Annotated in this window: 54 protein-coding genes, 3 tRNA genes and 1 pseudogene (1 of these 58 running past the window's edge); 34 read left to right on the top strand and 24 right to left on the bottom strand. The window is 67.2% G+C overall.

What is annotated here, in order from left to right:
- The 9 genes from VGK20_05365 to hrpB all read right to left on the bottom strand — a co-directional run.
- Positions 1-193, bottom strand: the beginning of a protein-coding gene (locus VGK20_05365) for an ion channel (protein HEY2773462.1). 695 nt of this gene lie to the left of the window's left edge; only the first 193 of its 888 coding nucleotides appear in the window; it begins with the start codon at positions 191-193; the stop codon falls past the left edge of the window.
- 66 nt (positions 194-259) lie between these two features.
- Positions 260-1,054 carry an SDR family NAD(P)-dependent oxidoreductase gene (locus VGK20_05360; protein ID HEY2773461.1) on the bottom strand — a complete coding sequence of 265 codons (795 nt, stop codon included), beginning with the start codon at positions 1,052-1,054 and terminating at the stop codon, positions 260-262.
- Positions 1,055-1,123: 69 nt separating this feature from the next.
- The gene (locus tag VGK20_05355) at positions 1,124-1,909 is read right to left on the bottom strand and encodes a prolipoprotein diacylglyceryl transferase family protein (GenBank protein HEY2773460.1); all 786 of its coding nucleotides are present in this window, start codon (positions 1,907-1,909) and stop codon (positions 1,124-1,126) included.
- Positions 1,910-1,935: 26 nt separating this feature from the next.
- Positions 1,936-2,745: a class I SAM-dependent methyltransferase gene (locus VGK20_05350; GenBank protein HEY2773459.1), complete on the bottom strand. Its 810-nt coding sequence runs from the start codon at positions 2,743-2,745 to the stop codon at positions 1,936-1,938.
- Positions 2,738-3,136: a PPOX class F420-dependent oxidoreductase gene (locus VGK20_05345; GenBank protein HEY2773458.1), complete on the bottom strand. Its 399-nt coding sequence runs from the start codon at positions 3,134-3,136 to the stop codon at positions 2,738-2,740. Before VGK20_05345 ends, VGK20_05350 begins: the two co-directional genes overlap by 8 nt.
- A gap of 86 nt (positions 3,137-3,222) precedes the next feature.
- Positions 3,223-4,116 carry a GTP-binding protein gene (locus VGK20_05340; GenBank protein ID HEY2773457.1) on the bottom strand — a complete coding sequence of 298 codons (894 nt, stop codon included), beginning with the start codon at positions 4,114-4,116 and terminating at the stop codon, positions 3,223-3,225.
- Between the two features lie 88 nt (positions 4,117-4,204).
- Entirely contained in the window at positions 4,205-5,059 is an 855-nt protein-coding gene (locus VGK20_05335) for an MBL fold metallo-hydrolase (protein ID HEY2773456.1), read from the bottom strand.
- Between the two features lie 77 nt (positions 5,060-5,136).
- Complete coding sequence (locus VGK20_05330) at positions 5,137-5,652, bottom strand: hypothetical protein (GenBank protein HEY2773455.1); 516 nt, start codon at positions 5,650-5,652, stop codon at positions 5,137-5,139.
- A 47-nt stretch (positions 5,653-5,699) separates the two neighbouring features.
- Positions 5,700-8,261 (bottom strand): ATP-dependent helicase HrpB, encoded by a 2,562-nt coding sequence (gene hrpB, locus VGK20_05325; protein ID HEY2773454.1) that lies wholly within the window; start codon positions 8,259-8,261, stop codon positions 5,700-5,702.
- A gap of 178 nt (positions 8,262-8,439) precedes the next feature.
- Between hrpB and VGK20_05320 the strand changes: the two genes are divergently transcribed.
- The gene (locus VGK20_05320; GenBank protein ID HEY2773453.1) at positions 8,440-9,453 is read left to right on the top strand and encodes a methyltransferase; all 1,014 of its coding nucleotides are present in this window, start codon (positions 8,440-8,442) and stop codon (positions 9,451-9,453) included.
- Positions 9,454-9,515: 62 nt separating this feature from the next.
- Here VGK20_05320 and VGK20_05315 read toward each other — a convergent pair whose 3' ends face one another.
- A complete protein-coding gene (locus VGK20_05315) occupies positions 9,516-10,244 on the bottom strand; it encodes a nitroreductase family protein (protein HEY2773452.1) in 729 nt (242 codons plus the stop codon).
- A gap of 98 nt (positions 10,245-10,342) precedes the next feature.
- Here VGK20_05315 and VGK20_05310 point away from each other — a divergent pair, with 98 nt between their 5' ends.
- From VGK20_05310 to VGK20_05250, 13 genes are all read left to right on the top strand, one after another.
- Entirely contained in the window at positions 10,343-11,575 is a 1,233-nt protein-coding gene (locus VGK20_05310; protein HEY2773451.1) for an FAD-dependent oxidoreductase, read from the top strand.
- 138 nt (positions 11,576-11,713) lie between these two features.
- On the top strand, positions 11,714-12,544 hold the full coding sequence (locus VGK20_05305) for a prolipoprotein diacylglyceryl transferase (GenBank protein ID HEY2773450.1): 831 nt from the start codon (positions 11,714-11,716) through the stop codon (positions 12,542-12,544).
- Positions 12,541-13,086 carry a TlpA disulfide reductase family protein gene (locus VGK20_05300; protein ID HEY2773449.1) on the top strand — a complete coding sequence of 182 codons (546 nt, stop codon included), beginning with the start codon at positions 12,541-12,543 and terminating at the stop codon, positions 13,084-13,086. The genes VGK20_05305 and VGK20_05300 overlap by 4 nt, the downstream gene beginning before the upstream one ends.
- A 106-nt stretch (positions 13,087-13,192) precedes the next feature.
- Positions 13,193-13,873, top strand: coding sequence for an ATP-binding cassette domain-containing protein (locus VGK20_05295; protein ID HEY2773448.1), 681 nt, complete (start codon positions 13,193-13,195; stop codon positions 13,871-13,873).
- Positions 13,874-13,895: 22 nt separating this feature from the next.
- Positions 13,896-14,777, top strand: a complete 882-nt coding sequence (locus VGK20_05290; GenBank protein HEY2773447.1) for a permease-like cell division protein FtsX — start codon at positions 13,896-13,898, stop codon at positions 14,775-14,777.
- Complete coding sequence (locus tag VGK20_05285; GenBank protein ID HEY2773446.1) at positions 14,768-16,606, top strand: peptidoglycan DD-metalloendopeptidase family protein; 1,839 nt, start codon at positions 14,768-14,770, stop codon at positions 16,604-16,606. Before VGK20_05290 ends, VGK20_05285 begins: the two co-directional genes overlap by 10 nt.
- Positions 16,607-16,717: 111 nt before the next feature.
- The gene (locus VGK20_05280; protein HEY2773445.1) at positions 16,718-18,082 is read left to right on the top strand and encodes a S41 family peptidase; all 1,365 of its coding nucleotides are present in this window, start codon (positions 16,718-16,720) and stop codon (positions 18,080-18,082) included.
- A 4-nt stretch (positions 18,083-18,086) separates the two neighbouring features.
- A complete protein-coding gene (gene xseA, locus VGK20_05275) occupies positions 18,087-19,391 on the top strand; it encodes an exodeoxyribonuclease VII large subunit (GenBank protein ID HEY2773444.1) in 1,305 nt (434 codons plus the stop codon).
- Positions 19,388-20,335: a M23 family metallopeptidase gene (locus tag VGK20_05270; GenBank protein ID HEY2773443.1), complete on the top strand. Its 948-nt coding sequence runs from the start codon at positions 19,388-19,390 to the stop codon at positions 20,333-20,335. The genes xseA and VGK20_05270 overlap by 4 nt, the downstream gene beginning before the upstream one ends.
- A gap of 34 nt (positions 20,336-20,369) precedes the next feature.
- A complete protein-coding gene (locus VGK20_05265) occupies positions 20,370-20,981 on the top strand; it encodes a molybdenum cofactor guanylyltransferase (GenBank protein ID HEY2773442.1) in 612 nt (203 codons plus the stop codon).
- Positions 20,969-21,307 (top strand): exodeoxyribonuclease VII small subunit, encoded by a 339-nt coding sequence (gene xseB, locus VGK20_05260; GenBank protein HEY2773441.1) that lies wholly within the window; start codon positions 20,969-20,971, stop codon positions 21,305-21,307. Before VGK20_05265 ends, xseB begins: the two co-directional genes overlap by 13 nt.
- Positions 21,304-22,257: a farnesyl diphosphate synthase gene (locus VGK20_05255; protein HEY2773440.1), complete on the top strand. Its 954-nt coding sequence runs from the start codon at positions 21,304-21,306 to the stop codon at positions 22,255-22,257. Before xseB ends, VGK20_05255 begins: the two co-directional genes overlap by 4 nt.
- A complete protein-coding gene (locus tag VGK20_05250) occupies positions 22,238-22,999 on the top strand; it encodes a TlyA family RNA methyltransferase (GenBank protein HEY2773439.1) in 762 nt (253 codons plus the stop codon). The genes VGK20_05255 and VGK20_05250 overlap by 20 nt, the downstream gene beginning before the upstream one ends.
- A gap of 181 nt (positions 23,000-23,180) precedes the next feature.
- Here VGK20_05250 and VGK20_05245 read toward each other — a convergent pair whose 3' ends face one another.
- On the bottom strand, positions 23,181-24,152 hold the full coding sequence (locus tag VGK20_05245; protein HEY2773438.1) for a hypothetical protein: 972 nt from the start codon (positions 24,150-24,152) through the stop codon (positions 23,181-23,183).
- A 592-nt stretch (positions 24,153-24,744) separates the two neighbouring features.
- On the opposite strand from VGK20_05245, the gene VGK20_05240 reads away from it, so the two are divergent.
- Positions 24,745-25,365, top strand: a complete 621-nt coding sequence (locus VGK20_05240) for a hypothetical protein (GenBank protein HEY2773437.1) — start codon at positions 24,745-24,747, stop codon at positions 25,363-25,365.
- Between the two features lie 12 nt (positions 25,366-25,377).
- Here VGK20_05240 and VGK20_05235 read toward each other — a convergent pair whose 3' ends face one another.
- Positions 25,378-26,049: an NnrU family protein gene (locus VGK20_05235; GenBank protein HEY2773436.1), complete on the bottom strand. Its 672-nt coding sequence runs from the start codon at positions 26,047-26,049 to the stop codon at positions 25,378-25,380.
- A 79-nt stretch (positions 26,050-26,128) separates the two neighbouring features.
- Between VGK20_05235 and rpoZ the strand changes: the two genes are divergently transcribed.
- The 8 genes and pseudogenes from rpoZ (at position 26,129) to argJ (ending at position 34,938) form a co-directional block, all read left to right on the top strand.
- Complete coding sequence (gene rpoZ / locus VGK20_05230) at positions 26,129-26,332, top strand: DNA-directed RNA polymerase subunit omega (GenBank protein ID HEY2773435.1); 204 nt, start codon at positions 26,129-26,131, stop codon at positions 26,330-26,332.
- Positions 26,333-26,398: 66 nt separating this feature from the next.
- Complete coding sequence (locus tag VGK20_05225; GenBank protein ID HEY2773434.1) at positions 26,399-27,781, top strand: RNA polymerase factor sigma-32; 1,383 nt, start codon at positions 26,399-26,401, stop codon at positions 27,779-27,781.
- Positions 27,782-27,789: 8 nt separating this feature from the next.
- Positions 27,790-28,545: a molybdopterin-binding protein gene (locus VGK20_05220; GenBank protein ID HEY2773433.1), complete on the top strand. Its 756-nt coding sequence runs from the start codon at positions 27,790-27,792 to the stop codon at positions 28,543-28,545.
- 267 nt (positions 28,546-28,812) lie between these two features.
- A complete protein-coding gene (locus VGK20_05215; protein HEY2773432.1) occupies positions 28,813-29,223 on the top strand; it encodes a hypothetical protein in 411 nt (136 codons plus the stop codon).
- Positions 29,224-29,399: 176 nt separating this feature from the next.
- A complete protein-coding gene (locus VGK20_05210; protein HEY2773431.1) occupies positions 29,400-30,005 on the top strand; it encodes an SRPBCC family protein in 606 nt (201 codons plus the stop codon).
- A 106-nt stretch (positions 30,006-30,111) separates the two neighbouring features.
- Positions 30,112-30,711, top strand: a complete 600-nt coding sequence (gene yihA / locus VGK20_05205; GenBank protein ID HEY2773430.1) for a ribosome biogenesis GTP-binding protein YihA/YsxC — start codon at positions 30,112-30,114, stop codon at positions 30,709-30,711.
- A 188-nt stretch (positions 30,712-30,899) separates the two neighbouring features.
- Positions 30,900-33,362, top strand: a pseudogene (gene secA / locus VGK20_05200) (preprotein translocase subunit SecA).
- Positions 33,363-33,726: 364 nt separating this feature from the next.
- Entirely contained in the window at positions 33,727-34,938 is a 1,212-nt protein-coding gene (argJ, locus tag VGK20_05195) for a bifunctional glutamate N-acetyltransferase/amino-acid acetyltransferase ArgJ (protein HEY2773429.1), read from the top strand.
- A gap of 66 nt (positions 34,939-35,004) precedes the next feature.
- On the opposite strand, the gene VGK20_05190 is transcribed toward argJ, so the two are convergent.
- Both VGK20_05190 and VGK20_05185 read right to left on the bottom strand, forming a co-directional pair.
- On the bottom strand, positions 35,005-37,296 hold the full coding sequence (locus VGK20_05190; protein HEY2773428.1) for an ATP-binding protein: 2,292 nt from the start codon (positions 37,294-37,296) through the stop codon (positions 35,005-35,007).
- Complete coding sequence (locus VGK20_05185; protein ID HEY2773427.1) at positions 37,296-39,524, bottom strand: ATP-binding protein; 2,229 nt, start codon at positions 39,522-39,524, stop codon at positions 37,296-37,298. The genes VGK20_05190 and VGK20_05185 overlap by 1 nt, the downstream gene beginning before the upstream one ends.
- Positions 39,525-39,769: 245 nt before the next feature.
- Here VGK20_05185 and VGK20_05180 point away from each other — a divergent pair, with 245 nt between their 5' ends.
- The gene (locus VGK20_05180) at positions 39,770-40,861 is read left to right on the top strand and encodes a zinc-binding dehydrogenase (protein HEY2773426.1); all 1,092 of its coding nucleotides are present in this window, start codon (positions 39,770-39,772) and stop codon (positions 40,859-40,861) included.
- 41 nt (positions 40,862-40,902) lie between these two features.
- Here the strand turns inward: VGK20_05180 and VGK20_05175 are convergent, their stop codons facing one another.
- Positions 40,903-42,261, bottom strand: coding sequence for a hypothetical protein (locus VGK20_05175; protein HEY2773425.1), 1,359 nt, complete (start codon positions 42,259-42,261; stop codon positions 40,903-40,905).
- Positions 42,262-42,484: 223 nt separating this feature from the next.
- Between VGK20_05175 and VGK20_05170 the strand changes: the two genes are divergently transcribed.
- The gene (locus tag VGK20_05170) at positions 42,485-43,519 is read left to right on the top strand and encodes a glycosyltransferase family 2 protein (GenBank protein HEY2773424.1); all 1,035 of its coding nucleotides are present in this window, start codon (positions 42,485-42,487) and stop codon (positions 43,517-43,519) included.
- Positions 43,520-43,648: 129 nt separating this feature from the next.
- On the top strand, positions 43,649-44,527 hold the full coding sequence (locus tag VGK20_05165; protein HEY2773423.1) for a glycine betaine ABC transporter substrate-binding protein: 879 nt from the start codon (positions 43,649-43,651) through the stop codon (positions 44,525-44,527).
- Between the two features lie 100 nt (positions 44,528-44,627).
- On the opposite strand, the gene VGK20_05160 is transcribed toward VGK20_05165, so the two are convergent.
- From VGK20_05160 to gatC, 5 genes are read right to left on the bottom strand one after another with little or no spacing between them, the layout of a single operon-like run.
- Positions 44,628-45,638 carry a glycosyltransferase gene (locus VGK20_05160; protein HEY2773422.1) on the bottom strand — a complete coding sequence of 337 codons (1,011 nt, stop codon included), beginning with the start codon at positions 45,636-45,638 and terminating at the stop codon, positions 44,628-44,630.
- 7 nt (positions 45,639-45,645) lie between these two features.
- A complete protein-coding gene (gatB, locus tag VGK20_05155) occupies positions 45,646-47,115 on the bottom strand; it encodes an Asp-tRNA(Asn)/Glu-tRNA(Gln) amidotransferase subunit GatB (protein ID HEY2773421.1) in 1,470 nt (489 codons plus the stop codon).
- On the bottom strand, positions 47,112-47,234 hold the full coding sequence (locus VGK20_05150) for a hypothetical protein (GenBank protein ID HEY2773420.1): 123 nt from the start codon (positions 47,232-47,234) through the stop codon (positions 47,112-47,114). The genes gatB and VGK20_05150 overlap by 4 nt, the downstream gene beginning before the upstream one ends.
- On the bottom strand, positions 47,231-48,709 hold the full coding sequence (gatA, locus tag VGK20_05145) for an Asp-tRNA(Asn)/Glu-tRNA(Gln) amidotransferase subunit GatA (GenBank protein ID HEY2773419.1): 1,479 nt from the start codon (positions 48,707-48,709) through the stop codon (positions 47,231-47,233). The genes VGK20_05150 and gatA overlap by 4 nt, the downstream gene beginning before the upstream one ends.
- 4 nt (positions 48,710-48,713) lie before the next feature.
- A complete protein-coding gene (gene gatC, locus VGK20_05140; GenBank protein HEY2773418.1) occupies positions 48,714-49,010 on the bottom strand; it encodes an Asp-tRNA(Asn)/Glu-tRNA(Gln) amidotransferase subunit GatC in 297 nt (98 codons plus the stop codon).
- A 111-nt stretch (positions 49,011-49,121) separates the two neighbouring features.
- Between gatC and VGK20_05135 the strand changes: the two genes are divergently transcribed.
- The 3 genes from VGK20_05135 (at position 49,122) to VGK20_05125 (ending at position 51,887) form a co-directional block, all read left to right on the top strand.
- Positions 49,122-49,565, top strand: coding sequence for a YraN family protein (locus VGK20_05135; GenBank protein HEY2773417.1), 444 nt, complete (start codon positions 49,122-49,124; stop codon positions 49,563-49,565).
- Between the two features lie 73 nt (positions 49,566-49,638).
- Positions 49,639-50,916 carry a serine--tRNA ligase gene (gene serS, locus VGK20_05130; GenBank protein HEY2773416.1) on the top strand — a complete coding sequence of 426 codons (1,278 nt, stop codon included), beginning with the start codon at positions 49,639-49,641 and terminating at the stop codon, positions 50,914-50,916.
- Between the two features lie 92 nt (positions 50,917-51,008).
- On the top strand, positions 51,009-51,887 hold the full coding sequence (locus VGK20_05125; GenBank protein ID HEY2773415.1) for an NAD(P)-dependent oxidoreductase: 879 nt from the start codon (positions 51,009-51,011) through the stop codon (positions 51,885-51,887).
- An 84-nt stretch (positions 51,888-51,971) separates the two neighbouring features.
- On the opposite strand, the gene VGK20_05120 is transcribed toward VGK20_05125, so the two are convergent.
- Complete coding sequence (locus VGK20_05120) at positions 51,972-53,036, bottom strand: glutathione S-transferase (GenBank protein ID HEY2773414.1); 1,065 nt, start codon at positions 53,034-53,036, stop codon at positions 51,972-51,974.
- Positions 53,037-53,181: 145 nt separating this feature from the next.
- Here VGK20_05120 and VGK20_05115 point away from each other — a divergent pair.
- Positions 53,182-53,271 (top strand) — tRNA-Ser (locus tag VGK20_05115).
- Positions 53,272-53,371: 100 nt separating this feature from the next.
- Here the strand turns inward: VGK20_05115 and VGK20_05110 are convergent.
- The 3 genes from VGK20_05110 to VGK20_05100 all read right to left on the bottom strand — a co-directional run bounded on the left by VGK20_05110 (position 53,372) and on the right by VGK20_05100 (position 54,629).
- Positions 53,372-53,596, bottom strand: a complete 225-nt coding sequence (locus VGK20_05110; protein HEY2773413.1) for a hypothetical protein — start codon at positions 53,594-53,596, stop codon at positions 53,372-53,374.
- Positions 53,593-53,808, bottom strand: coding sequence for a hypothetical protein (locus VGK20_05105; protein HEY2773412.1), 216 nt, complete (start codon positions 53,806-53,808; stop codon positions 53,593-53,595). The genes VGK20_05110 and VGK20_05105 overlap by 4 nt, the downstream gene beginning before the upstream one ends.
- Before the next feature lie 182 nt (positions 53,809-53,990).
- Positions 53,991-54,629 (bottom strand): hypothetical protein, encoded by a 639-nt coding sequence (locus VGK20_05100; GenBank protein HEY2773411.1) that lies wholly within the window; start codon positions 54,627-54,629, stop codon positions 53,991-53,993.
- A gap of 457 nt (positions 54,630-55,086) precedes the next feature.
- Here VGK20_05100 and VGK20_05095 point away from each other — a divergent pair, with 457 nt between their 5' ends.
- The 4 genes from VGK20_05095 (at position 55,087) to VGK20_05080 (ending at position 56,981) form a co-directional block, all read left to right on the top strand.
- Complete coding sequence (locus VGK20_05095) at positions 55,087-55,731, top strand: TetR/AcrR family transcriptional regulator (GenBank protein ID HEY2773410.1); 645 nt, start codon at positions 55,087-55,089, stop codon at positions 55,729-55,731.
- Between the two features lie 99 nt (positions 55,732-55,830).
- A tRNA-Ser gene (locus tag VGK20_05090) sits at positions 55,831-55,923 on the top strand.
- Positions 55,924-55,974: 51 nt separating this feature from the next.
- Positions 55,975-56,757, top strand: coding sequence for a hypothetical protein (locus VGK20_05085; protein HEY2773409.1), 783 nt, complete (start codon positions 55,975-55,977; stop codon positions 56,755-56,757).
- A gap of 151 nt (positions 56,758-56,908) precedes the next feature.
- Positions 56,909-56,981: transfer RNA gene (locus tag VGK20_05080), tRNA-Arg, on the top strand.
- Positions 56,982-56,993 lie beyond the last annotated feature (12 nt).

Genomic DNA, 56,993 nt, shown 5'->3' with positions numbered 1-56,993 from the left:
TGTACGCGATCGCGAACAGCGCGTTGACCGAGAGATAGAGGCAGGCGAGGAAGACCAGCAGCATCGGCCACGACGCGGCGACCAGGCGATGGTAGATGTCCGAAAAGCCGTCCCGCTGCAGGCCGATTCGGCGATAATTGAGCCGCGCCTCGGAAGTGAGCGCCGGCATTTTTCGTGCGGTCTTGTCGCTCATGTCACTCGCGCCGAAATGGCGGCAGGTACCTATGACACGAACATCCGTAGCTGTCGCGCATTCGCGTCAGTGGGTGGTGCGGCCGAGGAAGCCCGAGACGCGCCGCACGACCCAGCGCGGAACCGCACGTGCGGAGATCGTCGCGAGGAGGTTGACGATACCGGGCACGCGGATCACTTCGCCGGCCATGCACGCGTCAAAGCCTTCGGCTGCTACCGCGTGGACGTCCGCCACGGTGAGCGAGATCAGCCTGGTGAACGCCGGGTCCTGTTTCTCCATGTACGTGAGCATCGGCGTGTCGGTGACGCCGGGGCAGAGCGCGGTGATCGTCACCCCGGTGCCGTCGAGCTCTTCGGCCAGCGATTCGGTCAGCGACAACAAGTACGCTTTGGACGCCGCATACGTCGCCATGTACGGCACGGGAACGAACGACGACGCCGAGGCAACATTGAGCACGCGGCCGTGGCCTCGTTTCGTCATCGACGGCAGGAACGCCGCGAGCACTTCGGTTGCTGCGGTGACGTTGAGCGCGACGATGTCCAGGTTCTCCTCCGGCGGCATCTCGTGGAACCGGCCTTGCGCGTTGATGCCGGCGTTGTTGACGAGGATGTCGACGACGACGCGGCGCTTGGCCAGTTTGGCCGCGAGCTTGGCGGCGGCGCCGGGCTTGGCGAGATCGGCCACCTCGACGGCGGCGCGGATGCCGTGCTTGCTTTCGAGGGCGGCGGCCAGCGCTTTCAGCTTGGCGCGGCGGCGCGCGACGAGCACCAGGTCGTGGCCGGCCGCTGCGAATCGGCGCGCAAGCGCTTCGCCGATTCCCGAAGAAGCGCCGGTAATGAGAACCCTGTCACGTTTTGCCATTGCAGGAACCTCGCCGAGATCCAGCACCAGCGCGGCGGTGCCCGACCTCCGGCAGTGTTTTTCTATCGCCTACGCAGTTGTCGCCAGCGGCCGGGCGGATTTTCTCAGCAGGGCCAGCGCCAGCACGAACACGACGACGGAAATGTATTGCGCCGCCGTCAGCCCGTAGACGCGCGGATCCGAATGCGGCAGGTCTGTGGCGCGCAGGAAGTCCATCAAAAAGCGGGCCGGCGCATACAGCGCCGCGATCGCGGCGGTGTAAATTCCCGGGCGATAGCCGGCCGAGCGTTCGCGTGCGTGCAGCGCGAGGATCGCGGGCACCAGCACGAGGACGGTGAACAGCAGCTCGTAAAACCCGAGGTTGTGTCGCGCGCCGGTGGGGTACGCGAAGGCGAGCGGAAAACTCGTCAGCGTTCCCGGGTGATCGCTGGCGAGCGTGCAGCCGAGGCGGCCGAAGATCCATCCGAACACCAGTCCCTGCATCAGGATGTCGGCGTGAGGCCACCAGCTTTTTTTGAGGCGAAAGAAGTAGAACCCGACGCCGACGAGCGCACCGAGGAAACCGCCGTAGGAACTGATTCCGTCCCAGATTTTCAGCAGCGCGACGACGCCGTCGGCCGCGATTTTTTCCGGATGATAGAAGACGGTGTCGACGACGTGCGCGCCGATGAATCCTGCGACCAGCGCCCATGCGGCGGCCGCTCGCATCTCGGCGACGTCGATGCCGCGCGCCGCTGCCAGGCGAAGCACGACCCTGTGACCGACGAGAACTCCGGTGACGACGAGCGCACCGAAAAGCTGGTAGTGCAGGGGCCCGACAGAGAACGACAGTGGGCCGGAGTACGGAGGAATCATCTGGCGTCAGGCACCGGGACGTACGGTCAGGCGGCTGAGCCGCGGGCAGGCGAGCGGCGCGATTCGGAGGTCGCACTGCACCTGGAACGCCCGACACGAAGGATCAGCGGCCACCGGATCTCGCGGTCGCCGTCGCCCCACAGCGTTGCGAGCTTTTCGCGAAACTCCGGCAGCGGATCGCTGCCCACGCTGCGCCGGTAGCCGTTCACCGACGACCAGGTTCCGAGGTAGGACATGAAGCGGTCGAGACTCCAGCGCGCGGTCATCGCAAACGGCGGTGCATCGATCGTATCGAAGGGAAACGTTACGCCGGCATACGCGGTATCAATCATCGCACGTTCGGGCGGCCAGTAGGGACCGACGGTTACGCCTGCAAAGCGTCTGAGAATCCGGTCGATCTCCGTGCTGATGTCGGCAATGCCGTAGCCCCATTCGGCGATCACGCCGCCGGGCTTGAGCACGCGAGCTGCCTCGGCGTGGAAGCGGTCGATGTCGAACCAGTGCAGCGCCTGCGCGACGGTGATGACGTCGACGCTGCCGTCCTCGAGCGGCGCCTGCTCGGCGCGCGCGATGCGGTACTCGACGCGATCGAACGGCTCGGCTTCGCGGATCTGCGCTTCGCTCGCGTCCGTCGCCACGACGGCTGCGAAGCACGAAGCCAAACCTTCGGCAGCCTGCCCGTTGCCGGTCGCACAGTCCCACGCGAGCTCGCGCGCAGGCGCACTGGTTGCGAGCCACTCGAACAACTCGGAAGGATAACGCGGCCTCCAGCGCCGGTAGTCGTCGCTGGCGTGGCTGAAGTGGTCTTTCCAGTCGGCGGGGCGCGCCTCACTCATCGAGAGTGATCTCCAGGATCGCACGCGCGTCGTAGCGTCCCGAAAGTTTCGAGAGCGCATCGACGATCCATTTCTGCCAGCCGTATTTGCGATCGAGCGCCTGGTAGGCGCGCGTGACGTCGGCGGGCGAGTCGACGATGCGTCCGGTGCCGGACCACGTGGGCGCGCCGCCGGGATTGCCTCGCCAGTCGCAGGTCGTGATCTCGATGCGCGAGTCGCTGCGAAGCCGCTTGACCTTGAACGATCCGGCCTCGGTGAACATGTAGACCTTGTCGCCGCCGACCGTGTGCCAGATCGGAACCGAAACCCTGGTCCCGTTGCGACGAAACGTCGTCAGCCGCGAATACGACGACGCGTCGAGCACCCGAAGCGCATTGGGGACAGACCCCATTCCATTGCCGCTATGGGGACTGTCCCCATTACTTTTCGCCATTGGGGGTATGATTGCCGCGGTTCGTCGAAGAAAGCACGCGCGGCTCAGGCGTGGGCCGAGTTGCGCCGCCTCTCGATGATGACGATCCGGCCGAGCAGCTCGGCCGGCGGGGGCGAGGGAACGGGCGTGATCTCGACGTTCGTGCCGACTCCCTGGACGAGGCGCAATCCCGCGGCCGTTTCGACGAATCCCTTGGCCCGAAGCGGCGCGCGCTGCTCGAGGCGGCGGCGGATCTCCGCCTCGGCGGTTCCCGCCGCAACCGCAAGCTCTTCGCAGACGTAGGACTGGTGGTTGTGGCGGTGCTCACGCTCTTCGATCCGCCGCGCGGCCTCTCGCGAGCCCGGCTCGGGCGGAAAAAACACCCGCGAGTCGATGTCCCCGAAACTGGCGCGAAGGATCGTCACGCCCGGCTGCATGTCGCGAAGGTAGCGTTCGGCGCGCGCCGCGTTTTCCTCGCTCACGAGGTCGGTCTTGCTCAGGAGAAGGAGGTCGGCCGAGCAGACCTGGTCTTCGAACGTGGCATCGAGGTCGCGCCCGGCGCAGACCTGCTCGGCACTGACGACGACGACCGAGCTTTCGTCGATTGCCCACGCGCGCACCGGATCGCGCCAGAAATTGATCAGCGTGTCGTACGGAAGCGCGACGCCCGAAGTCTCGACGACGACGCGCTCGGGCCCGGTTCTTTCCCAGAGCTGCTGGAGCGTGAGCAGGAGGTCGTCGGCCAGGCGGCAGCAGACGCAGCCGCCGGCAAGCTCGACGAAGTCGCCCTGGCTCGAAGCCAGCACAGCCTGGTCGATGCCGAGCTCGCCGAACTCGTTCGACACCACGGCCGTGCGGATTCCGTCGCGCTGGCCCTCTTCGAGAAGGTGGCGCACCAGCGTTGTCTTGCCGCTGCCGAGGAAGCCGGAGACGACCAGCGCCTGCGCCTTGTGCTTCATTGCAAGGTCCGGCGAGCGGTAGAGGTCCTGCGTGCCCACCAAAGCAGCCGCCGGTCGGTCGCGATGCCGTCGCTCGAATCTGCCCCGCTCACGGTGCGGCCGCGAGAATCGAAAACCCGTCGCCGGGATAGCGTGCGACCACAAAGGCCAGCCACCACTGGCGCTGGCCGCCGATCCGCTTCTCGAGAATTCCGCTGAGCAGGCTCTCGAGCGTGACCATCTTCTCGCGAGGCATGCGACCGTCGCCGTGCCCGCCGAAATACGTCTGCACCTCGGGATAGTCGTTGAGCAGCTTTCGCGTCGAAAGCAGGTACTGGCCGAGGTCGGAGCCCGGAAGGTTGGCGAGCAGGGTCCCGCCGTAGAGATGGTCGCCGACGAATGCGTAGCGGTTCGCGCGATCGACGAGCGCGATTTCATCGCTCGAATGCCCCGGAATGTGCACGATCTCGATCTTGCGGTTGCCGAGGTCGATCACGTCGCCGGGCTTCCACCACTCGGTGACGTGGAATCCCGATGCGAATGGCTCGAGGCTCTTCGACAGCGGCGGCGAGTAGTAGTTGTCGCGGGTGGCGGCGCGAGTTTCGGGCAGGTCGATCATCGCGACCTGATGGAAGCTGCCGTGGCTGCCGATGTGGTCATAGTGCACGTGCGACGCGACCGCAGTCATCGGGTTCTTCGTGACCTTGTCGGCGATGAACGCGACGTCCCGGGTTCCCGAGCCCGTGTCGACGAGGATCGCACGCGACTCGCCCTTGATCACGTACATCGTGTCCTGCTGCCAGTAGCGCGGCTCGTGGATCGCGTACGTGTTCTGGTCGATGCGCGAGACGTCGAAGTAGCCGTCGGTGGCCAGGACGCCGGGCGCAGGCTCGGGGGCCGGCGCGGCCGTCGCAGCAAGCGGCAAGCCCCAGAGAAGAAACGCGAGGATGAGGGGCCGGCGCATCGGAACGGTTGTAGAGACAGCGTGGCGGGGCAGCAAATCGCGCGACCCGTACGTCGGCCGCCACCGCTTGCGGTGCGCTATCGCCCGGCTTTCTTCGCTTGCGCGCGAACCCGGAAAAACCGGACGGGATAGTGCACGAAGACCGCCAGGGAGTAGCCGAGCATTCCCAGCGCAAAGTAATAGCCCCATTCGGACGCGTCGGGATAGAACTGCAGCAGCATCACCGCGGGCACCGCGATGAAAATGCCCGGCATGACGAGGTAGAGCAGCCCGGGCCACGGCGGTGTCGCCAGGAATACGCGACGGCCGATCTCGACCATCTCGTCCTCGCCGAGCGCCCTGGCCATGAGGATCTTCGAGGAATTGAACGCAGCGACGATGAACGACATCGTCGCAATGACGATGCCGAAAGGCGGCGATACGTAGGCAAACAGGCCGAGCACGACCGTCAGCGCCCCGAACCGCCAGCCGAAACGCCGCACGATGGCGTTGGCCTCGAGCTTCAGCGTCGGCGTTACCAGATAGGTGGTGCCTACGTCGGCGAGGCGCGAGCACACTGCCAGCGCGGCAATGACGTGCACGGAAAGTTGCATGATGGTCTCCTGGGCTTTCCTTCATCAGTGAGTCACGCTTCAGTGAGTCACGCGCGGGGCCTGTTCCTGCGCGGACGTGCTTCGGCCGTGGCCGTCAGTGGATCTTCGGGCCACGCGTGCTTTGGATAGCGTGCGCGAAGCTCCTTGCGCACCTGCACGTAGGTATTCTTCCAGAAGCTCGCCAGGTCTTCGGTCACCTGCTCGGGGCGCCGGTTCGGTGCGAGAAGGTGCATCACGACCGGAACCCGGCCGCCGGCGATGCGTGGCGTTTCGGCCATGCCGTACAGCTCCTGGATTCGAGCGGCCAGCACCGGCGCGCGGCCGGGCTCGTAGAGAAGCCGGATCGCGCTGCCGCTCGGCACCGCGATGCGCTCGGGCGCGTGACGATCGAGCGCGCGCTGCTGTTCCCACGAAAGGTGAGTGCGCAGCGCGTCCAGAAGCGGCGCGCGGCGCATCTCGTCGAAGGAACGGCGGCCGCCGGCAAGCTCGCGCGCAACCGCGCTGAGGTCGGCATCCTCGAAGCGGGGCAGCTCGAGCTCGGGCATCCAGCCCGCAAGAGATCGCACGCGCGCCAGCCACGACGCCACGTCCTCGTCTTCGAGATGGAGCGCACGCCGCGGATTGGCCGCGGCGATGTCGGCGAGCAATCGTCCCGCTGCATCCCGGGTCAGAGAGGCGGGTTTTTCTTCCAGCAGGAGGTCGCGATACCGCAGGACCGAGCGGGCGACGATGCTTTCGCCGGCCTCGTCGAATGTCGTCTCGACACTGCGCGAAAGCCACGCCGGCGGCAGCCACTCCGGCTCGATGGCCGATGCAAGGCGAACGAGGCTCTCGGAACGCTCGCCGCGGCGGCCGGCATCGATCGAGACGCAAAGAAAAAGAGACGCAGTGACCACGACGCTTTCGCTCGCCAGGCGCACGCCGCGACCTCCGGCCATGACTGCGCGGTCGCTTCCGGCCTGGCGTCGAAGCGCGACGCGGTCGGGATAGGCGGCGACGAGTGCACGCAGCAGGTCTTCATCCCTGTCGATCGATTCCTTCGCGCGTCGGGCAGACTCGCCATTTTCTCGCAACGATGCTTCGAGGTCTTTGGCGACGCGCAGCACCCCGTGCGCCGCGCCCACCGAAAGCTCGGGCCACGCAGCCGCGGCGCGCGACGAGGAGGCGGCAAAGCGTTCGAGCAGAACGACGCGTTCGAGCAGGTCCGATTCGTGCACGGTCGTTGCACGGCGCGGTGCTCCCCGTTCACCGTCGCGCCGCAGCGGATCTCGCTCGCCGAGCAGCGCGGCGGCAAGCGCGGCGCGAGCGCGCACCCCGAGCTTTTCTCCTTCGAGCAGCAGGCGCCCGATGCGAGGAGGCAGAGGCAACGCGGCCAGCCGCCGGCCAACGGCGGTCAAACCGGAATCGTCGATCGCACCGAGCTCATGCAGAAGCCGGTCCGCATTCCGGAGAGCGCCGGACTCGGGCGCTTCGAACCATGAAAACGACGCCGGATCCGCCTCGCCCCACGCGCGCAACTCGAGCAATGCGCGCGACAGGTCGACGCGGCGGATTTCGGGCTCTTCGACCGGCCTCAGCGCTGCGTCCTCGTGCTGGCTCCAGAGGCGAATGCACACTCCCGGCGCGGTTCTGCCGGCGCGCCCGGCGCGCTGCTCGGCCGAGGCGCGCGAGATTCTGCCGACTTCGAGTCGGTCGATGCCGACCGAAGCGTCCATCCTCATCACCCGCGCAAGTCCGGAGTCCACGACGGCGGTGACGTTCTCGATCGTGACGGAGGACTCGGCGACGTTGGTCGAGAGCACGATCTTTCGCCGCGGGCCGCGGCGCAGCACGGCGTCCTGCTCTTCGGCTGGAAGGTCGCCGTAAAGCTCGACGACGTCGATGCCCGACTGCGAGGCAAAGCCGTCGAGCGCGGCGCGGGTGCGACGGATTTCCGCGAGGCCCGGCAGAAAGACGAGCACGTCGCCGGCGCTCTCGCCGCAGGCCTCCCGCACCGCGCCCGCCGCAGCCGCTTCGACGTCGCGAACGCCGCGAACGTCGCGGTAGCCGATCTCGACAGGAAAGCTCCGCCCCGCACTCTCGATCACCGGTGCGTCGCCGAGAAATGCCGCGACCGGCGCTGCTTCCAGCGTCGCCGACATCACGACGATGCGAAGCTCGGCGCGCGCTTCCCGCTGCGTTTTTCGTACCATCGCCAGCGCGAGATCGGCATCGAGGCTGCGCTCATGGAATTCATCGAAGACGACCGCGCCGACTCCGTCGAGAAAAGGATCGTCCTGCAGCTTTCGCAGGAAAATGCCGTAGGTCATCGCGATGATCCGGGTGTCGCGACTGGTCTTGCGATCGAAGCGCACGTGGTAGCCCACTTCGTCGCCGAGGTTGCGGCCGCGCTCGAACGCGATGCGCCGCGCCGCCGCGCGTGCGGCAACCCGGCGGGGTTCGAGCAGGAGCACGGCGCCGGCGCATCCGGCGTCGACGAGCGCAGGAGCGACGCGCAGCGTTTTCCCCGCGCCGGTCGGCGCCTTGAGCGCAAGGTTGGGCTGGCGCGCAAGCGAGGCGACGACGTCCGCGAGGACCGCATCGATCGGCAGGGACGTGACGGACGTCATCGGATGCGGATCCTAGCAGGTTGCGGAAAAACCCTGGACCTCGGTCCGGAGTTTTTCCGCAGGCTGCTGGTCGAAGGGCGGATTCGAATCGACGCGGCGGCTATGGCATGGCATCGCGGGTTCCGCACCGGAGAGCTGCGCGCCGCGCCGAAAAGCGCCTCGCGCGAGGGAGAGTGACGTGAGCGAAGACCTCAACCCCGCCAACATTCTGCAGATCGCCGGCCTGTTCACGGCATCGAAGACGCTGCTGAGCGCCGTCGAGCTCGGCGTTTTCACCGCGCTCGCCTCCGCGCCGGCCGACCGCGCGGCGCTGGAAAAAAAGCTCGGCCTTCATTCTCGCTCCAGCGCCGACTTCCTCGACGGGCTCGTCTCGCTCGGCCTGCTCGCGCGAAACGGTTCCCTGTATTCGAACACGCCCGAGACGGCCGCTTTCCTCGACCGCAAAAGTCCGAGCTACATCGGCGGCTTCCTCGAGATGGCCAACGCCCGGCTGTATCCGTTCTGGAGCACGCTGACCGACGGCTTGAAGACGGGCCAGCCTCAAAACGAGATGCTGCACGGCGGCCCCGACCTGTTCACCGTGCTCTACAGCGATTCCGCACGGCTCGAACAGTTCGCGCGGGCAATGACGGGAATCAGCATGGGAGCGGCGCGCGCGATCGCGCAGAAGTTTCCGTGGGATCGCTACGAGACTTTCATCGACGTAGGGTGTGCCCAGGGGTGCGTTCCGGTGCAGGTCGCGCTCGCGCAGCCGCACATCCGTGGCGGCGGCTTCGATCTTCCCGAGCTCGCGCCGATCTTCGACGAGTATGCCGCGGCTAACGGCGTCGGCGATCGCATGAAATTCTACGCCGGCAATTTTTTCGAGGAGCCGATGCCGCGGGCCGACGTGCTCGCGATGGGCCGGATCCTGCACGACTGGGACCTCGAGCAGAAAAAAGTCCTGCTCAAAAAGGCCCTCGAAGCGTTGCCGGACGGCGGTGCGCTGATCGTTTACGAATCGCTGATCGACGACGACCGCCGCGCCAACATCTTCGGGCTGATGATGAGCCTGAACATGCTCATCGAGACCCGCGGCGGCTTCGATTTCACCGGCGCCGACTGCATGAAGTGGATGAAAGAAGTCGGCTTCCGCGAAACCTGGGTGACGGCGCTCAGCGGCCCCGATTCGATGGCGGTCGGGATCAAGTAACGGCGGCGGTCAACCGGGTCACTGATCGGCTGGCGCGCTATTCCTCTGGTGCCTGACCCCATTCACGATCTGTAATAATCCCAACTCACCACTGCGCGCGGTTCCGGTCGCTTCACCGGGCCGAAGTTCCCTTTCGGATAGCCGACAGGAATCACCGCGGCCAGCGTCACGTTCGACGGAAGGCCGATCGCCGCTTCGAACTGACCGGGCACGAAGAAATGCTGCGTCGTCAGCACGGCGCCGAGGCCGAGCGCGCGAGCGGCGAGCAGGATGTTCTGCACCGCCGGATAAGCGGTTGATCCGTCGGCAAGTCCCGAGATGCGCTGGCCGCCGGTGGCCATCCTGACGGCGCCGCCGACGCCGAAATGCTGCACGAGCTTCATCAACGTGGCAGGCGAGGCCAGCGCCTTGGCGAGCTGCTCGTCGCGCGCGATGCACACGAAGATCAGCGCGGGGACGTCGGCGATGTGATCGGCGAGCTCGGTTGCCACCGCCTTGGTTTTGTCGCGTTGCTCGACCGTCTCGCCCGGCCGCAGGTCGGCGGTGGCGAACGTCTCGAGATAGAAACCCCACGTCTTTTGCCACAGCGCCTGGATCTTTTCCTTCTGCGCGCGGTCGCGCACGATCACGAAGCGCCAGTTCTGGGCATTGCTGCCGCTCGGGCCGTGCAGCGCGGCGTCGACGAGCTGGAGCAGCGTCTCCTCGGGCACCGGATCGGGCTTGAGGCGCCGCATCGCGCGGCAGGTCCACATGATGTCGAAAAGGCGGGCGTCGGTCTCGGGCTGGGCCATGGCGATGTCCTCCGTCGGGCGGCCGGTCTTAGCAGTTGCGCAAAGCTACGAGAAAAGGATTCTTCCCTTTCCCGATGTTTCGCGCATGATCCCCGCCCGTGAGTGACGCGATTCCATCGAATGGCAACGTCGTCGTCGTTGGCGCATCGCTGGCAGGCCTGCGAGCCTGCGAGACGCTGCGCGAAGAGGGTCATACCGGCAACATCGTGCTCGTCGGCGCCGAAGGTCACCTGCCGTACGACCGGCCTCCGCTGTCGAAGGAGATCCTCACGGGCAAATGGGACGCCGACAAGACGCTGCTTCGCCACGGCAAGCTCGACGATCTCGATCTGGACTTTCGCCGCGCGACTCGTGCCGCCGCGCTCGACGTCGCGAATAAAACCGTCACGCTCGTCGGCGGCGAGAGTCTCGCGTTCGACGGCCTCGTCATCGCCACGGGCGCGCGCGTACGGCGCCTGGAGATGGCCGAAGGCTTCGAGAACGTCCACTACCTGCGCACGCTCGACGACGCGCTTTCGCTGCGCGCATCGCTCGAAGCGGCGGCGGTTCGAGGCGCACCGCGTGTTGCCGTGCTCGGTGCGGGTTTCATCGGGTGTGAAGTCGCGGCTTCCTGTCGCGAGCGCGGGCTCGACGTGACGATGATCGAGCCTCTTGCGGCGCCGATGGTGCGCGCCCTGGGTCGCCACATCGGAGGACTTGCGTCGCGGATGCATCGCGATCACGGCGTCGATCTTCGCTGCGCGACCAGCATCTCCGCCATCGAAGGCGACGGCCGCGTCGAACGATTGCGCTTTCCCGACGGCCGCATTCTTGCGGTGGATGTGCTCATCGTCGGCATCGGCGTGGTCGCCGAGACATCGTGGCTCGAAGGCTCGGGCCTCGAGCTGGAGGACGGCGTCGTCTGCGACGAAAAATGCTCGGCGGCCCCTGGCATCGTCGCGGCCGGCGACGTTGCGCGCTGGAAGAGCCTGCGCCGCAGCGGCTTTCGCGTGCGCATCGAGCACTGGGTGCACGCCGGGGCGCAAGGTCGCGCCGCGGCGTTGCGCCTGATGCGAGGCGCCGACGGTGTCGAGCCTTACGATCCCATTCCCTACGTGTGGACGGACCAGTACGGCGTCAAGATCCAGATGGCGGGACATCCGTCGCCGGACGACGAAGTGCATCTGGTAGACGGGGAGTTCGAGGAGTTCCGCTTCGTCGCGCTGTTCGCGCGACAGGGGAAGCTCACGGGCGTCATCGGGATGAAACGCCCGCGCCTGGTGATGGGCTACCAGGCGATGCTCGAAGAGGGTGCGACCATCCAGCATGCGCTGGCGAACAAGCCGGCGTGACGGAGATCGCCCGATCGAGCGCAATCTCGCCGGGCATCGGGTCCGGATCTCGCCCGGTTTGCGCAGAATGCGCGGTTCACGACGCAGCGCACCACGCCGGGTTGGAATGTCCCCGTTATCGCCTAAGATGATCCGACTGTGCTTCCGGTACTGCTGAAGATCGGGCCCATCACGATCTACAGCTTCGGCGTGTTGATGGCGCTCGGCTTCTATTTCGGCTCGAGCGTCTCCGTCAAGGAATTCGAGCGCCGCGGCGGTGACGGCGAGCAGATGTGGAACCTGCTCGTGTGGGTGTTCCTCGCCGGGCTCGTCAGCTCGCGCGTCCTTTCGATCTTCAACAACCCTGCAGCGTTCGCCGAGGCACCGATTTCCGAGCTTCTGGCCGGCTCCGGCTTCGTCTGGTACGGCGGGTTCCTTGGCGGCGCCGCGGCGGCGTGGATCTTCGGCCGTCGCTACGGCCTCGGCTTCACGACCCTTGCCGACTGCTGCGCGCCCGGCTTGATGCTCGGACAGGCTCTCGGCCGCATCGGCTGCCACGTTGCCGGCGACGGGGACTGGGGCACGGTGACGACGCTGCCGTGGGGCGTCGCCTACACCAACGGCATCGTGCCGTGGGACCACGAGCCGGGCGTGCTCGTGCACCCGACTCCTCTATATGAGGCGGCGGCCTACTTCGCCGTCTTCCTGTTCTTGTGGCGCTGGCGCCGCAGCAATCCGCCGCTCGGCGCGATGTTCGCGGTCTACCTGGTCGGCAACGGGTTTTTCCGTTTTCTCGTCGAGTTCATCCGGATCGAGCCCAAATTCGCGTTCGGGCTGTCGGAGGCCCAGCTCATCGGCCTTCCGATGGCGATCGTCGGCGCGCTCTGGCTCGTCCGGCTTCGCGGGCGCGAGGGCGCTCCTCGTATCGAAAGGAGCGAGGCAGCCGCGGACCCTGGCGTCGTGTCGCCGGGAGCAGGGATGCGGCGGTGAGGGGCCGTCGGCTCGCGGTCGCGATTCTGCTTGGCGCGACGCTGATCGCGCCGCTGGCGATGATTGCGGGCGGGTGTCGATCTTCCGGACCGCCGGCGCCGCCGGCTGTCGGAGACCTCGCACCGGACTTCGTGCTGCAGTCGTCCGCCGGCGTCACCCGCAAGCTGTCGAACTACCGCGGCAAGGTCGTCCTCGTGAACCACTGGGCTACCTGGTGCCCGCCTTGCATCGCCGAGCTTCCGGTCCTCGACAAGCTCGCGAAGGACTACGCGGACAAAGGCCTGGTGGTGCTCGGGGTAGCCGGCGACGACGACTCGCGCGCGGTAACCGATTTCCTCGCCCGGCAACCGGTGCATTACGAGGTCCTGTTCGATCCCGGCGGTGCCATCGGCACGCAGTATGGTATAACCGGCTATCCAGAGACGTTTTTCGTCGATCGCGAAGGCCGCGTGCGCAAGCAGATCATCGGACCGGTGCCCGCCGAAGGCGCGCCGTCCCGGGCCGAGTTCCAGGGCATGGTCGAAAGCCTTCTCGGAGGCTGAGATCGACGGACACTCGAGGTTGGCGGACAGGCACGCTGGCGCTTGTCCCAAGTTGCGCAGGGCCGCAAGGATCCGCAGGGCCGGTGGTGGTTGAGGTGAGGGGCAGATGATCCGCGTTCACGGAGTGTCCAAGAGCTGGGGCGGCTCGCGTCACGCCCTCGTCGACATCTCGTTTCGCGTCGCCGACGGCGAGTTCACCGCGCTCACGGGCCCGAGCGGCTCCGGCAAGACCACACTGTTCCGCATCCTGATCGGCGAGGTCGTGCCCGATGCCGGCAGCGTCGTCGTCAACGGCCGCAACCTCGGACGCCTGGATGCCGGCGGAATCGCCGAGCTTCGCCGCGAGCTCGGCCTCGTGTTTGAAGAACCGCGCCTGATCGAAGGTCTGACGGTGATCGAGAACGTCGCCCTTGCAGCCCAGGTACGCGGAAGCACCCGCATCGATGCCCGTCGCCTCGCCGACGAAGCCCTCGAACGCGTGGGCCTCGACGACGCGTCGGGATGTTTCGCGCGCGACCTTTGCGCCGGCGAGAAGCAGCGCGTCGCGCTGGCCCGGGCGCTGGTCCACAAGCCGGTGCTGATCCTGGCCGATGAGCCGACGCTCGGCCTGGACCCCGACCAGGGGCTGCAGGTGCTCAGGATCCTGACCGAAGCGTGCGCCGACGGTGCGAGCGTGCTGATGGCGACCCATGACATGGAGGCGCTGTCGGTGGTGCGGGGCCGCGTGCTCGTGATGCACCGCGGCCGCCTGTCCGAAGAATCGCTTCTCGACGAGCTGCCGGCCTGAGCCGCCCCAGAGGCAGAACACCTTGGAATACTACTTCCGGCGCGCCCTCGACGGCATCAAGGCTTCGCCTGCCGCCTCCTGGGTTGCGGTCGCGAGCATCACCGCCAGCGTCCTGTTTGCCGGCGCGGTGCTGCTGATCACGTCGAACGCCTATCGTTCCGTCGTCAGCTGGGCTGCCTCCGGCATCGACGTCTCGCTCTACTTCCGTCCGGACGCGGGCGAAAAGGACGTCGTCGCGACGCGCACGCGCATCGAATCCGACTCGGCGATCACCGACATCCGCTACGTGAGCCAGGAGGAAGCCTGGCAGTTCCTCGCGCAGAACATGGATCACTCCTCCGATCTTTTGTCGGGACTGAATCCGTCGTTCCTTCCGGCATCGCTGGAGATCCGTCTCGACCGCTCGCTGAGCGACACCGACGTCGACACGCGCATCACGTCGTGGCGCGCGCTGCCGGGAGTATCGGACATCCAGTCCAGCCGCGCGGCGGTCGTCTCCGGAACGACGGCGGCCGACGTCGTGCGGTGGATCGCGTGGGCGCTCGGCTCGCTGACGCTGGTCGCTTCGCTGATGATCGTGCTGACGACGTTCCAGCTCGCGGCCTATACGCGGCGCGACGAGATGAACGTGCTGCGCCTGGTCGGCGCCGTGGGTCGCGGCTACTGGGGACCGGTGGTGCTGGCTGGTATCCTCGAGGGAGTCTTCGCGTCCGTGCTTGCGATCGGCGCCCTGTTCTTCGCGTTCGAAGCCGTCGCGACGCCGATCCGCCAGAACCTGCCGGATTTCGGCTCCAGGATCGCGTTTCTCGGCGCCCACCAGTGCCTCACACTGCTGGTCTGGGGCGCGCTGCTCGGCGGAGTCGGCAGCGCGATGGGCATGCGGCGGGTTTCCGAATGGCGCTGAAGCGCGGCGCTGCGATCGCAATGTGCCTGCTCGCGCTCGCCCTCTCGATGCCCGCCGCAGCGCAAACGGCGCCCCCGAAGACCGACTTCCGCCTCGAGCGCGCAAAAAAAATCCGCGACGAGATCATGCAGAAGCGCGCTCGCGCGCTGCAACCAGCGAAGCCGGTGATCCAGCGCGATCCGGTCGAGGACGCGCTCACGGATGCGCGCTCCCACGTGGCCGACCTCGATGCGCAGATCGACAACAACCACCACCGCAGCGAAACCAATGCCGCGCCGCGCGACAAGCTTGCTGCCCGCGCCGACGAGCTCGAGTCGGAGAAAACGAAGATCGACGAGCGCAATCGTGCGCGCATCGATGCCGTCTATCGAAGTGCCAAGCTCGGTGCGGGCGCGGCAGGCTGGAGCCCCGATCCTGCGGCCACTCGCCGCCTGTCGCGCTATCTCGCGTCGATCTCCGGCACCCAGTCCGGGGCGCTCCAGAAGATCCAGGTCGAGCAGGGAAGCGTCATCGCCTCTCTCGATCGAAGTCGCGCCGACGAAGCGGCCATCGCGGCTGAGCTTCGCGACCTCGAAGCGGCGCGCACCGAAGCACAGGCGGCGCTCGACCGCGCGCAGGCGGCTGTCGATGCGCGTGCAGGCGGCGGTGGCGGCGAAGCCGAAGAAGCGGCCAACGATGACGAGCAACGGGCGGCGGACGACGGTGCCGGCGACGACCGTGCGCCAAGCGGCAACGCTGCGGGCAGGGATGAAGCTGCGGCGACAATGGAGCGCGCCATCGCATCCGCCGCTGCTGCGCGCACTCGCGCGGGCACTGCCGATGCGGCAGGGCACAACGGCGCGGATTTCACCTGGCTCAACGGTGAGGCCCGCGACGCCGGTGCACCTGCCGACGGCGGCACGTCGCTCGAGGATGCCAGGCGCAAACTGCTTGCGCCGGCGGGTGAGGCGCCCGCTGCTCCCGCCGATTCGGCGCAGTCCGCGCGAGAAAAAGCGGCGCTCGAAAAGGCTGCGCAGGCGCGCGCGGCTCTCGATCGTCTTTCTGCGCAGAGGGCAAACCAGGATCGCGAGCCCGTCGCAGGCGCAGCGGTGGCTGCTGGACCAGCGGCGAGCGCAGGACCGGCAGCGCAGCCACTGCCGCCGCCGGCGGTTGCCACGGGAAAGCAGTCGCCGCCTTCGGCTGGTCCGGCAGCATCGAAGCCGGCGGCGGAAGACACGCGGATGGCGAGCGTTCCAGCCAAGCCGGCGGCGCCGCCTGCGGCCGACATCCGATCCGATGCGGCCAATCCGGAAGTGGACGAGGGACCGGCGGTGCTCGCGCCGAGCGGTGCGCCTCCTGCGGCCGCGCCGCCGCCCGACAACGCCGCTGCGCCGCCGAAGCGCGGCCTGCTGTCTCGTCTTTTCGGCGGCGACGATCGCGAGTCCGACAAATTCGCTGCCGCGCGCGGCACGCTCGCGGCGCCCGTTGCCGGCAAGGTCGTCGCGAGCTACGGACAGCAGCACAAAAGCGGCGCCGTCTACCACGGCGTGATCCTGCGGGCGACGTACGATGCCCCGATCAAGGCCGTCGCCGACGGGCGCGTGTCGTTCGTCGGACAGGTTCCGGGCATGGGCAACACCGTGATCGTCAGTCACGGCAACCGATATCACACCGTTTACGCAAGACTCGGCACGGTCCGCGTCAAGGACGGCGACCGGGTCAGCGCAGGCACCGAGGTCGGCGCCCTTCCCGACGACGACGCCGACATGCACTTCGAGCTTCGCGACAAGGGCCAGCCGATCGATCCGATGCCGTGGCTGAAAGCCGGCGTTCCCGGCTCCGCGCCTTGACGGCGCTGTTTTTCGACTTCTGCGGCGCTCACAGCTCCGATTGGCCGTCTTGCCCACCCCGATGCGGGAACCCGTGTTGTTCGGCAAGCCGGGTTTGCCTATACTCCGCGGGTGTTTCCGCCGAAGAACCGCAGGAATTTCTTTCTTTCCCTCGCTCTGGCCGGTGCTCTCGGGAGTATCCTGACTGCAACGGTCATTGCCGCCTCGACCACCTCCGCCAAGGACACGTACGAAGAGCTGGAGACTTTCGCGAGCATCCTCGCGATCGTGCAGCGCCACTACGTCGACGAAGTCTCGACGCACGACCTCGTCGAGGGTGCGGTCAAGGGAATGGTCGCTTCGCTCGATCCCCACAGCTCCTACCTCACGCCCGAGGGCTACAAGGAACTGCAGATCGAGACCCACGGTGAGTTCGGCGGCCTCGGCATCGAGCTGACGGTGCGCGACAACCTGCTGACCATCGTCACGCCGATCGACGGCACTCCCGCGTTCCGCGCCGGCATCAAGCCCGGCGACCAGATCATCAAGATCGGCGACGACATGACGATGGACATGCCGCTGCAGACTGCGGTCGAGAGGATGCGCGGCAAGCCCGGCAGCACGGTCAAGCTCAGCCTCAAGCGCAAGGGCGTCAACGACCTGGTCAATGTCGAGTTGACGCGCGAAGTCATCCACATCAAGAGCGTGCGCGGCGAGCACCTCGTCGACGGGCGCTGGGCCTACGTCAAGCTCACCGGCTTCCAGGACGGATCCAGCGACGAGCTGGTCGCGGCGCTCGACAAGCTCGACAAGGAAAAGAAGGGCGGGGTGGACGGAATCATCCTCGACCTTCGCTACAATCCGGGCGGATTGCTCACGCAGGCCGTCTCGATCTCCGATCTCTTCCTCGATGCGGGCCTGATCGTGCGCGTCAACGGGCGCTCGGAATCGCAGACGACGAGCTACTTCGCCAAGGCCGACGGCACGCGCCGCATGGTGCCGATGATCGTCCTCGTCAACGAAGGCTCGGCCAGCGCGTCGGAGATCGTCGCCGGCGCGATGCAGGACCACCGGCGCGCGCTGATCGTCGGCATCAAGAGCTTCGGCAAGGGCTCGGTGCAGACCATCCTGCCTCTCGGCGACGACACGGCGCTCAGGCTCACGACCGCGCGCTACTACACGCCGTCGGGTCGCTCGATCCACGAGCACGGCATCGATCCGGACGTGGTCGTCGAGGCTGCCAAGCCCGACGCGAACGCGAAGGACAAGGACGAAGAAACGCCGCATTCGCGCGACGAGTTCGATCCCGCGCACGATCCCCAGCTCAAGAAAGCCATCGAGCTGATGGGGACGTGGAAGGGAGAGGTTCCCAAGATCGGCGGCGTCGCGGGATTCACGTTGCCCGAGTCGGTCAAGGCGAAGACTGCCACCGCAGCGATCGGCTCTCCGGCAGCCGCAGCGGCGGCCGCGGCGAAGCCTGCGCCGGCCGCGAACTGAGGTCGTGTCCGCCGCCGCCGGCGACTTCGACGACGAAGCACCGCTGACGGTCGGCGAGCTGCTCGGCCTCGTGCAGGGCAACTTCGAGCGCGACTTTCCGCACCTGCTGGTTTGCGGGGAGCTGACCAGCGTCAACCGCGCGGCAAGCGGCCACCTGTACTTCACTCTCTCGGACGACGGCGCCTGCGTCGAGTGCGCGATGTGGCGCACCGACACGTTCCGCCTCGCGTGGAACCCGCGCCAGGGCGAAGAAGTCGTCGTGCGCGGGCGCCTCGGCGTGTTCGCGCGCAGTGGTCGCATGCAGCTTTACGCCAATGCGATGAAGCCGGTCGGCGCCGGTGCGGCGCAGGCCGCGCTGGAAGCTCTGCGTCGCAAGCTTGCGGCCGAAGGGTTGTTCGCAACCGAGCGCAAGCGACCCCTGCCGTGGCTTCCGGCAGTCGTCGGCGTCGTGACCTCGCGCGGAGGCGCCGCGCTGCACGACATCCTCGTGACGCTGAAGCGGCGTTTTCCCGGCGTCCGCGTCGTGCTCGCATCCACGGTGGTGCAGGGCGCCGAAGCGCCTCGCGGCATCGTCGCCGCGTTGTCGCGACTGGAGTCGTTCGGTCTTTGCGACGTCGTGATCGTCGGGCGGGGAGGCGGCGCGAGCGAAGACCTGGCCGCGTTCAACGACGAAGCCGTCGTGCGTGCGGTCGCAACGTTTCCCGTGCCGGTGGTTTCGGCGGTAGGGCACGAGGTCGACGTGTCGCTGTGCGACCTGGCGGCCGATCATCGCGCGGCAACGCCTACGGCTGCGGCCGAAGCCGTCGTGCCTGTACGCCTCGAGCTTGCCGCGCAGCTCGCGAAGAGTTCCCTTCACCTTCACGAAGCGATCCAGCGGCGCCTGGCAGGCCTTCGCATGCACGTCGACGCTCGCGGCGGCCGGCTTCGCCACCCGGCGGCGCGCATTGCCGACATTCGCCAGCGGGCCGACCGCTGCGCGATGCTGCTCGAGCGGGCGCTGCGCGCCGGCATTGCCGCTCCGGTGCGGCGGCTGGCCCAGCTCGCCTCGAGCCTGGATGCACTGAGCCCGCTTGCGGTGCTCGAGCGCGGCTATAGCCTCGCCACCGTCGGCGGCGCGATCGTGCGCGACGCCGCGGAAGTTTCGGTCGGCGACCGCATCGAGCTGCGATTTCGCCGCGGCCGCGCCGGTGCCGACGTCGTATGGCGCGAGCTCGCGGCTGCGATGCCGCTCGATGCGGCGGAGCCGGCGCGCGAGCAACTCGACGGCGACCAGACGGGCCACCCGGAACCGGAGGAACAGGAACGATGACGAAAGGTTTGAGAATCGTCGCTGTCACGTCGCTGCTCGCCTGCGCCGTAACAATCGGAATGGCCGTGCATGACGCCCGCGCAGAGATGGACGGAGAGCCGGCCCAGCATCTGCCGTACTACGTCGTGATGGATCCTCCCATCGTCTATCCCGGCGCGGTGATCCGACTCCAGGTGCGGCCACCGGCGGGAGCAGGCGGCGGAACGGTAACCGTGGCCGGCCGCCGCTACCTCGGTCAGATCGAGGACGGCATGTTCGTCGTGTATTTTGCCGTCGACATCGACACGCTGCCCGGGCCATACGAGATGACGTACGACGTCGGATCGCGCCACGGCAGCCGCGTCGTGACGGTGCGCCCGCGTCGCATGGACGACGAAGCGCGCAACGAAAGGCCGATATCGCGCGACGACCTCGCCCTCGAGGATCTGGCGCGCTCCAATCCGCGGCTCGTCTCGCTGTGGAACCGCATCACGCTGGACCGCTACTGGAACGGAGCCTTCGAGAGCCCGTCCAGCGGACCGATGGTCGCGACGTTCGCGATGCGCAGGACCAGCGAAGAAAGCCTCGGCGATCCTCACACTGGCGTGGACCTGGCTGCCCGCCCCGGCAGCGACATCGCCGCGTCTGCGCAAGGCATCGTCGCACTGGTGGCCGACGTTCCGGGATCGAAGATCGTCGTGCTCGATCACGGCCTCGGGCTTTACACCTACTACGCCGGCCTCGGGGACGTGTACGTGAGCGAAGGAGACTGGGTGCACCACGGCGCGCCGATCGGCCGCATGCCGGCCAATTCGCGCGCGGCGCTGCATTTCGGTGCCCGCCTGGCCGGTGCCCAGGTCGATCCCACGAGCCTGCCGGGAATCACGCTTCGCGTTCCCGAGATCAGCGGCGAGCACCACGCGCCGAAAGAAGAAAAGGACAAGAAGAGCGACTACGACTTCTGAGCGCCGGGCGCTTCGCAGTCAGCAGCTTTTGCCGATGTTCGAAACGAGGCTTCGCAGTCGCATCGACGGCGTGCTGATTGCCGGGGGCAGGTCGCGGCGCTTCGGCGCCGACAAGAGGCACGCCCCGTTCGGCTCGACATCGCTTGCCGGCCGCAGCCTGGCGCTGCTGCGCGCCTGCGCCGACGGCGAGGTCTTCGTCGCGGGTCGCGGCGCATTCGAACGACCGGCGGCCGTGACGTTCATCGAGGATGCCGGTTTTGGCGCGGGGCCTCTCGGCGGCCTCGTTGCAGCGTTGCTGCATGCGCGAGCCGGCGTGCTCGTGCTCCCGTGCGACGTTCCGCTGCTGCGGCAGGACACGCTCAGCGCAGTGGCTGCGCTCGGCAGGCGCAGCGGTCGCACCGTCGTCGCTCGCAGCAGCCGCGGCATCGAGCCCCTGGTCGCGTATTATCCGAGGAGCGCTTTGCGGCAGCTTGCCGCTGGGCTAAGGGAGGGCAACAGGGCCTTGCACCGTCTCCTCTCCCGGCTGGCTCCGCTCGTTGTCGAGGCCGGATCGGGCGGCGAGCTGGCCAACGTCAATCGCCCCGCAGACCTGGAAGCGGCAGCGAGGCTGCGGCAAGGCCACGAAGACGTACGATGGGCAAAGTGAGCAAGAAGGGCGACGCGAACCGGGGCGCACCGGACTTCGAGCAGGCGATGGCCGAGCTCGAGGAGACCGTGCGTCGCCTCGACGCTGGTGAGCTGCCGCTCGAAGAGTCGCTCGCCACGTTCGAAAAGGGCATTGCGCTGGTGCGGGCGTTGCATGCCCGCCTCGATGCCGCGCAGATGCGCATCGACGAGTTGACGAGGCGTCCCGACGGCACGGCGTCGCTGGCTCCGCTTGCAGCGACCGCTCGCCGCTCCCTCCTCGAAGAGGAGACCGAGGTTGTCGACGAGGAAGATCCGGACGACGAGGATCCCGAAGACGTTCGATGACCGGTGCCGCGACGCGAAGCCGTGTGACAGTCGCCGACCTTGCCTCCTCGATCGAGGACGCGCTGTCGCAAACGCTGCCGGCGCTCGAGCCGGCCGGCGCATCGACGTTCGGGGTGGACCGGCTCGTCGATTCGATGCGCTATTCGCTTCGAACGCCTGGAAAACGCATTCGCCCGCTGCTGCTGCTGGCGGTGGCCGAGAGTCTCGGAACCGAGTCGTCGCGCCTCGTGCGCTTTGCCGCCGGACTCGAGATGATCCACGCGTATTCGCTGATCCACGACGATCTTCCCGCGATGGACGACGATGATCTTCGCCGCGGAATGCCGACCAACCATGTCGTTTACGGCGACGGGATCGCGATCCTCGCCGGCGATGCGCTTTTGACCGAGGCCTTCGTCGTGATGCTGGAGCCGGTTTGCGAGCCGGCGCTGCAGGCGCTCGCGATCGGTGAAATCGCGCGTGCGGCCGGGCGCGAAGGAATGGTCGGCGGTCAGGCGGCCGACCTCATGGCCGACGGGCTCGACGGCCGCGCGGATGCGCGGGCCGCTGCCGGCGACGTGGAGCTGCTGCACGCGATCCACGCGCGAAAAACCGGGGCCCTGCTGCGCGCGTCGGCGCGCGTCGGCGGCCTGCTCGCCGGCGCCGGCGAAACGGATCTGCAGAGCCTGACGCGCTTCGGCACGCGCTTCGGGCTCGCGTTCCAGATTGCCGACGACATCAAGGACGAGATCGCTCCGACCGTCGTTACCGGAAAGCGCGAAGGCGGCGACCGGCAGGCCGGCAAGCTGACGTACCCCTCGCTGTTCGGCGTGCCGCGATCCCAGCAGATGCTGCGCGAAGAGCTGGATGCGGCGCTCGCCGAGCTTTCGTCGTTCTCGCGCGATGCCTCACTTCTCGTCCAGGTTGCCACCGAGGCCGTCGCTCCGGCCCTTGCTCATCCCGGAGCCTGAGCTGGCTTCCCGCGTTCGCGCCGACGAGCGTCTCGTCGCGCTCGGCCTTGCCGCCTCGCGCGACGAAGCCCAGCGTCTCGTGCTCGCGGGCCTGGTCCTGGACGGCACGCGGCGCGTCGACAAGGCCGGCGAGCAGGTAGCGGCCGATGCCTTGCTCAGCGTGCGGGCGCGGCGCCGCTTCGTCTCACGCGGCGGCGAGAAGCTCGATGCCGCGCTCGAGCATTTTGCCATCGATGTCCGCGAAGCCGTCTGCCTCGATGCCGGCTGCTCGACAGGCGGATTCACCGACTGCCTGCTCCAGCGCGGTGCCGCGCGCGTGTACGCAGTGGACGTCGGCTACGGCCAGTTCGCGTGGGCGCTGCGGCGCGATCCGCGCGTCGTGCTGATGGAGCGTACCAACGTCCGCAGCCTCGATGCATCCCCGCTCGCCGCGCCTCCGAACGTGATCGTTGCAGATCTGTCGTTCGTCTCGCTCGCCGGCGTGCTGCCGCACCTCGTGGCGATCGCCGCGCCGTCAGGTTGCGACTTCGTTCTGCTCGTCAAGCCGCAGTTCGAGGTGGCTTCGGCGCAGACCGAACGCGGGATCGTCGTCGACGAGGAATCAAGGCAGTCGGCGCTGCGCGGCGTAGAGACTGCAGCCGCCGGGCTTGGGCTGGAGCTTCTGGGCTCGATGCAGTCGCCGCTTCGGGGCGCCGACGGAAACGTCGAATACCTGCTGGCCGCGCGCTCGGGGCGATCCTGACGCGGCGACGAAGCAGCGGCCCCGCGTCGGCGCTGAAGAGGATTCATTCGCAGTGCCGCCGCGCGGCGGATGAATCCTCCTCCGGCGCCGTGTCACCGCTACGAACGCCGGTCGAACAAGGACGATGCGGGGGACTGGCAGGCTGCGGAAAAGCCCCTCGGTCCGGGGTTTCCCCGCAACCCTAGTTGAACGTCCCCTGGTCGGTCAGCACGCAGTGCGACACCGTGCGTGAAGCGCTAGCCGAGCACGAAAGCTTGAACACAACGGAAGCCGAGCTGCTCGACGGTGTATAGTCGCCTCCGAGCGCGATCGGTCCCTTCGACGAGTTTTGATTGTTGCTGAGAAGCATCGAGTCCGACGTGTCGACGTTCTTCGACGTCGCTCCCTCGAAGGCATCGAGGCTGCACGATACCGAGCCCTGGCCGCCGGCATACGGCACGTTGACGGTCGCGTTGGCGAGGTACCGGTCGCCGCCGGTGATCGGCGCCGACGTCGCGATCACGGTTGGCGTGGTGCCGATCGATACGCTGTTGCATTTGGCCGCGGCGCCGTGCGCGGAGCGCCCGTCATGGCCCGGGTTTCCCTGCAGTCCCGGAGGTCCCTGGGAGCCCGGAGGTCCGGGCACTCCGTCATGGCCGTTGACGCCGTTGGATCCTGGATTGCCCTGGGGACCCGTCGGCCCGTTGCCTCCTCCCGGTCCTTGCGGGCCTCGCGGTCCCTGGGGACCTTGAGGACCTGTCGGGCCGGTGATGCTGTCGCCCTGGGGCCCGATCAGGGTCGTGCCGACCGCGAGATCGAATGCTCCGCGATACGGCGTGCCCGAATTGGTCAGGCCCTGGTACGTGACTACCTCGAGCAGGTGATTGCCCATCATGCGGGTGAATCCGACGGGCAATGTGATCCCGATCGCCGTGTCCGACCAGGCGAGGCTCGCTCCGGCACCGAGCAGTGACGTGTCTGCGAGGTTTACGTCCCCCTTGGTGGCGCCGAAGTTGTGGCCGGTGATGTTGATCGCGAGGATCTCGACGAGGCAGGCCTGGCCGGGAGAACAGTTGGCCGGCGGAGTCACCGATGCGCTCGCGCTGGAGATCCAGACCTGTCCTGAAGATTTCGAGATGAGCTGGGCGTCGCTGGCGGTTGCAGCGGCGAACACCGAAGCGATGACAGCGAGTACGGCAGCGCGCCACCCTGGCCCGGGGCGATTGCACATGGAGATAGTCCTCCTTCTTTTTTTGGCGGCCGGCGCGCAGCGTCCCTCCGCTGCGCTGCCGCGCCGCCGTGTGTGAACTGCGTCCCTTCTTGTCAGCCCACGAACACGTCGGTAGTGATGTTGCGGCTGCGTCGTCAAGCGACGGGTCGCGCGTCCAATTTTGCGAATTGTAAGCGAGGATCGCGCGTCGCTCGTTCGCAATACGATCCGCGTACCAGACGAACGCGAAAATGACTCGCGATTTTTTGCGCGAACGGGGACTCGCGTCTCAGGTCGGCGAGCTCGGTTTTCGTCGCGGGCGAAATGTCTGCGACACTCGAACGGGCGACGATGCTCGTCGCCGTGCAATGGCTACAGGCGGGGGATCAGCGCAATAGGGACGAACGCGAAGTCGCGGACACGGACTCTCGAGAAACGCGGAAACAGGTACGTATGTGGATGGGACGGCCGCGAAGTTCGCCCGTCCGGTTGCGGCGCGAACCCGACGGAGGCAATTTGACCGGATCGCGCCGCCGCAGGGTGGCGCATCACGGCCATGACTCTCGACGACTTTCAGCGGGCTCTGCTCGACCCCACTTCCCCGATTCCCGCCAGCTGGCCCGGCGGCTGGAAAGGCGTGCTGCTGCTTTTCCTCGTCCCGGTCGGTGGGGGAATTCCGGCGGGTGTGCTGATGGCGCACGCGCGCGGCATCGCGTGGCCGCTGATGATGTGGCTCTACTTCGTGTCCGACGTGATCCTCGCGATGGTGTTCGAGCCGATGCTCAAGATGATCGGGGCGCTCGGCCGCTCTGTTCCGGCGCTTGGGCGCATCGTCTCGGCGGTCCGGACAGCGGCGCGCCAGTCGGCGGCCCAATACGGCGACGGGCGAAGCGTGCTTGCCCTGGTGCTCGTCGCTTTTGGCGTCGATCCGATGACGGGGCGCACTGCCGCTGCGGCAGCCGGGCACGGCTTCATTCCGGGCTGGGCCATCGCGATCACCGGCGACATGTTCTATTTCGCGCTGCTGATGCTGATGACGCTGTGGGTCGGCAGCGCCGTCGGCGACGACCGCCTGACGATCGGCATCATGCTGGTCGTGATGTTCGTACTTCCTGCGCTGCTGCGCCGCCGGCGCGGGGTGACCGCGACTGCGACCGCAGGCAGGCCGCCGGGCTGATTTCTTCGCGCGCTATCCGAACATCGCCGCGTGGTAGTGATAGATCATCGACGCCACTACTGCCCCCGCTGCCAGCCCCATCCACGGCATCTCCGACAGCACGAGGTGATTGCGCCCCGTCGCGATCGCGACGAACGGCAGCAGCGACGTCTCATCGTAGAACTCGGCCAGCTCCGGCTCCGTCGCGCGCTTGCGCGCATCCTGGTGCATGCAGCCGGCGAGGCCGACGACAAAGATGCCGCCGAAGAACAGCACGTCGTTGGCAAATCCGTTCAGCACCGTGTGCGCCAGCGCCCAGATCCCGATGCTCATGAACAGCGGATGGCGCGTGATCCGGGTCAGGCCGCGCGCTCGCGTGGTTGCACGCGGCCCCACGCTGGCCGGGCTCGGCTGCACCAGCGCCGCGATCGCCATCGTGAAGAACACCCACGAGACCATCATCGCGACGACGTGAACCACCGCATACGCGCGAAGGTTCCACAGGAAGCCGCCGCCGTGCAGATCGCGGAGCCACACCCGGACCAGCGGTACGAAGGTCGCGAACGCCACGAGGGAGTAAATGGCGAGATACGGTCCTTGTCCGATCGTGGCGACGAGGCGAGGCCGCACCCGAAGTGAGGACAATCCCATGTGGGTTGCGGCAAATGCCAGGGCCCAGAACACGATCCACGCAGCTGCGGTCATGAGTTTCCCCATCGATTGCGCGACGTTTTGACTTCCCCGCCACGCGGCCATAGCCTCGCCCGACTCCTGAGGAAGTGCGATGGCAAGAGTAACCGTAGAAGACTGCCTCGAAAAGGTCGACAACCGCTTCCTGCTTGCCACCGTGGCCGTCCGCCGCGCCAAACAGCTCCTGCGCGGTGCGCGTCCCCTGGTGGAGACCGATAACAAGGAAGTCGTCACGTCGCTGCGAGAGATCGCTGCCGGCGTCGTTTCACCGATTTCCGATCCGTCGGCGGGCGGCTGAGTCCCAGGCAGCGCCGTTACCGCGGCGGCCCAGGCATCCGCAGCCGCGACGGCAGCAGGTGGCTCGATGGCCGCGCGTAAACCCGCCTCCGACAAGTCCGCACCCGCCAAACGGGACTCCGGCAAGTCCGGCTCCGACAAGCTCGTCTCCGCCAAGCCGTCTTCCGGCAAAAAGGACCGTACTGCGTCCAACGCGGCCGCGAGGCAGCCCTCCGCCGCCGAGGGGCCCGAGCACTCCGCCTCCGACCCGAAGCCGGCGCCGAAGACCCGCGCTCGCGCGGCCGCGCAGAAGCCGGCCGTGACCACGAAGGGAAACAAGCCGGCGCCCGCCGCCGGGCGCCGCGCCGATGCCCCTGTCGCACTCTCCGCCCACGATGCCGCCGCGGCCCACGCGGGCCACGACGACCAGGTCGACGAGGAAGCGTCGGTCGACGCGGAGGTTTTCTCCGACGAGTCCGGCATGGAGCCCGAGGTGCTCGAGTCCGAAGTGCTCGACGCGCACTTCGGCGACGAAGCGGCTCCCGACTCCACGGACGAGATCGAAGTGCGCGCCAATGACGAAGCCGTTCCTGCGCGCGCGGACCATTCGGCACTGGCGCCGAGCGACGCGCTGTCGCGCTACCTCGCCGAGATCCGCACCTATCCCGTGCTGACGCGCGAGCAGGAGCACGAGATCGCGGTACGTTACTTCCATCACGCCGACAGGGACGCGGCCGTCAAGCTGATCACGGCCAACCTGCGGCTGGTCGTCATCGTCGCGCGCGAGTACCAGAGGGCGTTCCACAACCTGCTCGACCTCATCCAGGAGGGCAACGTCGGACTTCTCGAGGCGGTCAAGCAGTTCGATCCCTATCGCGGCGTGCGCTTTCCGTCGTACGCGGTGTGGTGGATCCGCGCCTACGTGATCCGCTACGTGATGAACAACTTCCGCCTGGTCAAGGTCGGTACGACGCAGGCGCAGCGGCGCCTGTTCTTCAACCTGAGGAAGGAAAGGTCGCGCCTCGAGTCCCTCGGCTTTACTCCGTCGACGCGGCAGATCGCCGAGTCGCTCGGGGTCAAGGAGAAGGAAGTCATCGAGATGGACCAGCGCCTGGCGACTTCGTCGGAGGTGTCGGTCGAGACTCCTCTCGGCCACGACGGCGGGCCGGGAACGATGCTCGACGTTCTTCCGGCGCCGGGAGCCAGCACCGAGGACGACGTCTCCGAAGGCGAGTTCTACGCGCTGATGAAGGGCAAGTTCGAGGAGTTCGGCAAGGGCCTCAAGGGCCGCGAAGCCGAGATCTACCGGGAGCGCCTCGTCGCCGAGGATCCCCTGACCCTGCAGGAGCTCGGGGACCGTTACGGCGTCAGCCGGGAAAGGGTGAGGCAGATGGAAGCGGGCGTGAAGAAGAAGCTGCGCGAGTACCTGGTCTCCCAGGTGCGGGACCTGGACGAGGAAATGGTGCGCTGACCGGCCGCATGGTAGGCTTTGCCCGCGTGTACGACCATCTTTCCGCGTCGCTGGTAGTGATCGGCAACGAGATCCTCTCCGGCAAGGTCATCGACACCAACACGCCGTTCCTGGCGCGCGAGCTTCGAGGCATCGGCGTCGCGCTGGAGCGCGTCGTCGTCATCCCCGACGAGCTCGAGCAGATCGCGACCGAGGTTGCCGTCTTCTCGCGGCGCTATGACGTCGTCTTCACGTCCGGCGGAGTGGGACCTACGCACGACGACATCACGATGGACGGCGTCGCGGCGGCGTTCGGGCGTCCGCTCGTCGAGCACATCGAGCTTCGCCGCGCGATCGAGAGCTTCGTCGGCAATCGCCTCAATGCCGCGCACCTGAAGATGGCGCAGATTCCCGAAGGTGCCGAGCTGATCGTCGACGACAAGCTCGCGTTCCCGACCGTCGTCGTCGAGAACGTCTACATCCTCCCGGGCATTCCCGAGCTGTTCCAGACCAAGGTGCTCGCTCTTCGCGACCGCATGCGCGCGCGGCCGTACTTCCTGCGCCAGATCCTGGTGTGCGAAAACGAAACCCGCATTGCCGAGTTCCTCAACGCGACGCTGCTCGCGTTCCCGGAGCTGTTGCTCGGCTCGTACCCCAAGCTTTCGGATCCCGACTATCGCGTGCGGCTTACGCTGGAGAGCAAGGACGAGGCTTACGTGGAGCGGGCGCTCGCCGATCTGGTCGAACGGCTGCCGGCGGGCTGCGTCTTTCGCGTCGAGAGTTGACGCGACGACGAAAACGGTCTGGCGGCTCGGGCACGAGGGCGCTCTTGCTGCGGGCGCTGGCACTGGCACAGTAGAGGGATGGAACCGCGCCCCATCCGGGCCAGGCGGTTCCAAAAGCCTCGGCCCGCAGGGGCGCAGGCGGTTCCAAAAGCCTCGGCCCGCAGGGGCGCAGGCGGTTCGAAGAAGAAGAAGAGGAAGAACCGGCGCAAGGCCGGCCCGGCCCGGACATCGAAGGGGCCGGTGAGGATGTGGAGCGGAGGTAGAGACATGAACAAGCGTACGATCGTTCGGCTGGCGGCTTCGATTGCCGCGGCTGCTGTGCTGGCGGCTCCGATGGCGGCTCAGGCGCACGAGTCCCAGACCAAGCAAGCGAGCTCGGACTTCGGCATCGGGCTGGTCGCCGTGCTCGCCAACATCGTCTACATGCCGGTGAAGGTCACGTATGGCGTGCTCGGCGGGGTGACGGGCAGCTTTGCCTACGTGCTCTCGGGTGCGAACCGCGAGGTGGCCGACGGGGTGTGGGTGCCTTCTCTCGGCGGTGACTACGTGCTGACCGCCGACATGATGAGCGGCCGCGAGCCGGTGCACTTCAACGGCGTCCGCAGCAGGCCCGGCTCCGAAACGAGGGACGGCCTGGCCTCGGACGACCACTCGGCAAGCTCCGGCAGCACGTTCTGAGCCTTCCTGCGTCTGACCTGCCCGGGGTTGTCTGGCGCAAGGGGACGGGCTAACTTCGCGCTTCGGTCGTGCCGGGGCGCCGCAGCGTCCGCGCGCGAACACCAGGCTTCGAGGCCGCGGCGGCCCGATCCAGGCTGCGCTCCGGTGTCCGGACCACTTTTTCCCAAGAGGACTATATGAAAAACCAAGCACGTCTTTTCGTCGTCGCCGCAGCCGTGGTCGCGGTCGCAGGCATTTCCGGCTGCGACCAGATCGCCGGCTACTTCCGTGCCAGGAGCGCGGCCGTCAAGTGGGACGGGCCGATCGAGGAGATCGCCTCCGCGGACCTCACCAAGGACGGCAAGGTGTTCACGATCAAGATGGAGTCGCGCATCGATGCGACGCCCGACAAGGTGTGGGCGGCGATGAAGCATCCCGAGATGCTTTCGAAGAACAGCGACCAGTACAAGAAGAGCGACATCCTCAAGGACGAGGGCAACCACAAGGAGCTCGAGATCCACGTGATGGCGCTCGACAACCTTCAGCAGCTCACCGTCTCGATGGATTTCGACGATGCGACCAAGACGCTCCACCTGAAGACGCTGACGTCGACCATCGCCGACATCGACGGCACCTACTCGCTGACGCCTTCGCCCGACGGGCAGAAGACGCTGTATGTGTACAACGCGAAGCAGACCGACAAGGTCGCGCTGCCGATCTCCGAGGACGTGCAGCGCAGCGCGATCAAGGAAAGCTTCGTCAACCAGGTGCGCGCGATCAAGAAGCAGATCGCCGCGGGCTGATTCTTTCCTGCGAAGGAAACCCTCGAGAGGCCGTTCCCGCAGGGGAACGGCCTCTCGCGTTTTCGGGGCATTCCGGGAAGGCAAGCAGCGCGCGAAGCGGAGCCCCATGAAAATTTCCCAGGCCGAATTCCGCGCCGGCGCGGCCACCATTGCCTCGCTGCCGCCGGCCCGGCACCCCGAGATCGCAGTGTCCGGCCGCTCCAATGTCGGCAAGTCGTCGCTGCTCAACCGCATGACCGGTCGCAAGGGGCTTGCGCGCACGAGCCGCACGCCGGGCTGCACCCGCGGCCTCATGTTCTTCGACATCAACGACGCGATGACGCTGGTCGACCTTCCCGGCTATGGTTACGCGAGCCGCTCCCAGGCCGAGCGCGCGACGTGGAAGAAGCTCGTCGAGCACTACCTCTCCACGCGCGAGGAGCTGGCGGGAGCGCTCGTGCTCGCAGACGTTCGGCGCGGTCCGGAAAAGGAAGAGCAGGAGCTGGCCGAATATCTCGAGTCGGTGGGCGTCCCGTACGCGATCGTGCTGACCAAGACCGACAAGCTCAAGCGCTCGGCGCTGGCGTCGCAGACCGCGGCGATCCGAAAGATGGTCGCGCCGGCGATCGTCCTGCAGACCTCGTCGGAAACCGGTGCCGGCATGGACGAGGTGTGGCGCTGGATCCGCGCCGCGGTCGAAAGCGAGCCCGAGGTCGGCGGCGAGTGAGCGCGCGGCCGCAGCGAGCCGGGAGACATTTGCCGGTCGCGGACCCGCGGAGGCTTCTCCATCAGGGCGCTGGTTTACTTCTGACCCGTTCGTGATTACCCGTAGCGGTCGCCGACCCGCCCGCCCACCAGTTGGGCCGTGCAGGCCGTCCCCGAGAGCCTCCGCAAGAAGGAATCCGCCCCGCCACGATGCTCGACACGCTCCGTAAAAAGATCATCGGCGACATCAGCAGCCGCTTCATCAAGCGCCTGAGGCCCGCCGTCGTGCGCATTGGCGAGCTCGAGCCGAAGATGGAGGCGATGACCGACATCGAGCTGGCCGGCCAGACCGTGCTCCTGCGCGAGCGGCTGGAGCGCGGCGAGCCGATGGACGAGGTGCTGATCGAGGCCTTCGCCACGGTGCGAGAGGCCGGAAAGCGCGTCCTTTCGATGCGCCATTTCGACACCCAGCTGATCGGCGGGATGATCCTTCACGCCGGCCGCATCGCCGAGATGAAGACCGGCGAAGGCAAGACGCTGGTGGCCACGCTGCCGCTGTACGCGAACGCGCTCACGGGCAAAGGCGCCCACCTCGTCACCGTCAACGACTACCTTGCCCGCCGCGACGCCGACTGGATGGGGCGCATCTACCGCTTCCTCGGCATGTCGGTCGGGGTGATCTACCACGACATGCCCGAGGACGAGCGCATGCGCGCGTACCGCTCGGACATCACGTACGGGCAGAACAACGAGTTCGGCTTCGACTACCTGCGCGACAACATGAAGTTCTCCGTGTCCGCGTTCGCGCAGAGGGACCTCAACTTCGCGATCGTCGACGAGGTGGACTCGATCCTGGTCGACGAAGCCAGGACGCCGCTGATCATTTCGGGCCCGGCCGAGCAGTCCACCGAGAAGTACTACACGATCAACGGCATCATCCCCCGCCTGCACCGGGACGAGCATTACACGATCGACGAGAAGCAGCGCTCGGCGATGCTCACCGACGAGGGCGTCGCGCTGGTCGAGGAGCTGCTGAACGTCGAGAACCTCTACGATCCGGCCTCCATCGAGATCCTGCACCACGTCAACCAGGGCCTTCGTGCCCATGCGATCTACAAGGTGGACGTGGACTACATGATCCACGAGGGCCAGATCGTCATCGTCGACGAGTTCACGGGACGCCTGATGCCGGGCCGGCGCTGGAGCGACGGCCTGCACCAGGCCGTCGAGGCCAAGGAAGGCGTGCGCATCGAGCGCGAGAACCAGACGCTGGCCACGATCACGTTCCAGAACTACTTCCGCATGTACCAGAAGCTCTCGGGCATGACGGGAACGGCCGAGACGGAGGCCGAGGAGTTCCGCAAGATCTACGGCCTGGACGTCATCGTCGTGCCGACCAACCGGCCGATGATCCGCAAGGACCATCCCGACGTCGTCTACAAGACCCAGCGCGAGAAGTACGACGCGGTCATCGAGGAGATCAAGGACTGCCACGAGCGCGGCCAGCCGGTGCTCGTCGGCACGATTTCGATCGAAAAATCCGAATTCCTGGCCGCCAAGCTGAAAAGCCAGGGCGTGCCGCACCACGTGCTCAACGCCAAGCAGCACGCGCGCGAGGCCGAGATCGTCGCGCAGGCCGGGCGCAAGGGCGGGGTGACGATCTCGACGAACATGGCCGGCCGCGGCACCGACATCGTGCTCGGCGGCAACGCGCAGTTCCTGGCCCGCGGTGCCTGCCAGCTCGGCGAGGAAGACCAGCACTTTCCCGAGATGCTCGAGAAGTTCCGCCTCCAGTGCGAGGCCGAGCGCGAGGAAGTGCTCGAAGCCGGCGGCCTGCACATCCTCGGCACCGAGCGCCACGAGTCGCGGCGAATCGACAACCAGCTGCGCGGCCGTTCGGGTCGCCAGGGCGATCCCGGGTCCTCGCGATTCTTCCTGTCGCTCGAGGACGACCTGCTGCGCATCTTCGGCGCCGAGCGCATCCAGGGCCTGATGGAACGGCTCGGCATGGAAGAAGGCATTCCCATCGAATCGGGCATGGTGTCGCGCGCGGTCGAGAACGCCCAGAAGAAAGTCGAAGGCCACAACTTCGACATGCGCAAGCACCTGCTCGAGTACGACGACGTGATGAACAAGCAGCGCGAGATCGTCTACACCCGCCGCCGCGAATACCTCGTCGCCGAGAACCTGCGAGACGAAGCGCTGAGCCTTGCGACCGAGCAGGCCGAAGCGCTCGTCGACACCTTCATTGTCGGCGACCGCCGCCCGGACTGGGACTGGAAGGGTCTCACCGAAGGCGTGTATTCGCACTACCACCTGCACTTCGACGTCCCGGAGAACGAGCGCGACGCGGTCAACGCGGTAGCGGTAAAAGCGAGGCTCGTCGAGTTCGCGCGCGAAGCGTACGAAGCGCGCGAGCGCGAGTTCGGCGATGACGTCGTGCGCCAGCTCGAGCGCTGGGTGCTGCTGCAGGCGATCGACCACCACTGGAAGGACCACCTGCTCGGGATGGACCACCTGAAGGAAGGCATCGGGCTGCGCGGCTACGCGCAGCGCAATCCGCTGCAGGAGTACCAACGCGAAGGATTCGAGCTGTTCGAGAAGATGATCGCGCGTTTCGAGGACGACGCGGTCGAGAAGCTGTACGCGCTGAGGCCGATCACGGAGGAAGAGGCCAGGGCTCGGATGGCGCAGGCCGAGGCCGACCAGGCGGCCATCGCCGTCGAGCACGGCAGCGTCGAGCCGGGTGCCGAGGCGGAGTCGGTCGATCCGGAGCTGGCGGCGGCCCGGCGCCAACCGGCGATCACGCAAGCGATCCAGCAGAGGATCGGCCAGCAACGCCTGGAAGAGCAGAGGCAGCGCGCCGAGCGCGAGATGATCCTGTCGCACGGCGCCGAGAGGGCGCCGGCGCAGAGGCCGGCCCAGCAAGGCGCCGCTGCCGACCGCGTCGGCCGCAACGATCCTTGCCCTTGCGGCAGCGGCAAGAAGTACAAGAAGTGCCACGGCAAGCTCGCGTAGCCGAGGACGGAGGAGGTCGGTGAAGATCGAGCCTGCAGCTTCGCCGGTGAGCGTGCGCGGATTCCGCTTCTGCGGAGTCCACGGCGGCATCAAGAAGAAGGGACGCCGCGACTTCGCACTGATCGTCGCCGATCGCCCCTGCGCGGCTGCTGCCGTCTTCACGCAGAACCGCTGCGCGGCCGCGCCGGTGATCGTCGGACGCGAGCATGCCGCAGGCGGCCAGCTCCAGGCCGTGATGATCAACTCCGGCAACGCCAACTGCGCGACCGGCGAGCAGGGCCTCAAGCTCGCGCGCTGGAGCTGCGAAGAGCTTGCTTCGCGGCTGGCGATCGCGCCGAATCTCGTGCTGCCGTGCTCGACCGGAGTGATCGGCGTGCCGCTCGACCACCGGGTGATGGCGCGCGCGATCGCCCACGGCGTCGATTCGCTGAGCAAGCGCGGCTTCGGCGCTGCCGCGCGCGCGATCATGACGTCCGATGCGTTCCCGAAATGGACCGAGTGCAAGGTGCGCGTCGGCGACGTCGAGATCCACGTCGCGGCGATGGCCAAAGGCGCGGGCATGATCGAGCCGCACATGGCGACCTTGCTGGCCTTCGTGCTGACCGACGCGAAGGTCTCGAATGAAGCCGCGCGCGCGATGCTCGCCGGCGGCGTGGCGCGAAGCTTCAACCGCATCAGCGTCGACGGCGACACTTCCACCAACGACACCTGCGTGCTGATGGCCTCCGGCGAGGTTGCCGGGACGTCGATCGAAGGACCGCAGTCGCCGGGCTACGAAGTCGTGGCCGGTGCGGTCGCAGCGGTGCTCGAGGAGACCGCCCGCATGGTCGTGCGCGACGGCGAAGGGGCGACCAAGATGGTCGACGTCATCGTCAGCGGCGCGGCCAGCGATGCGGAGGCCGACCGCGTTGCGCGCCGCATCGCCAACTCGCCGCTGGTCCGCTGCGCGATGGCCGGCGCCGATCCGAACTGGGGCCGCCTCGTGATGGCGCTCGGCAACACCGATGCGACCTTCGACCTTCAGGCCCTCGAGGTGCGCGTCGGCAACGTCGCGCTCGTGCGCGCGGGCGTCGTGATCTCCGAGGATGCGCTCGCGGCCGCACGCCGCGTGATGAAGGCGGACGCTTACGAGCTGGCGATCCGGCTCGGCAGCGGGCCGGGCACGGCGACGGTGATCACGAGCGATCTTGCGACCGAATACGTGCAGTTCAACTCCGCGTACACGAGCTGACGGGGCTCGAACCTTCGAGCGCGACGAGCGCGGCCCTTTCCGTGCCCATCGCGAACGCCCGCGTCGTCAGGCGCGGCCGGAAAGCGTGAAGCGGATCGTCGCGCCGTTTCCGTTTTCGCCGATACCCCACACCGATCCTCCGTGCAGGCCGACGATGCGCTTGACGGTGGCCAGCCCGACTCCGTGCCCGTCGAACTCGCGCGAGTTCTGCAGGCGCTGGAACGGCGTGAAGATGCGTTCGGCCTGGGACGGATCGAAGCCGACGCCGTCGTCGCGGACGAAGTAGGTACGAATGCCGTCCACGAGCTCGCTGCCGACATCGATGCACGCGCGAGGCCTCATCGACGTGAACTTCCACGCGTTGCGCATCAGGTTGTCGAGCAGGGCACGCAGCAGGCGCGGCTCTCCTTCGACGACCAGCCCGTCTTCGATTTCGAATTCGACGCAGCGCTCCGGCTCGGCGGCTGCCAGGGCCGCGGCAAGCTCGCGCGCGATTGCCGAGAGGTCGGTGCGCTCGAACTGCGGCTCCAGGCGCGCGATGCGCGACAGCTTGAGCAAAGCGTCGATCAGCTCGCCCATGCGCTGGCTGGTCGCGCGGATGCGGTGCAACACGTTGCGCGCGTCCTCGGGCAGCCCCTGCGCGTGATCTTCGACCAGGATGCGGCTGAATCCGTCGACGCCGCGCAGCGGAGCGCGAAGGTCGTGGGAGACGGCGTAGCTGAACGCCTCGAGCTCGCGATTGGCGCTCTCGAGTTGGAGCGTGCGCTCGACGATGCGCGATTCGAGCTCGGCGTGGACCCGCCTCTGCCGTTCCTCGGCGCGGCCGCGGATGATCGCGGCCGCGAAGATCTCGCCGATCACGCTCAGAAGGGCGACCGTCGTCTCAGCCCAGTCGGTGACGCGTGCGGTGCCGAAGGTTGCGAAACCGATCGAGCTGCCGCTTCCAACCAAAGGCACCGCCACGCCCGAGCGCACGCCGTGCGCTTCGAGGAAGCGGCGCTCGCGCGCGCCCGCCGGGAACGCGGCCGTGACATCGCGTACGACCATCGCCCGGCCTTGCCCGAAATCCTGCTGCCACGACGGGAACTGGGAGCGGTCCAGCGGCGGAATCTGAAGGGGATCGGGAATCGGCCTCTCGCGATCCCACGCGTGGGTGCAGAAGGCCTTGTCGCGCACGGTTTCGTGGTCGATCCACACGCTGCAACGGTCGATGCCGAGAACCCCGGCCGTTTCCCTCAGTGCCTCATCGATGGTCTCGCCGATGCGCGACGGCGCGACGGCGATGAGCCGCGTCGAGAACAGCGTGATCAGGCGTGCCAGTCGGTTGCGCAGCGCCAGCTCGCGCTGTGCCCGCTTGTCGTCGGTGATGTCGACCGCGTAGATCAGCAGGCTGGCGCGCGCTTCGGCGATGCGGGCGACGCACGCGAGAATGGACACGCGGGTGCCGTCGGGCCGGTAAATGTCCTGCTCCCACGGGTCGCTGCGGCCCGAGCGCTCGATCTGCTCGAGCGCGGCCATCGTCTGGGGCTGGTATTCGGCGGGAGTGAGCTGGTCCCAGCGCAGGCGCCCCGCCTGCATGTCGTCGCGCGAAAACCCGGTCACCGCCAGCGCGACGTCGTTCGCCTCCCAGATGCGTCCCTCGTCATCGGCCGAAATGATGCCGATCGCCCCCGACTCGAGGAGCCTGTTCAGCCTGAGCTCGCTGAAGTCGAGGTCGGTGCGAAGCTTCTGCTGCTCGAACGTGCTGCGCAGCATTTCGCCGACGAGGTCGAACAGCGGAAGCTCGTGCGTCTGCCAGGTCGCGCGCCGCGTCGTCGTCGCGAACACGGCAAACCCGAGCAGCTCGGCGTCGGTGCTGCGCACCGGGACGGCAAGGATCGACTGGAGTCCGAACAGCTCCCACCCGGTGCGCTCCTGCGTCGCTTCCGGCGGCAGGTCGTCCCTGGCGTGGTAGTAGAGCAGTTTCCCTTCGCGTAGCTGGGCAAGCGACCAGCGCATCCCGCGCTGGCCGTGCAACGAGCGAAGAAGGTGCGCCGGAGCGCCGCAGGTCCAGTCGTGCGTGACGGCCAGGCGCTCCGATTCGGGCTCCACGCGCACGAGCGTTGCCCGCTCGGCGCCGGCAACGGTGGCGATTCTTTCGAGCGCACGTCCGAGCGCCGACTCCAGCTCTTCGCCGGAAAGTCCGATGAACTCGGTCGCCAGCTCGGACGTCAGCTCCTCGAAGCGGATGTGCCGCTCGAGCGCTTCGTCGTCGCCGGCCGTGCTCGCCAGCACCGCCTCGACGCGCGCGTGCATGGCCTCGTAGACGTCTCCGTCGAGGGAGGAACGGGCCGCAAGCGTGATATCGGCGCCCGCCATCAGGGGCTCGCGGCGACGCGCGGAAACGTCAACTCGATGGTGGCGCCGCGGTCGGGCGTTCCCCGCGCGTGCGCGCTACCGCCGTGCATGCGCATGACGCGCTCGACGGTGGCAAGCCCGATGCCGTGGCCTTCGAACTCGGCCGCCCCGTGCAGGCGCTGGAAAGCCCCGAACAGCTTTTCGGCAAACTCGGGATCGAAACCGACGCCGTTGTCGCGCACGAAGAACGTGATGGTGTTCTGGTCGTTGCGCCCGTCCAACTCGATCAGCGCGTCGCTGCGCAGCCCGGTGAACTTGAACGCGTTGTCGAGGAGCTGCTCGAACGCGATGCGCAGCAGGCGCGGGTGGCCGGTCATCACGAGGTCCGGGGCAATGCGCACCTGCACGTCGCGGCCGCCGTGGCGGCGCTTCAATTCGTCGACGAGGCCTTCGGCGAGGTCGCTGATGCTGACCTCCTGCCATTCCATTTCGGTGCGTACGACGCGGGAAAGCTGGAGCAGGCCGTCGATCAGGTGGCTCATGCGCTGGGTGGCGCTCTGGATGCGACGCAACAGGAGCACGCCGTCGTCGCCGAGCTCGCTTGCGAAATCCTCGCGCATCACCTGCGACATGCCGTCGATCGTCCTCAGCGGCGCGCGAAGGTCGTGCGAGACCGAATACGCAAAGGCTTCCAGCTCGGCGTTGCTGGCCTCGAGCTGGCGGCGGCGCATCTCGACGCGGCGCTCGAGCGTGGCGACGGCATCCTGGATCTCGCGATCGACGCGCAGGCGCTCGAGCGCGTTGGCGATGATGTCGCCGAAGACGCGCAGCGTGGCCAGCAGGTCGTCGGCGACTTCCATGCGCCGCGCCGAGTAGAACAGCACCATGCCGCGCAGCACGCCGCCGGGAAGCAGCGGGACGCTGATGGCTGCGCGCAGGTGGAAGCGTTCCATCGCTTCGCGCTCGCCACGCGCGTTTTCCGGAAGCGATTCGACGTCGCCGATGAAGCTGGTGCGTCCGGCTCGCAGCCGCTCGCGCCACCACGCGCGACCGGCCAGCGCGATGCTCGTCTCCGGCTCGACGCGCCGCACCTCGGGACGCGACCACCACGCGCGCCTGGTTGCCATCTCGGCATCGGGGTCCACGTCGAAGACCACGACCCCGTCGAAACCGAACTGGTTGGCGACGATGGCCAGCGCTTCGCGCACGGCAGTCTCGACGCTCTCTCCGGTCAGGCTGAGCAGTCGGCGCGACAGCTCGGCGTGCAAGCGGTCGATTTCGTCACGGCGACGCAGCTCTTCGGCGATGCGCCGGCGCGAGCGCAGGTCGATCGCGACCGCGAGCACCTGGTCGGACTGCGGCGCAAGCGAAGCGAGCGAGCAGAGCACCGGAACATCGGTGCCGTCGGGCTGCACGAGGTGCCTCTCCCACGGCAGCACGCGGCCCGTGCGATCGAGGATTGCCAGCATTTTCGAGTCGTCGTCCTGGCCGGGAGAGACGTCGCTCCACAGGACTCCGCCCGCGGCGAGGTCGCTGCGACTGCGGCCGAGCAGCGCGAGTCCGGCTTCGTTGCTTTCCATGATGTGGCCGTCGCTGCGGCCCATCGTGAAGACGCCGACGACGTTGCTTTCGCAAAGGCTCTGCCAGCGCGCCTGGCTCTCGCGCAGTCTCTGTTCGGTGACGCTGCGGTCGAGCGCGTGCACCATCATTTTTGCGGGCAGCTCGAGCAGCTCGTGCACCGCTCGCGGCCATGGAGTCGAACGGAAGCGCGTCGTCGAGACGGCGGCGAAGCCGATCACCTTGCCGCGCCGGTAGACGGGGATGAGCAGCGTCGCGCCGAGGCCGAGACCGCGAAGCAGCAGCGCTTCGTTGTTGGCAAGGCGCGGCAGGTAGTCGGGCCGGAGAACTTCGACTGGAGATCCGGCGATCACCTGCGGCAGGCCCCAGCGAAACGGGGCGACGTGCTCGACGAGGCCTTTGAGCGGCCACAGCCCGGGCGAGTGCCAGTCGTGGTCGATCGACCATCGCTCGTACTTGTCGTCGAACAGCGCCAGCGCGACGCGGTCGACGCCGGCGAAACGGCCGATGGCCGACATCGCGTCCTCGACGGCAGCGGAGATCTGGTCGGTGGGAACCGAAATGAAGCGCGTCGCAACCGACGCCATCAGCGTATGGCGCTCGAGGCGGGAGCGGGCCGTCTCGAAATCCCTTTCGAGAGGCTCCTCGTCCGCGACGGATGACGCTTCCACGCTCATTCCACTTTGAATCGACTTGGTCCCGCCGGCCGCCGTCCCCGCGACCAGAATTGACGCGCGAATGGGGGTGCTCGCCGCCCCGAATCCCGGGTCACTACGACCGTTTCGAGCATTCGCGAAAGCGAGATCGCGTCGGCCCCGCTGCGCAGGGTACTCCCGCGTCAGGGTCCGTCCAAACGGGTTCGGCGGACCCTCGGGCGGGTTTTCTTTGCAACGAACGTTCGGTATCTAGCCCGCCCATGAAAGCCTGTCTTTTCACTGCGAATCACGAACCGATGCCCGTCGAGGAGCTGACTCTTGATGCACCGTCCCAGCCGGGCGAGGTGCACGTGAAGTGGGTCGCCAGCGGGGTCTGTCACTCGGACCTCTCGATCTGGGAAGGCAAGCTTCCGATTCCGCCGGGATGCATCCTCGGCCACGAGGGCGCGGGCGTCGTCGTATCCGCCGTCGACAGCAAGAGCGGCCTGAAGGCCGGCGATCACGTGATCGGCAACTTCGTGCCGATCTGCGGCGAGTGTTTCTTCTGCACCAACGGCCAGCCGTTCTGCTGTGAGCGCGGCCAGACCATCGGCATGAGCCGATTCCCATTCGTGAGAAGCGACGGCAGCCGCATGTTCGGCGCAGTCGGCGGTCTTGCGACGTTTGCCGAAGAGGCCATCGTCCACGAGGCGGCGCTCGTCAAGGTACCGTCGGATTTCCCGCTCGAGCAGGCCTGCCTGATCGGCTGCGGCGTGACCACCGGCGTCGGCGCGGCGCTCAATGCGGCACAGGTTACCAAGGGCTCGACGGTCGCCGTCATTGGCTGCGGCGGAGTGGGGCAGTCGGTGATCCAGGGCGCGCGCATCGCGGGTGCGGCCCGCATCATCGCGATCGACCTCAACGAGGCCAAGCGCGCATCGGCCACGAAATTCGGCGCGACGCATTCGTGCGATCCGGCGGTCACCGATCCAGTCAACTTCGTGCAGGGCATGACCGAGGGACGCGGCGCCGACTTCGCGTTCGAAGTCGTCGGCCACACGGCCCTGCAGCGTCAGGCGCTCAACATGACGCGTCCCGGCGGCCGCTGCGTGTGGGTCGGCGTCCCGTCGATCATGGACGAGACGTCCGTTCCCGGCGGCATGATTCCGCTGCAGAACAAGGCGATCATCGGCACGATGTACGGCTCGGCCGACGTGCGCCACGACTTCGTCAAGTACGTCAACTTCGCAAAGAAGGGCGACCTCGACCTGGCCGGCATGGTGTCGCACAGGATCAAGATCGGCGACATCAACGACGCGTTCACGGAGATGACCAAGGGCGACGCGATCCGCAGCGTCGTGATCCACGACTGACGCGCACTGCCCGGGTAGGCACTACAGGGTGCCCTTCCCGATCAACGCTGGCGGTGGCGGAAGCCGGACTTCACTTCGACCAGCTCGTTTCCCGTCGAGCGCAGCAGCGCGAGGCTCTCGCCCTCGGCGCCGTTCCACGAATAGCCGATCTCGATCGGTGAGCCTGCCTGGCCCTGCATCGCAAACAGCAGCCGGAACGCCGACGGATCGAACATGCCGCCGTCATCGACGCGCCAGACGTAGTTGTCGTCGCGGCTGCCGGCCAGGTCCTGGATCAGCACACGATCGCCGTCCAGCAGCGCGACGGCGGCGAGACGGTCGCGGCGGCTGCGGGCGTACTCGGCGACGACGACGCTGCCGAGCCCCTGGATTTCCCCGAGCAGGCGGCATTTGGCGACTTCCCGCGAGCGCGCCTTGGAAAGTTTCGAGCGGATCGCATCCGGGCACGGTCCCGACGAGACCGCACCGGCGTGCACCGGCAGCGGACGGCGCGACGCCGCATACTCTTCCGGCATCAGCAGGCACCACGCGCCGGGATCGACGGCGCCCGATTGCACGCGAAACGCGAGGCCGCCGTCTCCGGCCTGTGAGACGGCGTTTTTCGCGCCGCCCTCTGCCGAGACATCGACGAGGCGGCTGCCGTCGCAAATGGCGCTGCGAATGCCGGAAGGCCGCGCGGGTGCGGTTTTTCCGGGTGCAGAAACCAAAGCCCCTGTTGCCGAGAGCAGCGTCCCCGTTGCTCCGGCGGAGGCGAAGCCGATCTGCTGCATCGCGGTGACGTCGGCGCAGTTTGCGGGTTTCTCGAACAGCGCGGCACTCTGCGGCGCGACGACCGGCGCGGTCCACTGCGTGCGCACCGAGTACTGGTTGTCCCCGAAACGGTTTTCCATGAGCAGCGGCAGTCCCGTATCGGCAGCAAGCCAGAACGTCGTGCTCGCGGTGGGATCGACCGAGGCGGCAGCGGCCAGCGTGTACTTTCGCGCCGCCGTTCCCGAGACCGTGTCGTCGCTGCCCGATCGCGCGAACGCTTCGTTCCTGTCGAGCGCGAAGAGCACGCCGACGAACGTGTCGCTGCTCCAGGCGGAAGCGGCAAGATTGCCGGAATATTTCGCGAGCCACTGCTCGAGCGGCTGGTCTTCGCAGATTTTGTCGGCAGCTCTGACCGTCGTCACGAGGTTGCGGTCCGGCCGCACCAGCGTGTACCCTTTTCCGCTGGTGGCCCCGCAATCCTCGATGCGAACGAGCTTGCCGCTGACGAAGATGTTGCGACAGCCGCTGGGCTCGCCTGTGTAGTTGTAGCTGCGCTCCTGGAGGCTGTACTGGCCCGGGGATGCTGCGGATGCGGGCGCGGCGCTGCAGGCAAGGGCGACGGCGACCAGCGTGAGTATGCGGCGATTCATGTACCCGGGCTCCCCGCGATCCGGCCGACACCGGTGCATTGATCCGTGATCGTAGCGGCAGGGCGGTCCCGACTCACACCGTCCCCTGTCCGGTTCCGGGACGGGCTGCCCGGGCCGGCAGCGAGCCGTATCGGGCGCGCGCCCGGCCGAAACGCCCCTCACGGCCGCCGCGCAGGGGGCCAGGCTTGCCTGTGCCCCGCTCCGGCGCTACGGCCAACGCCCGTTGAACGCCCAGCTCGAACAGGCCCTGGCCTCTCTGCACATTGCGGTCGTCGTGCCGGCCTTCCAGGCCGAGCGGTGGATTGCCGACACCCTGCGTGCCGTTCCGCCCTTCGTCCGCAGCATCGTCGTCGTCACCGACGGCTGCACGGACGCGACGGCCAAAGCCGTCGACGAGGTCGCGGCCGCAGACCACCGCGTCGTCCGTGTCGATCACGCGACCAATCGCGGAGTCGGCGCGGCGGTGCGAAGCGGCTACGTGCGTGCGCTGGCCGACGGTGCCGAGATCGTCGCGAAAATGGATGCGGACGGGCAGATGGACCCGACTGCTCTTGCGTCCCTGGTGCTGCCGATCGCGCTCGGACGAGCCGATTACGCCAAGGGCAACCGTTTCGTACATTCGCGCGAGATCCGCGCGATGCCGGCGGTGCGCCTGTTCGGAAACGCAGCCCTGTCGCTGATGACCAAGCTTTCCACCGGCTACTGGACGCTGCTCGACCCGACCAACGGTTACACTGCGATCTCTCGCGAAGCTCTTTCCGCGATCGACCTCGACCAGCTCGACGACCGCTTTTTCTTCGAGTCGAGCATGCTGACCGAGCTCTCGGTGGTGCGGGCCGTGGCCGTCGACGTCGCGATCCCGGCACGCTACGGCGCGGAGTCGAGCCACCTGTCGGTCGCGCGCAGTCTTTTCGAATTCGCCGCGAAGCACGCTCGCGCGTTCACGAGGCGGCTCTGGCTGCGTTACCTCGTGCTCGATTTTTCGGCCGTATCGCTTCTGCTGGCGGTCGGCATCCCGCTGACGGTGTTCGGCGTCGTGTTCGGGGTGCGAAGCTGGGTGCACTCGTCGGTCTACGATGTGCCGGCGACAGCGGGAACCGTCATGGTTGCCGCGTTCACCACGGCGGCAGGCCTTTTCGGCATCGTGCAGGCGATGATCTACGACATCCTTTCGGTTCCGTCGGTGCCGCTGACCCCTCCGCGAATCGGGCTTGTCGTTCCGGGCGGAGCCGACCGCGAAACCCTTCCCCGCGCCTGAGAGTACCTGCCGCGCCGCGCAATTCGGCGCGCTCGAATCACGGTTCGCTTTCGTGCTAAGAGGACGTCGGGGGGACCGCATCGACAGGCGCCGGGGGGCGCCGAGCGCGGGACCGTCCGGAGGGGGACGATGAAACTGTCGATTCTGGCCGTCGTGCTGGCCGTCTTCGTTGCCGGCTGCAGCAGCGAAGAAGAAAAAATTGCGCCGGTCGTGGTGGGCGGAAAGAGCACCACCGAGCAGCGCATCCTCGTCGAGATGCTGGCCGAGCAGATCGAAGGCGCCGGGCTTCCGGTCCAGCGCAACTTCGACATGGGCAGCACGAGCGACCTCGATTCTGCACTGCGGGCGGGAAAGATCGACGTCTACGTCGAGTACACCGCCACCGCGATCGCGACCATCGTCCGCTCACCGGCAGCAATGGCGGTGCTGAACCAGGGACCCGCCGTTATTCTCGACCGCGTGCGGGCGGAGTACGATCCCGCAGGCCTCGTCTGGGAGCAGCCTCTCGGTTACGACAATCCGCTCGCGCTCGTCGTGCGCGGCGGAACGGCTGCACTCTCGATCACCGAAGCAAAACAGGCGTTCCACACCTGGCGCGCCGCGTTTCCGTTCGAGTTCCAGTCGCGAAGCGACGGGTGGCCTTTGGTGCGCCGCGTCTACGGACTGGAAGTCGGGGAGATCAAGACCGTTCCGGAAGCCGATCTCTACAAGGTGCTGAACAGCCACGAAGCGGACGTCGTCGTCGGATATCCGACCGACGCCGCGCTGTCGCGCATGGGCCTTCGTGCGCTGAACGACGACCACCACGCCTTCGCACCCAATCGCGCGGTGCCGGTCGTGCGGCGCGCTTCGCTGCAGAAGTACGCGGGGCTCGAGTCGGCGATCAACGGAATGGCCAACCTCGTGACGGCGGAAACGATGCGTCGTGCCAACGACATGGTGGAGAACGACCACCAGGCGCTCTCCGAAGGGGTCAAGTACCTCGTCGCCAACGCCAGCATGCTCTAGCAGGCTGCGGACGCCGATTGCCCGCGCGTGGCCCGCTCCGAAGAAGAGGCGCCGAGCTCCTGTGCTCACTCGCGCGCCTGAACGCGCTGCCATTCGTGTATCAGTCGCGGGAGCGGCGGAGTTGTTCGAGGGTGGTGCGGTGGGTTGCCAGGAAACGGCCGATAATTCTGGGCGCGCGGCGGTGACGCGCCAGCAGTGCGCGCCGCGTTGCCAGCGCACCGGGCAGCAGGACGAGCGCTCCGGCCCAGGCTCGCAGCAGCGTCGATGCGAGTGCCAGCGGTGAGGCTTCGCGCCGCAGGCCGGCGCCGGCGCCGTGTCCCGTCAGCGCATCGCTCGCCAGGCCGAGGATTCGGGCCGCCGTCCAGAATGGAAGCGCCAGCAGCGTCGCAACCGGCGCGCAGTGCAGCATCGTCGCAAAGTGGTTGCGCTCGACGTGGTAGGCCTTGAACAGCGAGTGTGCGCTGCTTGCCGACGATAGCTCGTGCAGCACCTTGACGTCGGGAGCCCACGCGAAACGATTGCCCGACGCGATCATCCTCAAGCCGAGGTCGCCGTCTTCGCAGTAGCAGAAGAACTCCTCGCTCATTCCGCCGGCCTGCTTCCACGCAGACGTGCGGTAGACGGCGGCGGCGCCGGAAGGAACGCCGATCTCGTTCGCATCGAGTCGGTCGTACTGGCCGCGGTCGAGCTCGCCGAAACCCCGCGGAAAGCCGATGCCGTCTCGCGAGAACCACAGGCCGCCGGCGCTCTGGATGGTCACGCCGTCCAGATCGAGCAGCTTGAGGCAAAGGCCCGCGACGTTTTCGTCGAGCGTCGCGAGCGCTCTCCGGAGCGCCGCGGCAGCGCCGTCGGCAAGCACCGCGTCGTTGTTGAGCAGCAGCACGAACGGGCCGGCAGCCGCGTCGACGCCGCGGTTGCACGCTGCGGCAAAGCCGATGTTCTTTGCCGTTTCGATGCGCCGCGTGACGCGGGGATGGTCGCCCGCAAGACGCGGCGGCTGGTCGATGAGGACGACTTCGTCGAGACCGGAAAGGCTGTCGAGGCAGCGCCGCGTGAGCGCGGGATCGCCGTAGTGAACGACGACGGCACAGACATGGGCCGGTCCCGCCACGAGCGCGTCAGCCGGCCAGGCGCTCCTTGAGGAGGCGATTGACGGAGGCCGGGTTCGCCCTGCCCTGGCTCTCCTTCATGACCTGGCCGACGAAGAATCCGAACAACTTGTCTTTTCCCGAGCGGTACTCGGCGACCTTGTCGGGGTTGGCCGCCAGCACACGGTCCACGACCGCGACGATCGCTCCTTCGTCGGTCACCTGCACGAGGCCTTCGCGGTCGACGACGGTGCGCGCGTCGTCGCCGCTTTCGATCATCTTCGGCAGCACGGCCTTGGCGATCTTGCCGCTGATGGTGCCGTCGTCGATCAGCGCGACCAGGCCCGCCAGGTGCGCGGGCGACAGCGGGATCTTCGTGTAGTCGGCCTCTCCGTCGACGGCCGCTTCGTTGGCGATGCGGATCACGTCGCTCATGATCCAGTTCGACAGCGCCTTCGCGTTCGGATGCGCGGCGACGGCGGCTTCGAACCAGTCGGCCAGCTCCTTGCTGGCCGTCAGCACGTCGGCGTCGTATTCCGGAAGGCCGTACGACGCCACGAAGCGGGCGCGCCGCGCGTCCGGAAGCTCCGGCATCTGCGCGCGCACCTTCTCGATCCACGCATCGTCGATCACCAGAGGCATCAGGTCCGGCTCGGGAAAATAGCGGTAATCGTGCGCGTCTTCCTTGCCGCGCATCGGGCGCGTTTCGTTGCGGTCGGCATCCCACAGGCGCGTCTCCTGCACGATGCGGCCACCGTCGAGCAGGATCTCGGCCTGGCGCTCGATCTCGTAGGCGATCGCACGCTCGACCGAGCGAAAGCTGTTCAGGTTCTTCGTCTCGGTGCGGGTGCCATACTTCTCTTCGCCCCGCTTTCTCAGCGAGACGTTGGCGTCGCAGCGCATGCTGCCTTCGTTCATGTTGCCGTCGCTGATGCCGAGATAGCGCACGATCGAGCGCAGCTTGCGCAGGTACGCCGAGGCCTCGGCGCCGCTTCGGATGTCCGGCTCGCTGACGATCTCGAGCAGCGGAACGCTCGCGCGGTTGAGGTCGACCAGCGACCACTTGGGGCTGAGGTCGTGGACGCTCTTGCCGGCGTCCTCTTCCATGTGGATGCGCGTGAGGCGCACCGTGCGCGGTTGTCCGTCGACGTCGAAGCGCACGCGGCCGTGCTCGCAGTACGGCTCTTCGTACTGCGAGATCTGGTAGGCCTTGGGCATGTCGGGGTAGAAGTAGTTTTTGCGCGCCCAGCGGCTCGTCGGGCGGATTTTGCTTTCCGTCGCGAGCGCGGCTCGAATCGCGAACTCGACGGCGCGACGGTTGAGCACCGGCAGCACGCCCGGCATGCCGAGGCAGACCGGGCACGTGTGCTCGTTCGGCCCCGCGCCGAACGAAGCGGGACAGCTGCAGAACAGCTTCGACTCGGTGGCGAGCTGGCAGTGGACTTCCAGGCCGACGATGACCTCGAATCCGCCCTCTTCGTAGAAGGACGCGCGGCTCACGCACTCTTCCTTTCGATCGGGCCGCTCACGCGGCCTTTTCTTCCGATCAGGCCGCTCATGCGGCCTTTTCTTCCGACCAGGCCGCTCACGCGGCCTTTCATTTCGACCAGGCCGCTCACGCGGACTTCCTTTGCGCGATGGCGGGAACGCGGCGGTGCCACTCGGTCGAGCCTTCGTAGGCCGCGGCGACGCGGAAGATCCCCGCTTCGTCGAGCGGTTTTCCGATGATCTGCAGGCCCACCGGAAGGCCGTCGTCGTCGAAGCCGCACGGAATCGACATGGCCGGAAGGCCGGCCAGCGGCACCGAGATCGTCAGGATGTCCGACAGATACATTTTCAGCGGATCGTCGGTGCGCGAGCCGATCGCGAACGCGGTGCCGGGCGCGGTCGGAGACACGATCGCGTCGCACGTGCGGAACGCTTCCTCGAAATCGCGGCGGATCAGCGTGCGCACGCGCATCGCCTTGGCGTAGTAGGCGTCGTAGTAGCCGGCCGACAGCACGTACGTGCCGAGCATGATCCGGCGCTTTACTTCGGCCCCGAAGCCGGCATCGCGCGTCTCGCCGTACATTTCGCGGACACCGTTCTCTTCGCCGCGGCGCAGCCCGTAGCGCACGCCGTCGTAGCGTCCGAGGTTGGAGGACGCCTCCGCCGACGTGACGATGTAGTACGTCGCCACCGCGTACTCGGTGTGGGGCAGCGAGACTTCGACGAGCGTTGCGCCGAGCTCGCGCAGCTGGTCGAGTGCCGCGCGCGTAGCGAGATCGACGCCGAGGTCGAGGCCGCCGATGAAGTATTCCTTCGGGATGCCGAGGACCATGCCATCGAGTCTCTCGGTCATCGTCGCGGTGTAGTCGGGGACCGGCGCGTCGATCGACGTCGAATCGCGCTCGTCGTGTCCGGCGATGGCCTGCAGCATCAGCGCGGCGCCGCGGGTGCTCGCGGCCATCGGTCCCACCTGGTCGAGCGACGATGCGAATGCGATCACGCCGTAGCGGCTGACGCGCCCGTACGTCGGCTTGATGCCGGCGATGCCGCAATACGACGCGGGAAGGCGGATCGAGCCGCCGGTGTCGGTGCCGAGCGTCGCGAGCACCTGCCGCGCGGCTACCGCCGATGCCGAGCCTCCCGACGAGCCGCCGGCCACCCGGCCCAGGTCCCACGGGTTGTGCGTGGTGCCGAGGGCCGAGTTCTCGCACGAGGAGCCCATCGCGAACTCGTCCATGTTGAGCTTTCCGACGAGCACCGCGCCGGCGCGTTCGAGCCTTTCGACGACGGTGCCGTTGAACGTCGGCACGAACCCTTCGAGGATGCGCGACGCGCACGTGGTTGCGACGCCGCGCGTGAGGAAAATGTCCTTCAGGCCGATCGGGATGCCGGTAAGCGGCGTCGCTTCGCCGCGAGCGATGCGCTCGTCGGCGCGCCGTGCGTGCTCGCGTGCAACGTCGGCCGTGACCGTGAGGAAGCTTCCGACGCTCGGCTCGGTCGCGTCGACCTGCGCGAGGCAGGCCTCGGTCAGATCGGCCGAGCTGATCTCGCGCGATTGAAGAAGGCGCGATGCGTCCTCGACCGCCAGCTCATTGAGACTCGTCACGACGTCACTCGATGATCGGAGGAACCGCAAAGAAGTGCCCGTCGCGCCGCGGAGCGTTCCGGACGGCCTCTTCGGCAACGGTGTCGGCGTCGCGCTCGGGCGAGCGGTCGTCGCGATACGGTGCAGAGACGGCGACCACGTGCGAGGTGGGCTCGACGCCCGAAGTATCGAGCTCGGCCAGCTTGTCGACGTAGTCGAGGATGCGCCCGAGGTCTTCGGTCAGGCGCCGCACCTCGTCGCCGTGAAGCCGCAGCCTGGCCAGGGTCGCGACTCGCGCGACGTCCTCTTCACGAATGGCCATGACGGCTGCGAGTAACACGGGATCGGAAGCGTCGCAAAAGCGCTTTCCATCCGCGTTTATTGCTGCGTTTCATGCATTCCGTGGCATTGACCGGCGGCGCGCGGCGAGGCGATGCTCCGGCCGATGGATATTTTCAGGCCCTCTCCTCGGCTCCCTTCGCGCGACCGGGCGGCGTCAAGTCCTGCCGGCCGCGACCGACGGGAGGACCCCCGCCACGTCTTCGGCCGGCGCGGCGAAGACGCGGCTTGTGCTTTCGTCGAGCGGCAGGGGATGCAGATCCTCGCACGCAACGCGAGGACGGCCTTCGGCGAGATCGACATCGTTGCTTTCGATCACGGCGTGATCGTCTTCATCGAGGTCAAGGCGCGTCGAGCCGGCACGGGGCTCGAGGCGGTCGACGCCCGCAAGCAGCGGCGCCTGTCACGCCTGGCAACGGCGTTTCTAAGCGGCCAGGGATGGCTCGGACGCGCCGCCCGTTTCGACGTGATTGCCGTTGCATCCGACGGCGCTTGCACGCACGTCGCGAATGCCTTTGACTGCGCCTCCGTCCCTTGAATGCGGCACTTCCCGGCCCCCGCGGCCGGCTAAAACCGGCCCCGGCCCGGCAAGAACAGACAGGCGCCACGACATGCTCGACATCCGTATCCTTCGCGAACAGGGCGACTTCGCGCGCGAGAGGCTCGCCCTCGTCGGCTGCGCCCGCGAGGAAGTGGATCGGGTCATCGGCCTGGACAAGCGCCGCCGCGACCTCATCGTCGTCGTCGAGCAGCTTCGCGCCGAGCGCAAGACGTCGTCGAAGAAGATCGGCGCGATGAAGCCCGGCGACGAGATGGAAGCCGCCAAGGCCGCGGTGCGCGCGCTCGGGGAACGCCTGGCTTCTCTCGAGAAGGAGCTGGAGCAGGCAGAGAAGGAATTCGGTGAGCGCATGCTCGAGCTGCCGAATTTCCCGCATCCGGACGTGCCGCCCGGCGCCGACGACCGCGAGAACCGCGTGCTTCGCACCGAGGCGCCGACGCGGGTCTTCGACTTCGAGCCGCGACCCCACTGGGACCTCGGCGAGTCGCTCGGAATCATCGATTTCGAGCGCGGCGTCAAGATCTCGGGTACGCGCTTTTACGTGCTGCGCGGCGACGGCGCCCGGCTGCAGCGCGCGCTCATCTCCTTCATGCTCGACCTGCACACGCGCGAGCACGGCTACACCGAGATCTATCCACCGGCCATGGTGCGAAAAGAATGCCTCGTCGGCACCGGCAATCTTCCGAAGTTCGGCGACAACCTGTACCGCGACGCCGAGGACGATTTTTATTTCATCCCGACGGCCGAGGTTCCGGTGACGAACCTGTATCGCGACGAGATCCTCGACGGCTCGGCGCTGCCGATCCGCCACGTTGCGTACACGCCGTGCTTTCGCCGCGAGAAGATGTCGGCCGGCCGCGACGTGCGCGGCATCAAGCGCGGGCACCAGTTCGACAAGGTCGAGCTGGTCAAGTTCGTGCATCCGGACAATTCGGAGGCCGAGCTCGACAGCCTTCGGGCGGCGGCCGAAGAGGTCTGCCGGCGACTCGGCCTTCAGCACCGCATCGTCGAGATGTGCACCGGCGATCTTTCGTTCGTTGCAGCGCGCAAGTTCGACATCGAGATCTGGGCGCCGGGCTGCAAGGAGTGGCTCGAGGTGAGCTCGTGCTCGCTGTTCACCGATTTCCAGGCACGGCGCGCCAACATCCGATTCCGAGACGGCGACGGAAAAGCACGGCTCGTCCATACGCTCAACGGGTCCGCGCTGGCGCTTCCTCGCGTGATGATCGGTGTCCTCGAGACTTACCAGCGCGGCGACGGCGCCATCGAGGTGCCGCCCGCGCTCGTGCCTTTCATGGGCGGGCAGACTTTGATCCGCGGTGTGGTGTGAACGGGTCCGCTGCCTCGAAACGGCAGCGGAGAAGGCATTGACGAGTCGGTGGAGACACAGGGCAGGTGACGAGACCACCGCCGGGGATCCTCATGTCGACTGATCTTGCGTTCCTCGGGCTCGGCACGATGGGCGGACCGATGGCCGCCAACCTTTGCCGCGCCGGTTTCACGGTGCACGGCTGGAATCGCAGCGATGGTCGCGCAACCGCGCAGGAAGCGTTTGCGGCCGGAGCGACGCGAGCCGAGTCGATTGCCGACGCCGTTGGCGACGCCGGCGCGGTCGCGCTCTGCGTCAGCGATGTCGGCGACGTGGAGCAGGTCCTGTTCGGCGTCGGCGGAATTGCCGATACGTGCGTGTCCGGCACTCTGGTCATCGACTTCAGCACGATCGGACCAGTCGCCGCGCGTGAGTTTTCGGCTAGACTTGCAACTGCGGGAATCGCATTCCTCGATGCCCCTGTCACCGGTGGCGATGTAGGGGCGCGCGCAGCGACGCTGACGATCATGGTCGGAGGCGACGCGCGCAATTTCGAAGCAGCGATGCCGGTCTTTCGCGCCGTCGGGAAATTCGCCAAACACTGCGGTCCGGCCGGCGCCGGCCAGGCGGTCAAGCTCTGCAACCAGGTGCTCGGCGCGCTTCACATGGTCGCGCTTACCGAGGCGATCGCTCTCGCACGCCTGCAGGGCATCGATCCGTCGCTCGTCGTCGAAGTCTGCAGCACCGGCGCCGCCGGCTCGTGGGCACTCGCCAACCTCGGGCCGCGCGTGCTCGCCCGCGACTTCGCACCGGGATTCATGGTCAAGCACCTCCTCAAGGACCTGCGCCTGGTGCTCGAGACTCCCGCAGGCGAAGGTTTGGACGAGCTTCGCGGGACGGTGCTCGCCAAGGGGCTGCTCGAGAAAGTCGAGGCGCTCGGCGGCGGCGAGCTCGGCACCCAGGCAATGACCCTCGCTTACGAAAAAGCGTAGCGGGCTGAACTGCGCGAGCGACGACGCTTCGCCTGCCGATCGAGTTAGCGGTCGCGGAAAAACCTCGGACCGGCGGGATGGCCTCTAGAGCACTCCGGCCAGCGAGCGTCGCCCTTCCAGCAGCGGCGATCCGGAATCGGCAAGCGGCTTGAGCTCGCGAAGGATCGGTCCCGCGACCGCCGCCGGCAGCTCGAGGCCTCTCGAGTACAGCGCTTCGAGCGTATCGAGGTTGGCAGCGAGAAGCTTGGCATTGTACTTGGCCGGCGCAGCCTCGAATTCGAAACCGTCGCGCAGCGATGCCCGCACTTGCTTCGCACCGGCATCGACCGCCAGCGCATTGGCCACCTGCATGCGCAGGTACGTCGATGCCATTTCCTCGACGAGCGGCGCAAGCGTGTCGATGTCGTCGAGCGCTGCGGAGGCCGGACTGAGACGCCCGGTAAAGGCCGCTTCCAGGCGCTCGAGCCACTGGCCGACGCGCGCCGGCGCGCCGAAGATCCATTTGCTGCCGGTCGGATCGCGGCGGATCTGGTTGAGCTGCCCGTAGAACGCGAAGTCGGCCTGGTGAGGCGCGGCGCCGGTGAGGAAAAGCGACCGCGTCAGCGCCGCATCGAGCGCTTCGAGAATGCGCGGCAGCATCGCGTACCAGCCGTCGGCGTTCTCGGGCGTCGCACCCATCTTCGGCAGCGTCGAGATGATGCCGGGCGGAAACTCCCGCGCTGCGCGCTGGAAGTCGAGGCCCGGAACTCCGTGGGTCATGCCGCATGCGATGATGGCGGCGTTCTGCGCGGCGTCTTCGCGGTGGTACCAGCGCGACGTGAGCATGATGCGCACCAGCCACTCATCGGCGTAGTCCTCGAGCAGCATCGCGGTGCAGTCGGTCTCCGGATCCTTCCAGCGCGTGGGAGGCTCGGGCGCGACGCTCTCGACGTATGCCGCGATGCCGGTCGAGTCGTTCATCGCCTTGTCGTCGGGCGTGATGACGACGGGCACCATCGTCTTGCCGGTCCTCGCCTGCAGCACCGAGAAGCGCGTCTCGGCATTCTCGAGGCATTCGGTGACGGGCAGCTTCTTGTAGTGCAGGAACGCCCGGATCTTGTCCGAGTACGGGCTGTTCTGCATCGTGTAGAGCATATAGTTCTCGGTCATGGCCCGCAGGGTATAGCGGCGCCGGCCCCGCGGAGCCAGAACGGTGGCCTTTTGGCCGGCGTCGCTTTAGGTTCCGGGCGCGCGACCGCAAGGGCGAATGCGCCGGCCCGGCGCCGTCGCACCAGCCGCCTGGAGTCCCGAAATCGGAGGGGTGGCCGAGCCCGGTTTAAGGCACCGGTCTTGAAAACCGGCGACCCGCAAGGGTCCGCGGGTTCGAATCCCGCCCCCTCCGCCATTTCCGCTTCCCGCGGGTCTATCTCGACGGGCTGGTGGCCCGGGAGATCGTGATTCCGCTGTCCGGGAAAGCGTGGCGCCCGCTCGTCCTCGGTGGACCGTCAAGGTTTCGCGCCGAGCAGGTGCTCGGCAAGTCGTCGGAGAAGCCGGCGATGGCGGTCGCGACTGATCGAGCCGATCGAACCGAGAAAGCTCGAAGCGGGCAGGACGGCAAGGAATCCCAGACGGATGAGCGAGGGTGCCGTCCGCAGCACCACCACCGGACGGTTCTTGGGCCGGCCGTCGGCTTGGGGGAGCGGCGTCAGGACGACGTCGCCTTCTTTCATCGCGAGACGTCAGCTCCCGAGTAGTCGGGCTCGTCGTCGCCGTACGCCCGCGACAGTGCACGCGTGGCGAGGGACAGCGCATCCTGGTCCATCGCTCCCCCGGCGACAGGCAGAACGGTGACCATCAAGGGCGAGTCGGCGGGGATCTCGAACGGCTCGTCCAGCAGGATTCGGCTGCCGTCGTAGTGCGCCTTGAGCGTCACGGTGGGCATGACGTTGAGGAAACTACGCCGGGTATCGCCGGAGGGCAGCAATCGCGGTTGGAGAAGAAAAAAGCGGCGACCCGCCGGGGAGAGCGGGTCGCCGCAACTGCTCGCGCCCCAAGGAAAGACGCAAGCTTGCAGGGTGGGCGGTCTCTGGGGGAAGAGGCCCAACCCCGCGGGGGTCCTGCCGCCTAGGCGGCGAAGTTGCCCATCGAGTCCTCGTCCGAGACGTCTTCGAGGCTCATCGTCATCCCGTCAAAGTCCGAGTCGCCCTCGCCGCCGAAGCCGAGGTCGGCGTCCTGGTCGAGGTCGATGTCGGTGTCGATGGAGAGGTGGTCGATGTTCTCGCTGTGGATCGGGCTCGGGAAGGGGCTGCGACCGCTCGGCCTGCCGCTCTTCTCGCCGGTCATCGCCCGGCGGCGCAGCTCGGCGTCGCGCCAGGCGAACAGGCGCGAACGCAGGCAGACGGCGTCGATGCTCAGGGTTTCGCAGATGACGAGGAACGAGAACGGGTAGTCCCAGGAGTCCTCGCTCAGCCAGCTCTCGGCCTCGGCAAGGACCTTCTTGTACTTGCGCCGGGTCGCCCCGACGTTCTTGTAGAAGGAGCGGATGGCGTCTTTCAGGACGGCGTACATGAGGGCCCTTTCGGGTCCCATGCCGTCGTCGCCCTGGTGCCTCATGTAGTACTGCTCCGGAAGCGTGAGGTCCGGGGTCAGGTACTCCATCAGCGACGGCGTGAGCATGAAGTTCCCGCCATAAGGATTGGGCTCGCGGCGCTGGACCGGACCCGAAGCTTTGGCGTTGGTGGCGGCGGTCTCATTTTGATTCATAAAAGCACATTCCCCCTTGTTGTACGGCCGGGAGTATCAAGAAGCGTGCCGCCGCGGCACCCGTCCAAACGGTGGCGGCAAGGGGCCAAAATCCGGAGGGGGAACGCTATCTTGCTCGTGGAAATGACAGAGCTGACAGCAGCCTAAATAACCGGAATGTTATCGAAATTCGCTGGACCCCGAAAAAGGGGCTTGCTGATTTCCACAGGCATGTCCTCACGTGAGCCACGCTTTGCCCTGATGGAGCCGTCACCTCCCGCGATCTTGCAATAACGCGATGCTCGCCCAAGGCATCGCATCCGTGCGAGATTCCGGCTCGCAACGGTGCATTGGACCGCCACCAAGGGAACCCCCCTGCGCCCACCCGCAAGGCCGGGGGCAGGGGAGTTGACTCATACGTTGGCCGCAGCCTATAGGCGTTGAACACCGGTTCATTTTTTGGAGATTTGAGGGGTACGTGTCGGAACAAACTCCAGAAGAGGTACGCAAGCTCAGCCGCAAGGAGCGTGAGCAGCAGTTTCGCCTCAATCTCATCCTTGACGCCGCCGAGGAGGTGTTCGCGGAGACCAACTTCGCCGGCGCCTCGGTCGAGGATATTGCCCAGCGCGCCGAGATCTCCGTGGGCACGCTCTACAACATGTTTCGCTCAAAGGAGGACGTCTATCGCGCGGTGATCTCGCGGGCCCAGGACACGTTCTTCGACATGATCGAGGAGAGGGTCAACGAGGCTCGCGGCCCTCTGGAAAAAGTGCACGCGGTAGTCGGTTACTACTTCGAGCACTTCCATCGCTACGCGCGCCAGTTCCGCCTGTACGTGTCGGCGACCAACGGCTTTCAGTGGGAGCTGCGCAACAAGCTGGCCGACGAGGCGCTGGCGCGACAGGCCGACTTCCACCGCCGCCTGTCCGACATCTGCCAGCAGGGAATGGACGAGGGGATCTTCAAGCGCGGGATTCCCGCCGAGTTGCTGGCCACCAACATTCTTGCAATTCCGCATCCCATTCTCGCCCACTGGCTTGCCAAGGAAGGCAGCGACCTTCTGACGCTGATGCCGTTCTCGATCACGATCGTCGACCGCCTGGTCGGCGCCGACGTGGGCTGACGCGCGCGGCGAAAAGGCGGAGCCGGGGCCGCCGGGCCCGGTTGAGATCAAAGGACGGTCAGGTACAAGAGACCCCTTCCGCCACAGGCGTTCGACCACGGAGAGGTGACCGAGAGGCCGAAGGTGCGCGATTGCTAATCGCGTGTGGGACCAAAAGTCCCACCGAGGGTTCGAATCCCTCCCTCTCCGCCATTAGAATTCCACTCCAGGTTCCTTCACGATATCGCCAATGAGGACCAAGGCTTGCTGACGCGATCCATTGCAGCTGCGGTGGCCCTTGCCGGGCTGGTCTCGGCTTCGGGGTGCACGATGAACCCGTCTCCGGCCGGCGCCCGCGCCCAGGGCGACGACATGGGACCGGCTTACTTCACCGAGTCCACGGACGCCGGATATCGTTACGCCCACAACTGGGTTGGGCGGCCGTGCTTCACGATCGATCTTCCGGGCCCCGACTGGGTGCTGCAGTCGGCCACGGCCGACTACGTGCTCTGGCACAAGGGCGAGTTCGCACTGAAGGTGTACCTCACCGACAACCGCAGCTCGGCATTCGCGGTTTCCGGAATGGGCGGCGATGAGGCGCTGCGCGCGTTCATCGGCTACGAGCTCGACTTCATCAAGCCCAAGTTCGACATGCACACTTCGCCGCCGCCGGCCATGCGCGAGAACGAAACCGGCGTGTGGGCGCTGTGGCGCTGGGAAGGACGTTCGGGCCGCCGCGCGGGCGTCGGCAAATCGCAGCCGGCCGACCAGCGACACCTGCTCGCCAGTGTGTGGCTCGATCCGTGGGTGCTCAGCTTCGACTGGGCCACCGCGAGGGTCGACCTTCCCGACCACGACAGCCCCGAGCTTCTTGCAGCCGTCAAGTCGCTGCACTTTGCGCCGAAGTGTTTCACGCAGATGCGAAGCGGCGAGACGTGGTCCGAGCCCGAGGGCGGCGGAGCGCAGCTCGGTCCGATGAAGCCGGCGGTGAAGCCGTTGCCTCCAGGGCAGGAATTGCCACCAGTGCACGAAGGGGCGCCGTTCTAGCGGCGCCCGCTTTCGCGGTTCGCGCCGATTTTTTGCTTTCTGCCGGGGAGTTTTGCGCTGGGCGCCGGGCTTGTGCCGTCGCGCGAACGCTTTTTGCGCGGTCGCTCCGGCGTCGCTATAACGCGGGACCTTGCCTCGTCCTGAGGCTCACGCGCCCGTAGCTCAATGGATAGAGCACCAGACTACGGATCTGGGGGTTGCAAGTTCGACTCTTGCCGGGCGCACTTTGTTTTCAG

The sequence above is a fragment of the Candidatus Binatia bacterium genome, assembly GCA_036493895.1.
GTDB lineage: Bacteria > Desulfobacterota > Binatia > UBA1149 > CAITLU01 > DATNBU01.
This window is presented reverse-complemented; position numbering and strand designations above follow the sequence as displayed.

Coding starts and splice junctions, on each gene's coding strand:
- VGK20_05360 (HEY2773461.1), bottom strand. CDS start 1,054: ATGGCAAAACGTGACAGGGTTCTCATTACCGGCGCTTCTTCGGGAATC.
- VGK20_05355 (HEY2773460.1), bottom strand. CDS start 1,909: ATGATTCCTCCGTACTCCGGCCCACTGTCGTTCTCTGTCGGGCCCCTG.
- VGK20_05350 (HEY2773459.1), bottom strand. CDS start 2,745: ATGAGTGAGGCGCGCCCCGCCGACTGGAAAGACCACTTCAGCCACGCC.
- VGK20_05345 (HEY2773458.1), bottom strand. CDS start 3,136: ATGGGGTCTGTCCCCAATGCGCTTCGGGTGCTCGACGCGTCGTCGTAT.
- VGK20_05340 (HEY2773457.1), bottom strand. CDS start 4,116: ATGAAGCACAAGGCGCAGGCGCTGGTCGTCTCCGGCTTCCTCGGCAGC.
- VGK20_05335 (HEY2773456.1), bottom strand. CDS start 5,059: ATGCGCCGGCCCCTCATCCTCGCGTTTCTTCTCTGGGGCTTGCCGCTT.
- VGK20_05330 (HEY2773455.1), bottom strand. CDS start 5,652: ATGCAACTTTCCGTGCACGTCATTGCCGCGCTGGCAGTGTGCTCGCGC.
- hrpB (HEY2773454.1), bottom strand. CDS start 8,261: ATGACGTCCGTCACGTCCCTGCCGATCGATGCGGTCCTCGCGGACGTC.
- VGK20_05315 (HEY2773452.1), bottom strand. CDS start 10,244: ATGGCCCAGCCCGAGACCGACGCCCGCCTTTTCGACATCATGTGGACC.
- VGK20_05295 (HEY2773448.1), top strand. CDS start 13,193: ATGATCCGCGTTCACGGAGTGTCCAAGAGCTGGGGCGGCTCGCGTCAC.
- VGK20_05285 (HEY2773446.1), top strand. CDS start 14,768: ATGGCGCTGAAGCGCGGCGCTGCGATCGCAATGTGCCTGCTCGCGCTC.
- VGK20_05270 (HEY2773443.1), top strand. CDS start 19,388: ATGACGAAAGGTTTGAGAATCGTCGCTGTCACGTCGCTGCTCGCCTGC.
- VGK20_05265 (HEY2773442.1), top strand. CDS start 20,370: ATGTTCGAAACGAGGCTTCGCAGTCGCATCGACGGCGTGCTGATTGCC.
- xseB (HEY2773441.1), top strand. CDS start 20,969: ATGGGCAAAGTGAGCAAGAAGGGCGACGCGAACCGGGGCGCACCGGAC.
- VGK20_05255 (HEY2773440.1), top strand. CDS start 21,304: ATGACCGGTGCCGCGACGCGAAGCCGTGTGACAGTCGCCGACCTTGCC.
- VGK20_05240 (HEY2773437.1), top strand. CDS start 24,745: ATGACTCTCGACGACTTTCAGCGGGCTCTGCTCGACCCCACTTCCCCG.
- VGK20_05235 (HEY2773436.1), bottom strand. CDS start 26,049: ATGACCGCAGCTGCGTGGATCGTGTTCTGGGCCCTGGCATTTGCCGCA.
- rpoZ (HEY2773435.1), top strand. CDS start 26,129: ATGGCAAGAGTAACCGTAGAAGACTGCCTCGAAAAGGTCGACAACCGC.
- VGK20_05225 (HEY2773434.1), top strand. CDS start 26,399: ATGGCCGCGCGTAAACCCGCCTCCGACAAGTCCGCACCCGCCAAACGG.
- VGK20_05220 (HEY2773433.1), top strand. CDS start 27,790: ATGGTAGGCTTTGCCCGCGTGTACGACCATCTTTCCGCGTCGCTGGTA.
- VGK20_05215 (HEY2773432.1), top strand. CDS start 28,813: ATGAACAAGCGTACGATCGTTCGGCTGGCGGCTTCGATTGCCGCGGCT.
- VGK20_05210 (HEY2773431.1), top strand. CDS start 29,400: ATGAAAAACCAAGCACGTCTTTTCGTCGTCGCCGCAGCCGTGGTCGCG.
- yihA (HEY2773430.1), top strand. CDS start 30,112: ATGAAAATTTCCCAGGCCGAATTCCGCGCCGGCGCGGCCACCATTGCC.
- VGK20_05190 (HEY2773428.1), bottom strand. CDS start 37,296: ATGGCGGGCGCCGATATCACGCTTGCGGCCCGTTCCTCCCTCGACGGA.
- VGK20_05180 (HEY2773426.1), top strand. CDS start 39,770: ATGAAAGCCTGTCTTTTCACTGCGAATCACGAACCGATGCCCGTCGAG.
- VGK20_05175 (HEY2773425.1), bottom strand. CDS start 42,261: ATGAATCGCCGCATACTCACGCTGGTCGCCGTCGCCCTTGCCTGCAGC.
- VGK20_05165 (HEY2773423.1), top strand. CDS start 43,649: ATGAAACTGTCGATTCTGGCCGTCGTGCTGGCCGTCTTCGTTGCCGGC.
- gatC (HEY2773418.1), bottom strand. CDS start 49,010: ATGGCCATTCGTGAAGAGGACGTCGCGCGAGTCGCGACCCTGGCCAGG.
- VGK20_05135 (HEY2773417.1), top strand. CDS start 49,122: ATGCTCCGGCCGATGGATATTTTCAGGCCCTCTCCTCGGCTCCCTTCG.
- serS (HEY2773416.1), top strand. CDS start 49,639: ATGCTCGACATCCGTATCCTTCGCGAACAGGGCGACTTCGCGCGCGAG.
- VGK20_05125 (HEY2773415.1), top strand. CDS start 51,009: ATGTCGACTGATCTTGCGTTCCTCGGGCTCGGCACGATGGGCGGACCG.
- VGK20_05120 (HEY2773414.1), bottom strand. CDS start 53,036: ATGACCGAGAACTATATGCTCTACACGATGCAGAACAGCCCGTACTCG.
- VGK20_05110 (HEY2773413.1), bottom strand. CDS start 53,596: ATGAAAGAAGGCGACGTCGTCCTGACGCCGCTCCCCCAAGCCGACGGC.
- VGK20_05105 (HEY2773412.1), bottom strand. CDS start 53,808: ATGCCCACCGTGACGCTCAAGGCGCACTACGACGGCAGCCGAATCCTG.
- VGK20_05100 (HEY2773411.1), bottom strand. CDS start 54,629: ATGAATCAAAATGAGACCGCCGCCACCAACGCCAAAGCTTCGGGTCCG.